Here is a 55,192-nt window from a genome sequence, read left to right as displayed (position 1 = left end):
AAGCAGCGCTACCACAAGCTCGTGGACCGCACCCAGTACTGGGGCCGGCAGATGGTGATCTTCGGCGTGCACGTGCACGTGGGCCTCGACTCCCGCGCCAAGGCCCTTCCGGTGCTCGACGGGATGCTGGCCCACTACCCGCACCTGCTGGCCCTGTCCGCCAACTCCCCGTTCTGGGACGGTCAGGACACCGGCTACGCCTCGCAGCGGTCCATGATCTTCCAGCAGCTCTCCACCGCCGGGCTGCCCTACCCCTTCGACACGTGGGACGAGTACGAGCGCTGCATCGAGGACATGATCGCCACGGGCATCATCGAGGAGATCAGCGAGTGCCGGTGGGACGTGCGCCCGGTCCCCCGCCTGGGCACCAACGAGGTGCGCTTCTGCGACGGGCTCTCGACCCTGTGGGAGGTCGGGGCCCTCACCGCCCTCACCCAGTGCCTGGCCCACTCCCTGGCCGCGGACGTCGAGGCCGGCCGCACGCGGCCGCGGCTGCAGCCGTGGCACGTGCGGGAGAACAAGTGGCGGGCGGCCCGCTACGGCCTCGACGCCCAGGTGATCACCGACGCGCAGAACACCGAGCGGGACCTGCGCGAGGACCTCGAGCGGCTGCTGGACCGGCTCGAGCCCGTCGCCGCGCGGCTGGGCTGCGCCCGCGAGCTCGCCGACGTCGAGCGGATCTACCGGGACGGCGCCGGCTACCAGCGCCAGCGGGACGTCGCCCGTGCGCACGACGGCGACCTGCGGGCCGTCGCCCTGGACATCGTCCGCCGCACCCGCGAGAACGCCTGACGCCCCCGGGCCGGCCGGCTCAGACGGTGACGGTCGTGACCGGCAGGGAGGAGTCCGCCGGGAAGCCCAGGTCGGAGGGCTGCCCGCCCTCGGCGACGACGCGGGCGGCGAGCGCGGCGACCATCGCCCCGTTGTCGGTGCACAGCGACAGCTCCGGGACCACGAGCTCGATCCCGTGCTCGGCGCAGCGCTCGGCGGTGAGCGCGCGCAGCCGCGAGTTCGCGGCCACGCCCCCGCCCAGCAGCAGCGTGTCCAGGCCCTGCTCGGTGCACGCGAGCACGGCCTTGCGGGTGATCACGTCGGCCACGGCCTCCTGGAAGGACGCGGCGACGTCGGCCACCGGCACGGGCTCGCCGCGGGCCTCGAAGTCCTCCACGACGCGGGCGACGGCGGTCTTGAGCCCGGAGAAGGAGAAGTCGTAGCGGTGCGGGCCGGGCCGCTCGGCGGAGCCCATGTACTTGCCGGCGCTCAGCCCGCGGGGCAGGCGGAAGGCCGCGGGGTCGCCCTCGCGGGCGGCGGCGTCGATCGCGGGTCCGCCGGGGTAGTCCAGGCCCAGGACGCGGGCGACCTTGTCGTAGGCCTCCCCGGCGGCGTCGTCGAGGGTCGCCCCCAGCAGCCGGACGTCCCGGGCGAGCTCCTCGACCGCGAGGATCTCGGTGTGCCCGCCGGAGACGAGCAGCGCCCCGAGCCCGCCGTCCGCGCGGCCGGCGGCCGGGCCGGGGACCCCGGTGCCCTCGAGCAGGCCCACGCTGACGTGGGCGACGAGGTGGTTGACGGCGTACAGGGGCTTGCCCGTGGCCACGGCCAGCGCCTTGGCGGCGGCGACGCCGACCATCAGCGCCCCGGCCAGGCCCGGCCCGGAGGTCACGGCGAGGGCGTCGACGTCCTGCAGCCGGACCCCGGCCTCGTCGAGGGCGGCGCGCAGGGTCGGCACGAGGGCGTCGAGGTGGGCGCGGGAGGCGATCTCGGGGATCACCCCGCCGAAGCGCACGTGCTCGGCCATCGAGGAGGAGACGGTGTTGGCCAGCAGGGTGCGCCCGCGCACGACGCCCACCCCCGTCTCGTCGCACGAGGACTCGATGCCCAGCACCAGGGGTCCGTCGGTCATGGCGCGTCCTCCTCGGGAACGGGGCCGGCGGCGCCGGCGGGGTCGGCGGGGCCCTCCGGCCCCAGCGGGCGGCACATCACGAGCGCGTCGCCGCCGTCGCGGTAGTAGCGGGGGCGGACGTGGATCTGCTCGTAGCCGTGGCGGCGGTAGAGCTGCTGGGCGCGGGGGTTGTCCGCGCGGACCTCGAGCATCATCCGGTCGGCGCCGAGGCCGCGGGCGTGCTCGTGCAGGGTCCGCAGCAGGGCGGTGCCGATGCCGCGGCCCTCGTGCCCGGGGACCACCGCGATCGTCTGGACGTCGCCGACCGGGGGGATGCACATCAGACCGGCGTAGCCGATCACCGCGCCGTCCTGCTCCGCGACCCAGTACCGGCACACGGGCTGGGCGAGCTCGGCGGCGAACATCTCCGGCGGCCAGGCGTCGAGCGGGAACAGCTCCTGCTCGAGCGCCTGGACCGCGGCGAGGTCCGCGGTGGTCATGGGGCGCAGGAACCACCCCCCGGTGCGGGCGCTCACGCGCCGGCCCGCTTCCGGGGGCCGGGGACCTTCGCGTCGGACTCGCGCAGGTACAGCGGGGCGGTGGTGCGCTCCAGCGCCTCCCCGCGGGCGGTCCGGCGGGCGGCGGCGCGGCCCAGGGACGCGGCCGAGGGCTGGGCCCGGTCGTGGCCCGGGACGGGCCGGGCGAGCCGGTCGGCCCACAGCCCGGCGCCGCGGCCGTAGGCGGGCAGCGCCGGCAGCTCCGCGGCCGGGCCGACCCCGGGCCCCTCGGCGAGGCGGGGTCCGTCCGGGGCCAGGGCGTAGCGCGCCCAGTAGACCTCCCGGCGGCGGGCGTCGGTGAGCACGAGGAACTCGTCGTGGCCGGCCGCACGGGCGGGCCCGGCCACGTCCTCGGCGACGGCCTCGAGGCTCATCAGCCCGTGCAGGGGCAGGTCCCAGGCGAAGGCCAGGGCCCGGGCGGTGGCGATCCCGGCGCGCAGGCCCGTGAACGGGCCCGGCCCGGTGCCCACGAGCACCCCGTCGAGGTCGGCCCCGCCGAGGCCCTGCGCGGTGAGCAGGTCCCGCACGGCGGGGGCGAGCACCTCGGCGTGGGAGCGGGTGTCCGGGCTGGCGTAGGCGCCCAGGACCTCGCCGTCCGAGACCAGGGCGGCGGAGGCGGTGGCGGAGGAGTCCAGGCACAGCAGAAGCACCCGCCCAGTCTAGTGCCCGGGCCCGCACCCCCGCCGCGCGCTCACAGCGCGGGCGGTCCCCCCGCCCAGCGCGGGCCCACGCCGGTGAGGGTGATCCGCCGCGGCTCGGGGGCGTCGTCGTCCTCCGGGTCCCCGGCCGCGTGCGGGGCGGGGGCCGAGGCGCCGCCGTCGGTGCCGGGGGCCGCAGGGCCGGCGCCGGGGCTCCCGAGCGCCCCGGCGCCGACGGCGCGCTCGAGGACCACCTCGAGCCGGGAGCCGGCGAGGTGCTCGACCTTGCCGGCGCCCCACTCCACGACGGTCACGGACGCGTCGGCGGTGTCCTCGAGGTCGAGGTCGTCGACCTCGGCCGCCGAGGCCAGCCGGTAGGCGTCCACGTGGACCAGGTCGGGGCGGCCGGGGCCGCCGCGGTGGCGGCGCACCAGCACGAAGCTCGGCGAGATCACCCCGCGCTCCACCCCGAGCCCGCGGGCCAGGCCCTGCGTGAAGGTCGTCTTGCCGGCGCCGAGCTCGCCCGTGAGCACGAGCAGGTCGCCGGCGCGCAGCTGCGCGCCCAGCCGCTGCGCCAGCTCCTGGGTCCGGGCCGGTCCGTCCACCTCGAGGGTGCGCGTCCACTCCGTCACGGTGCCTCCTTCCCCGCGCCCGCGGGGGCGCCGTCCACGTGCACGCGGGGGACCCTCGGGGACACGCGCGTGACGATCTCGTAGTTGATGGTCCCGGCCGCCTCGGCCCAGGCGGTCGCGGAGGGGTTCTCCCCCGCCCCGAAGAGCACCGCCTCCGCCCCGAGCAGCCCGTGCTCGGGGGCTGCCAGACCGGGGGCCCCGAGGTCCACGACGACCTGGTCCATGGCGACCCGCCCGACCACGGGGCAGGTCCGGCCCTGGATCCGCACGGGGCCGCCCGTGGCCGCGCGCGGGACGCCGTCGGCGTAGCCGAGCGGGACCAGGGCGAGGGTCGTGGGCCGGTCGGTGACGTGGGCGAGCCCGTAGGAGACGCCCTGTCCGGCGGGCACCTCCTTGACGGCGCTCACCGTGGTGCGCAGGGTCATGGCCGGGACGAGGCCGAGCTCCTCCGGGGTGCGGTCGGCGAACGGCGAGAGCCCGTAGAGGCAGACCCCGACCCGGACCATGTCCAGGAGCATGTCCTCGGGCCGCTCCTGGTCCCGCGCCGTGAACAGTCCCGGCGAGTTCGCCGCGTGGCGGGTGGCCGGGCGCAGGCCCGCGGCGCGGGCGGCGTCCACGGCGGCCCGGAAGCGGGCCAGCTGCTGAGCGGTCTCGGGGCGCTCGGGCTCGTCGGCCACGGCCAGGTGCGTGAAGATCCCCACGACCTCCACCAGCCCCTCGGCCTCCGCGGCGGCGGCGGCGCGGACGAGACCGGGCCAGGCGGCCTCCGTGGCCCCGTTGCGGCCCAGGCCCGTGTCGATCTTCAGGTGGATCCGGGCCGTGGTCCCCAGCGCCCGGGCCGCCTCGGCGATCGGGGCCAGCTCCCAGCCGCTGACCCCCAGCTCGACGCCGGCCGCCAGGCCCGCCCGGAAGTCGGTGCCCACGGTGTGCAGCCACGCCAGCAGCGGGGCGTCGACCCCGGCCGCGCGCAGCTGCAGGGCCTCGGCGACGTGGGCGACCCCGAGGGCGTCGGCCCCGGCCGCGAGCGCAGCGCGCGCCACGGGCACGGCGCCGTGGCCGTAGGCGTCGGCCTTGACCACGGCCATCAGCCGGGCCGGGGCGGCGACCTCCCGGGCCCGGCGCACGTTGGCCCGCACGGCGGCGAGGTCCACGACGGCGCTGCGCTCGGGGGCGCCCGCGGGCGGGAGGGGGACGGAGGGGGCGGGGGAGCTCACCCGACCATTCTGGCACCGCCCCGGGGCGCGCGGCGCACGGGTGCGGCTCCGGTGGGCTCCGCCGGGCGCGGGAGCCCGCACGATCCGGGTCCGCCCGCACCCCCTGCGCCCCCGGTCCCGCCCGCGCCCCCGGGCCCGCCGCCGTAGAGTGGAGGCCGTGCCCGAGCCCGCCGCCCCCGTCCTGATGATCAGCCTGCACACCTCGCCCCTGGCGCAGCCGGGATCCGGGGACGCCGGCGGGATGAACGTCTACGTCCGCCACCTCGCGCAGGAGCTCGCCGCCGCCGGGCAGCGCGTCGACCTCGCGGTCCTCGACCGCTCCCCCGGCGCGCCCCGGGGCCCGCGGACGACGACGACGGTGGTCGCCCCGGGGCTGCGGCTGCACGAGGTCGCCGTCCCCGGCGGGGCGGGCGCCGCCAAGGAGCAGCTGCCGCCGCTCGTGCCCGCCGTCGCCGCCGCGCTCGCCGCCGCCCTGCCGGAGGCGCCCCGGGTCGTCCACGCCCACTACTGGCTCTCGGGCGAGGCCGGCCGGCGGATCGCGGACGCCGCCGGGGTCCCCCTGGTGCTGGGGCTGCACACCACCGCCCGGGCCAAGAACCTGCGGGCGGCCGCGGACGAGCCGCCCGAGCCGGCGGCCCGCGCCGACGCCGAGGAGCGGCTGATCGCCCGCGCCGAGGCCACGGTCGTCAACACCCGCGCCGAGGCGCAGCAGCTCGCCGCCCTCTACGGCGCCGACCCGCAGCGCCTGGCGGTGGTCGCCCCCGGGGTGGACCTCGCCGTGTTCCGGCCGGGCCCCGCCGCCGCCGGACCGGGCCTGCCCGACCGGGCGCTGCGGGTGCTCTTCGCGGGCCGGCTGCAGCCGCTGAAGGGCCCGCAGGTGCTCGTCGAGGCCCTCGGCGCGCTGCGGCGGGACCCGTCCGCGCCCGCCGTGGAGCTCGAGCTCGCCGGCGTCGGCGACCCCGCCTTCGCCGCGGTCCTGCGCGCGCGGGTCCGGGCGCTGGGCCTGGCGGGTGCGGTGCGCTTCTCCGGGGCCCTGCCCGAGGCCGGGCTCGCGCAGCGGATGCGCCGGGCCGACGTCGTCGCCGTTCCTTCCTCCTCGGAGACCTTCGGGCTCGTGGCCCTCGAGGCCCAGGCCTGCGGCACCCCCGTGCTGGCCACGGACGTCGACGGGCTGCGCACGGCCGTCCTCGACGGGGTCACCGGCCGGCTCGTGCCGGACCGCTCGCCGGAGGCCTGGGCGCACGCGCTCGCGGACCTCGCGGCCCGGCCCGCCGCCCTGGAGCGGCTCGGGCAGGCCGCGGCCCGGCGCGCCCGCGGGTTCTCGTGGGCGGCCACCGCCCGGGCCACCGCGGAGGTCTACGAGCGGGCCCGGGCGCGGGTCCCCGGCCGCCCCGGGGCGCATACACTCGGGGCGTGAGCAGCTTCCCCGCCCCCGCCCCGACCGCCGACGACCTCCTCCGCCATCTCGACGAGCACCGGCTGACCGGTCCGGTGGCCACCCCCCGCGAGGCGAACCTGCGCAACATCCAGGGCTTCCTCGACGGCGACCAGCACCAGCACATGGGCGTGGTCCGCACCCGCGAGTGGTCCTTCGACGACGTGTTCGCGCTGATGTGCGAGCGCGTGGGCATCTCCGCCGACCGCGGCCACCTCGAGGGCCAGGACACGATCTCGGCCGCCCTGGCCGTCGCGGCGCTTGAGCGCTACGCCGCGGCGCTCGGCGAGGTCGTCGCCGCGGGCGGGCGGGTGCTGCTGGCCACCGGCCACCCGGCGGGGCTGTTCCCCGTCTACGCCCGCATCGCCGGCGCGGCCCGCCGCGCCGGGGCGCACGTGGTGCAGGTGCGCGACGGCTTCGCCTTCGAGGACGGCGACGTGCGACAGATCCAGGACGTCGTGATGGTCGAGCAGTACGGCGGGCTGCGGCACACCCACTTCCCCGGGCCGATGGAGCTGGCCCTGGACCGGCTGGAGCGCGACGGGCAGGCCCCGCCGGACCTCGTGGTCGCCGACCACGGCCTCGCGGGGGCGGCCGGGTCCCGGGGGCTGCGCACGATCGCGATCGCCGACTGCAACGACCCCGGCGTCTTCGTCGCCGAGGCCCAGGGCCAGGTGGAGGTCGCCGTGCCCCTCGACGACAACCTCCCGCCGCGCCGCTACGACCCGGTCACCGCGTTCGTCCTGGAACGGGCGGGCCTGGCCGCCCACGCCTGACCGGCCCCCGCCGGACCGGCCCTCCGCCTGCCTGCGCCGCTGCGCGGGATCCCACCGGGACGACGGGATCCCGCGCGGCGGCCGGTGCCGGCGTGGGATCCCGTCGCCCCGAGGGGGATCCCGCGGTCCGGGGCGGGACCGCTGCGGTGGCTCAGCGCTCGCGCTCGCCCCGGATGAAGGCCTCGAGGCCGGCCCGGGCCACGTCGTCGGCCTGCTGCTCGGCCGGGGACTTCATGAAGTACGCCGAGGCCGAGGTCAGCGGACCGCCCAGCCCGCGGTCCAGGCCGATCTTCGCCGCCCGGATCGCGTCGATGATCACCCCGGCCGAGTTCGGGGAGTCCCAGACCTCCAGCTTGTACTCCAGGGAGATCGGGGCCCCGCCGAAGCCGTGGCCCTCCAGCCGCACGAACGCGAACTTGCGGTCGTCCAGCCACGGCACGTGGTCCGAGGGGCCGATGTGGACGTCCTTGGTGCCGAACTCGCGCTGGACGTTGGAGGTGACCGCCTGGGTCTTGGAGATCTTCTTCGACTCCAGCCGGTTGCGCTCGAGCATGTTCATGAAGTCCATGTTCCCGCCCACGTTGAGCTGGTAGGTGCGGTCCAGCACGTACCCGCGGTCCTCGAGCAGCTTCGCCAGCACCCGGTGGGTGATCGTCGCCCCGATCTGGGACTTGATGTCGTCGCCGACGATCGGCACCCCGGCCTCGGTGAACTTCGCCGCCCACACCGGGTCCGAGGCGATGAACACGGGCAGGGCGTTGACGAAGGCCACCCCGGCGTCCAGGGCCGCCTGGGCGTAGAACCGGTCGGCCTCCTCGGAGCCCACCGGCAGGTAGGAGACCAGCACGTCGACCTGCGCGTCCCGCAGGGCCTGGGCGACGTCCACGGGCTCGGCCGCCGACTCCTCGACCATCGCCCGGTAGTACTCCCCCAGCCCGTCCAGGGTGGGCCCGCGCTGGACGGTCACCCCGGTGGGCGGGACCTCGGCGAAGGTCATGGTGTTGTTCTCCGAGGCGTGGATCGCCTCGCACAGGTCCACGCCGACCTTGGCGGCGTCGACGTCGAAGGCGGCCACGAACTGCACGTCGCCCACGTGGTAGTCGCCGAAGACCACGTGCATGAGCCCGGGCACGGACTCGGCGGGGTCGGCGTCGGCGTAGTAGTGCACGCCCTGGACGAGGGACGAGGCGCAGTTGCCGACACCGGCGATGGCCACGCGGATGGGGTGGTGGGGCACAGGACTCCTTTGTCGTGGTGGTCCCCTCCCCGGGCCGGGCGCGCGCCCGGGCAGCACCCGGTGGGCGTGCGGCGGGGAGGACTACAGCGGCCCAGTCTATCCGCGCCCGCGGGCCCCCTCCCCCGCCCCTGCCCCTCGCGGGAGCCCACGTCGGGGGCGCCGACGGCGCGGGCTCCCGCGCGGCACGGGATCCTCCGGAGGAGAGGACGCAGCGCCGCGGGGAGGGCGTGCGCCCGGCGGACGGTGCGGGCGCGCAGGGTGCGGGCTCAGCGGGCGCCGAGCAGCAGGGCGGCGGCCAGCACCAGGAACAGCGCCCCGGCGGCGAGCTCGACGGCCGCGGCCCGGCGCCGGAAGGCCGCGGCGAGGCGCTCGACCGACCCGGCCCACGCGACGGCAGTGAACCAGCCCAGGCCCACGGCCACGAGCAGGACGTAGACCAGGGCCGTCTCCCACCACCGGGCGCCGGCGGGCACCACGTTGGCGAACAGGGCGACGAAGAACACGATCGCCTTGGCGTTGGAGAGGTTCGTGACCAGTCCGACCACGAAGGCCCGTCCCGGGGTCAGGGCCCGGGACGGGCCGGGCCCGCCGCGCAGCGGGTCCGGCCCCCCGCCGGGGTCGCGGTCCTCCGGCGGGGCGCCGGACCCGGCCGCCCGGGCGGGGACCCGGGCCGCCAGGCCGGCGCGCACGCCGCCGATGCCGAGCCAGCCCAGGAACAGCGCCCCGCCGACCTGCAGGAGCCGCTGCAGCGGCTCGGCGCCGGCGATGAGCACCGTGACCCCGGTCAGGGACAGCCCGATCCACAGCAGGTTGCCCGTCATCACGCCGGCGGCGGTGAGCACCCCCGCCCGGCGGGAGCCTAGCGAGGCGTTGCGCAGGATCACGAGCACGTCGGGGCCCGGGGAGACGATCCCGGCGATCCACAGCCCGAGCAGGGCGAGGTACTGCGAGGCCTCCACGGGTCAGCGGGTCCCGGTGCTCACGCGTGCTTGGAGTCCTGGGCGCCGGCCCAGATGTTGATGTCGGAGTCCGTGGCCAGCCGGTCGATCGCGGCGAGCTCGTCGTCGGTGAAGTCCAGCCGCTGCACGGCGCCCGCGCTGTCCACGAGCTGGGCGGGCGAGGACGCGCCGACGAGGGCGGTGGTCACCTGGCCGTCCGCCTGCTCCCGCAGGACCCAGGCCAGGGCCATCTGGGCGAGCGTCTGGCCGCGCTCGCGGGCGATGGCGTGCAGGCCGCGGACCTTCTCCAGGGTCCGCTCCGAGAGCCACTCGGGGTCCAGGGACTTCTCGGCCGCGGCGCGGGAGTCGGCCGGGACGCCGTCGAGGTAGCGGTCGGTGAGCATGCCCTGGGCCAGCGGGGTGAAGACGATCGAGCCCATCCCGGCCCGGGTGAGGGCCCCGAGCAGCGAGGTCCCGGACGGGCCGGGGGCCTCGATCCAGCGGTTGAGCATCGAGTAGGACGGCTGGTGGATCAGCAGCGGGGTGCCCAGCTCCCGCATGATCTCCTGGGCGCGCAGGGTCAGCTCGGCGTTGTAGGAGGAGATGCCCGCGTACAGGGCCCGCCCCGAGCGCACGATGTGGTCCAGCGCCCGCATCGTCTCCTCCAGCGGGGTCTCGGGGTCCGGGCGGTGGTGGTAGAACACGTCGACGTGGTCGGTGCCCAACCGCCGCAGGGACTGGTCGAGGGAGGAGACCAGGTACTTGCGGGAGCCGCCGAAGCCGTACGGGCCCGGCCACATGTCCCAGCCGGCCTTCGTGGAGATCACGAGCTCGTCGCGGTAGGGGGCGAGGTCCTCGCGCAGGATCCGCCCGAAGTTCAGCTCCGCGGAGCCCGCGGGCGGGCCGTAGTTGTTGGCCAGGTCGAAGTGCGTGATGCCCAGGTCGAAGGCCGTGCGCAGGATGGCGCGCTGGGTCCCCAGCGGCTTGTCGTCGCCGAAGTTGTGCCACAGCCCCAGGGAGATCAGGGGCAGCTTCAGCCCGGACTCCCCCACCCGGCGGTAGGGCATCGTCTCGTAGCGCTCCGCCGCGGGGACGTAGTGGGCGTCGGGTCCGTAGGTGTGCACGGGGTTCCTTCCGTCGGGCCGTGCACCGCCGGGAGGCCGCCGGAGGGCGCCTCCCGGCCGTGCGCGCGGGGGTCGTGGGGGTCGGTGGGGCGGCGCTCAGCAGCGCACGACGGCGGCGCCGTGGGCGGGCAGCTGCGCGAGCGCGCCGCCGTCGTCCCCGGCGGAGAGGGAGACCTCGCCGGAGCGGAAGAGCACCTCGGCCCCGGCCGTGCCGGGGAAGGGCACCCGCACCGGTTCGGTGCCGAAGTTCAGCAGCACGGCGACGCCGTGGTCCGACCCGGGCTCCGCGGCCCGGTGGAGCACGAACCAGCGGGCGTCGTCGTCGTGGGCCGTGCGGATCGTCGCGAAGCGCGGGTCGGTGAGCTCGGGCACGGTCCGGCGCAGGGTGATCAGCTCGCGGTAGGCGGCCAGGACGCGGGCGTGGTCGCCGCGGCCGGTCTCCGACCAGTCGAGCTTGGAGTTCTCGAAGGTCGAGGGGGCCTGCGGGTCGGGCACGGTCGACTCGTCCCAGCCCATCGAGGCGAACTCGGCCTTGCGGCCGCGGGCCACGGCCTCCCCCAGCTCGGGCTCGGGGTGGGCGGTGAAGAACTGCCACGGCGTGGACGCCCCCCACTCCTCGCCCATGAACAGCATGGGGGTGAAGGGCTGGGTCAGCAGCAGCACCGCCCCGAGCACGAGCCGGTCGGCGTCGAGGCCCGCGCTGATCCGGTCCCCGGCGGCGCGGTTGCCGACCTGGTCGTGGTTCTGGATGCAGGTGACGAACTGCCAGGTCCGCTGCCGGCGCTTGTCCACCGGCCGCCCGTGGTGGCGGCCGCGGAAGGCCGACATGGTGCCGTTGTGGTAGAACGCCTCGCGCACCACCTTGTCGAGGCTGGCCAGGGAGCCGAAGTCCGCGTAGTAGCCCTGGGTCTCCCCCGTGAGGGCGACGTGGGCGGCGTGGTGGAAGTCGTCGAGCCACTGCCCGGTCATGCCCAGGCCGTTCTCGTGCACGGGGGTGATCATCCGGGGGTCGTTGAGGTCGGACTCCGCGATGGTGAACAGCGGCTTGCCGGTCTCGGCGGCGACCCGCTCCACCCGCTCGGCGATCTCCTCGAGGATGTGCACGGCGCGGTGGTCCTGCAGGGCGTGGACGGCGTCGAGCCGGAAGCCGTCCACGTGGTAGTCCCGCAGCCACATCTCCACGTTGTCGAGGATGTGCTCGCGCACGCCGTCGGAGCCCCACCCGTCGAGGTTGATCAGGTCGCCCCAGCTGCTGGCGCCGGGCTTGAAGTAGTCGGCGAACAGCGGCAGGTAGTTCCCGGAGGGGCCCAGGTGGTTGTAGACGACGTCCTGGACCACGCCCAGGCCCCGCTGGTGGCAGGCGTCCACGAAGCGCTGGTAGGCGGCGGGCCCGCCGTAGGACTCGTCGACGGTGTACCACAGCACGCCGTCGTAGCCCCAGTTGTGCTCGCCGTTGAAGCCGTTGACCGGCAGCAGCTCCACGAGGTCCACGCCGAGCTCCACGAGGTGGTCCAGCCGCTCGACCGCCGAGTCGAGGGTGCCCTCGGGGGTGAAGGTCCCCACGTGCAGCTCGTAGACCACGGATCCGGCCAGGGCGCGGCCCGTCCAGGCGCCGTCGCCCCAGGCGTGCTCGGCGGGGTCGAAGGTGCAGGAGAGGTCGTGGACGCCCTGCGGCTGGCGGCGCGAGCGGGGGTCGGGCAGCACGTCGGAGACCTGGGTGCGCTCGTCGGGGGTGCCCTCGTCGAAGACCTTGGTGAGGACGTAGCCGTAGCGCACGGTCCCGGCGGGGACGTCGGCGTCGTCGGGCAGGGTCCACCAGCCCTGGCCGCGGCGGGCGGAGCCGCGCAGGGTGCCGGCGGGCAGGGTGGTGGCGGCGACCATGGGGTGGTCGACGCCCTCCACCCGCACCGTCACGGCCTTGGCGTGGGGGGCCCAGACGTCGAAGCGGTCGAGGCAGGCGCGGTCGGTGGGGACGGTCATCAGGAGTCCTTCCGGCGCAACAGCGCCACGGGGTAGTCGGAGAGGAGGTCGGCCACCGCGACGGTGCCGGTGTGCGGGCGGGCCGTGAGGACGTCCTCCCACGACCCGGCGGGCAGGGCGAGGGTCTCCTCCGTGAAGCCACCGCGCGCGGCCAGGCCCAGGGGCAGCCGGGTGACGACCGTGACGGCGCCGCCGCGGTCGAAGGCGAACACGTGCTCGGCCCGGGGTCCGGAGGCCTGCAGGGGGCTGTAGCCGGTGAACAGCTCCGGCCGGTCGCGGCGCAGCCGCAGCGCCCGGGAGGTCACCAGCAGCTTCGCGGCGCCGTCCGGGCCGACGGCGGGCCTGGCCTCGTCGCTGCCGGGGGCGGCGGCGTCGAGGCGGGCGAGCACGCGGGCGCGCTCCTCGAAGTCGACGGGCCGGCGGTTGTCGGGGTCCACGAGGGACTCGGCCCACAGCTCGGCGCCCTGGTAGACGTCCGGCACGCCGGGCATCGTGAGCTGGACCAGCTTCGCGGCGAGCCCGTTGGACCACCCGGCGGCGGTGACGTGCTCGGCGAAGCCCTCGACGACCGCGCGCATCTCGGGGTCGTGCAGGACGTGGTCGAGGAAACGGGTCAGCCGCGCCTCGAAGTCCTCGTCGCCGTCGACCCACGCGGTCGAGACCCCCGCCTCGCGGGCCGCCTTGAGCGCGTAGTCGGTCAGGCGCTCCTGGTCCAGCGGCCAGGCCCCCACCGCGGTCTGCAGGACGAGGTTGACGAGCGGGCCGTCGCCCACGCGCGTGCCCCGCTCCTCGGCGAGTCGCTTGACGGTGCCCACCACGCCCGCCCACTGCTCGGCGGCCTCGGCGAGCACCGTGATGCGGGCGCGCACCGCCTCGGAGCGCTTGGTGTCGTGGGTGGACAGCGTGGTCATCGCGGCCGGCTCCTCGGCGGCCCGGCGGGCGAGCTCGTCGTGGGCCTCGGCGGGGGTCAGGGAGAAGTGCGAGGGGTCGCCGCCGACCTCGGTCAGGGAGGTCAGCCGGGGGAAGCGGTAGAACGCGGTGTCCTCCACGCCCTTGGCCACGACCATCCCGGAGGTCTGCTGGAAGCGGCGGGCGAGCTCACCGAGCTCGTCCTCGTCCGTGGCCCCGGCGCCGAGCAGCCCGCCCAGGGTGTCGACGGCGTCCGAGAGGTCCGGGCGCCGCTCCCGGGCCGCGTCGAGGGCCGCCCGCAGGTGCTCGGCCCCCTCGGGCAGGTAGCTGCGGTAGACGGGGAAGTTCGCGAGGACCTCCGCGAGCGCGTCCTCGGCGGTCTCCGGGGCGAGCCCGGCGTCGGCGGGCACGAGGCGGGCCAGGCGCCGCACCTCGGCGTGCAGGCCGCGGTCGGCCATGGCGCGCTTGGTGCCGTGGATCAGCTCGTCCCAGTGCACGGGCTGCCCGTCGCGCAGCCGCGCGTCGAGGCTCGTGAGCGCGTACTCCCCCGCGGGGTCGGTGAGCAGCCGGTCGATCGTGCCCAGCGCGTCGTAGCCGGTGGTGCCCGCGGTGGCCCAGCCGCGGGGCAGCCGCTCGCCGGGCTCGAGGATCTTCTCGACCACGACCCACGCGCCGCCGGTGAGCTCCGCCAGCTGCTCGAGGTACCCGCCGGGGTCGCGCAGCCCGTCCGGGTGGTCGATGCGCAGGCCGTCGACGAGGCCCTCGTCGAACCAGCGGCGGATCTCGGCGTGGGAGGCCTCGAAGACCTCGGGGTCCTCCACGCGCACCCCCGCGAGGGTCGCGACCGTGAAGAAGCGGCGGTAGTTGAGCTCGTCGTCGCCGCGGCGCCAGTTGATCAGCTCGTAGTGCTGGCGGGCGTGGACGGCGCGGGCGTCCTCGCCCTCGGTCCACGTGCCCTCGGCGAGCGGGTAGACGTTGTCGTAGTAGCGCAGCGTGCCGTCCTCGACGCGCAGCCGGTCGAGCTCGTCCGCGCCGTCGCCGAGCACGGGGATCAGCACCTTGCCGCCGCCGGCGTCCCAGTCGACGTCGAAGGCGCGCGCCCAGGGCGAGGCCTGCCCCTGCTCGAGCAGCGACCACCACCAGGGGTTCTCCCGGGGCACGGTGACGCCCTGGTGGTTGGGCACGACGTCGACGACCACGCCCATGCCCCTCGCGTGCGCGGCGTCGGCGAGCGCCCGCAGCCCCTCGGGGCCCCCGCGGACGGGGTCGACCTCCTCCGGGGAGGCGACGTCGTAGCCGTGGTCGGATCCGCCCACGGCCCGCAGGACCGGGGAGAGGTAGACCCAGTCGGCGCCGAGGTCGTGGAGGTAGTCCACGAGTCCCGCGGCCCGGTCCAGGGTCAGGTCGGAGGTGATCTGCAGTCGGTAGGTCGATGTCGGTGTGCGCACGCCCCAAGTCTGTCGGGAACACCCCCGAAACGCCAGCAGGCTTGCGACCCGTTGCCGGGTCGCAAGCCTGCCGGTGTCCCGCCGGGCGGGCTCAGCGCGTCACTGGTCCTGCGGGGTCTGCGCGTAGACGGCCACGGAGGCGGCGACCGAGGCGTCGGGCTCCTCCTCGGGCTCCTCGTAGGCGCGCAGCACGACCATCGACTTCCCGCGCAGGGTGATGGTGCTGCGGGAGCGGCGGATCTGCCCGTCGGCGTGCTCGCCCGCGGTGTCGAGGATCTCCTCCCACTGCCGGCCGTAGCGGGCCGGGGGCAGCTTGTACTTCACGGGCTCCGGGTTGGAGTTGAAGTAGACGATGAAGTTCACGTCCGTGATGGGACGCCCGCGCATGTCCACCCCGGCGATGCCGTGGCCGTTGAGCCACATCCCCAGCGAGCGGGACAGCGGCTCGTCCCAGTCGGCGGGCTTCATCGGGGAGCCGTCGGTGTTCAGCCAGGCGATGTCCGGCATGGGCCGGCCGGCGTCGTCCTCGTCCATCTCGACGGGGCGGCCGTCGAAGAAGTTGGAGCGGCGGAACGTGGGGTGCTGGTGGCGCAGCTGGGTCACCGCGGCCACGAACTCGGTCAGCGGCCCGTCCATGGTGTCCCAGTCGATCCACGACAGCTCGTTGTCCTGGCAGTAGGTGTTGTTGTTGCCGTCCTGCGTGCGCCCGAGCTCGTCGCCGTGCAGGACCATGGGCGTGCCCTGGGACAGGAGCAGGGTCGCGAGGAAGTTGCGCTGCTGGCGGGCGCGCAGCCCCAGGATCTCCGGGTCGTCGGTGGGTCCCTCCACCCCGCAGTTCCAGGAGCGGTTGTGGGACTCGCCGTCGTTGTTGCCCTCGCCGTTGGCGTCGTTGTGCTTCTCGTTGTAGGAGACGAGGTCGCGCAGGGTGAAGCCGTCGTGGGCGGTGACGAAGTTGATGGAGGCGAAGGGCCGGCGGCCGCTGTGCTCGTAGAGGTCGGCGGAGCCGGTGATGCGGGAGGCGAACTCGCCGAGGGTCGAGGGCTCGCCGCGCCAGAAGTCGCGCACGGTGTCGCGGTACTTGCCGTTCCACTCCGTCCACTGGGGCGGGAAGTTGCCCACCTGGTAGCCGCCGGGGCCGATGTCCCACGGCTCGGCGATGAGCTTGACCTGGGAGACGACCGGGTCCTGCTGGACGAGCTCGAAGAACGTGGAGAGCTTGTCGACGTCGTAGAACTCGCGGGCCAGCGTGGCGGCCAGGTCGAAGCGGAAGCCGTCCACGTGCATCTCGGTCACCCAGTAGCGCAGGGAGTCCATGATCAGCTGCAGCGAGTGCGGGTGGCGGACGTTGAGGGAGTTGCCCGTGCCCGTGTAGTCCATGTAGTACTTCTGGTCGTCCTCGACCGTGCGGTAGTAGGCCTGGTTGTCGATGCCCTTCATCGACAGCGTGGGGCCCAGGTGGTTGCCCTCGGCGGTGTGGTTGTAGACCACGTCGAGGATCACCTCGATGTCCGCCTCGTGCAGGGCCTTGACCATGGCCTTGAACTCCTGGACCTGCCCGCCGAGGTCGTTGGTGGAGTGGTACTCGTTGTGCGGGGCGAAGAAGCCGATGGTGTTGTAGCCCCAGTAGTTGCGCAGACCCTTCTCCAGCAGCGTGGAGTCCTGCACGAACTGGTGCACCGGCATGAGCTCGATCGCGGTCACCCCGAGCTTCTGCAGGTGGGCGATCACGGCCGGGTGGGCGACCCCGGCGTAGGTGCCGCGCTGCTCCTCCGGGATCTCCGGGTGGCGCTCGGTGAGGCCCTTGACGTGCGCCTCGTAGATCACGGACTTGTGGTACGGGGTGCGCGGGATGCGGTCGCCCTCCCAGTTGAAGAACGGGTTGATCACCACGCCCTTGGGCATGTGCGGGGCCGAGTCCTCCTCGTTGAAGGAGTCCTCCTCCCCGAAGTTGTACGAGAACAGCGGCTGGGCCCAGTCGAACCGGCCGGAGACCGCCTTGGCGTAGGGGTCGAGCAGCAGCTTGGCGGGGTTGCAGCGCTGGCCCGCGGCCGGGTCCCACGGACCGTGCACGCGGTAGCCGTAGCGCTGGCCGGGCTGGACCTGCGGGAGGTAGCAGTGCCACACGTAGCCGTCCTGCGCCTCGACGTCGACGCGGGTCTCCGTGCCGTCGTCGTCGAAGAGGCACAGTTCGACCTTCTCCGCGACCTCGCTGAAGAGGGCGAAGTTGGTGCCGGTCCCGTCGAAGGTCGCTCCGAGGGGATAGGGCTGGCCGGGCCAGACTTCCATGGGCTTCTCCTGTCGCGCCCGCCGGCCGGGGGCGACCGTCAGCGGGCTGTTGGTGGTGACGTGGGGTTAACCATAGCCGCCCGCCCGCCCGCCCCCGTGCGCGCGGGCACCGCGCACGGGGGCGGGCGGGCGGGGGCGGGAGCGCCCGGCACGGGGTCTCAGGAGCGGGCGCGCAGCACGTCCCGCACCCGCTGCGCGAGGACCGTCGGCGGGACCGGGCCGAGGCCGCCGAGGCGGGATGCCTGCCCGTGCACGGCGACCGCGAGCGCGGCGGCCACGGCGAACCGGTTCTCCCCGCGCGCCCACGGCCCCGCGGCGGCGAAGGCGTCGGGGTGCTCGGCGCACGCGGCGAGCACCGCGCCCATGACCCCGGCGAGGGTGTCCCCGCTGCCGGCGGTCGCCAGCCAGGGGCTGCCGTCGGCCTGGGCGAGCAGCAGGCCGCCGGGGGCGGCCACGACCGTGGTCGCGCCCTTGAGGACGACGACGGCGCCCGTGGCCGCGGCGGCCGCCGCCGCCCACCGAGCCGGCTCGGCCTCGACGCCCTCGCGCTCGGGGGCCTCCTCGAGCACGCCGAGCGCCGCCAGCCACGCGAGCACCTGGGCCAGCTCGCCGGCGTGGGGGGTGAGGACCTTGCCGGGGCCCAGGGCGCCGTCGGCGGCGGCGCGCGCGGCCGCGCCGAGCGCCCCGGCGTCGACGACCGCGGGGACGGGGCCGGTGAGCACCGCGTCGATGCGCGACTCCTGGGCGGGGTCCCCGACCGCCCCGGGGCCGACCACCCACGCCTGGACGTGGACCTCGGCCGGGTGGTCCTCGGAGGCGACGACCTCCGGGCTGGTCAGGCACACGAGCCGGCGGGTCTGCGGGTCCCCGAGGTGGCGCACCATCCCGGCGCCGGCGTCGACGGCGGCGCGGGTGCACATCAGGGCCGCCCCGGGGTAGGTGGCCGAGCCTGCGACGACGCCGACCACCCCGCGGGAGTACTTGTGGGAGCCGGCGCCGGGGCGCGGCCACAGGGCGGCGACGTCCTCGGGTTCGAGCCGGCGCAGCGCCGGGGCAGGCAGGGCGGGCTCGAGGCCCAGCGGCACGGTGACGACCCGCCCGCACAGGGCCTCCCCCGGCGGCAGCAGCAGCCCGGCCTTGGCCGACCCGAAGCTGACGGTGGTGCCGGCGGGCAGGACGGGCCCGTGCACCGCACCGGTGTCGGCGCCGACCCCGGAGGGGACGTCGCAGGCCACGACCTCGGGGCCGGCGCCGTCGGGCAGGCCGTCGAGGACCTCCTGGACCAGCGCGGCGGCGGCCCCGCGCAGCCCGCCCCGGGCGCCGGTGCCCAGCACGGCGTCCACCACGAGGTCCGCGGCCAGCACCCGCCCGGCCGCGCCGGCGCCGTCGGGGCCGCCGAGGAACAGGACCCGTCCGCCGGCGGCCCGCAGGGCGGCCTCGCCCTCCGTGTGGAGCCGGTCGCCGGTGGCGACCGCGAGCACGGCCGCGCCCCGGCGGGCCAGCTCGGCGCCGGCCCACAGGCCGTCCCCGCCGTTGTTGCCGGTGCCGGCGAGGACCACGACCCGGGCCCCGGCCACCTTCCCGCGGCGCTCCCGCAGCCGGCGCGCGCACGCCAGGGCCAGGCCGTGGGCGGCCCGGCGCATCAGGGCGGGCCCGTCGCCGCGCTCGAGGAAGGGGGTCTCGGCGGCGCGCACCTGCGAGCCGGTGTGCGCCTCGATCACGCCGGGACCTGCCCCTCGCGGCCGGGCGCCCCGGGGGCCGGGTCCACCGGGGCGGTCCGCTCGGCGACGACCATGGCCATCGCGATCCCGCCGTCGTGGGTCATGGTCAGGTGCCAGCGGTCGATGCCCTGGCGGCGGGCCTCGTCCGCGACCGTGCCCTCGGTGCGCAGCACGGGCGCCCCGGAGGGGTCCTTCTCGATCCAGCAGTGCTGCCAGATCATCCCGGGCGGGGCCTTGAGGGCCTTGGCCGCCGCCTCCTTCGCGGCGAAGCGGGCGGCCAGCGAGCGCACGTGCAGTCCCCGCTCCCCCGGCGTGAAGAGCCGTTCCACGAGCCCGGGGGTGCGGGCGATCTGCGCCTCGAAGCGGGCGACGTCCACCACGTCGATGCCGGTGCCGATGATCATGGCCCCACCCTAGCCGCGCGGCACGGCGGCGTGGCGCACGAGGGCGGGCACCGGACGCGGGCGCCGGGACGCCGGGACGGGACCGGGGCGCCGGGACGGCAGGACGGGACCGGGGTGACCGGCCGCGGCGGCTCCCGCCGCGGGTGCGCGGTCCTGCGGCTCCGGCCGGCGTGCGGGCTCCCCGGCCCGGACGGGGCCTGCCCCTGGGCCCGCCCCCGGACGGCCAAGGGGCAGGCCCGACCTCGGTCCAGCCCCCGTCCCACCCCCGGACGGCCGCCGACCCGCCGCCCGACGGGGGCGGCGGGCCGGCGGCACCGTGCGGCGGCGGGGGCTACTCGACGGTGACGGACTTCGCGAGGTTGCGCGGCTGGTCGACGTCGTAGCCCTTGGCGGTGGCCAGCTCGCAGGCGAAGATCTGCAGCGGAACCGTGGCCAGCAGCGGCTGGAGCAGCGTCGGGGCCTGCGGGACGCGGAAGACGTGGTTGGCGTAGTCCGCGACGGCCTCGTCCCCCTCCTCGGCGATCACGATGGTCACCGCGCCGCGGGCGCGGATCTCCTGGATGTTGGAGACGACCTTGGCGTGCAGGGAGTCGCGGCCCCGCGGGGAGGGCACGATCACGAAGACCGGCTGGCCCTCCTCGATCAGGGCGATGGGCCCGTGCTTGAGCTCGCCGGCCGCGAAGCCCTCCGCGTGGATGTAGGCGATCTCCTTGAGCTTCAGCGCGCCCTCGAGCGCGACCGGGTAGCCCACGTGGCGGCCGAGGAAGAGCACCGAGGCGGCGTCCTTCATCTGCTGGGCCAGGGACTTGACCTGGTCCTGGGTGTCGATGACCGCCTGGATCTTCGCCGGCATCGCCTCGAGCTCGGCGAGGATGCCCGCGATCTCGTCCTTGTACTTGTTCCCGCGCAGCTGGGCCAGGTAGAGGCCCAGGAGGTAGGCGGCGGTGATCTGGGCGAGGAACGCCTTGGTCGAGGCGACCGCGATCTCCGGGCCGGCGTGGGTGTACAGCGCCGCGTCGGCCTCCCGGGGGATGGTCGAGCCGTTGGTGTTGCAGATCGCCACGACCTTCGCGCCCTGCTCCTGGGCGTGCCGGACCGCCATGAGGGTGTCCATGGTCTCCCCCGACTGGGAGAGGGCCACCACGAGGGTGCGCTCGTCGACGATGGGGTCGCGGTAGCGGAACTCGTGGGCCAGCTCGACCTCGGTGGGGATCCGGCACCAGTGCTCGATCGCGTAGCGGGCGACCTGGCCCGCGTAGGCGGCGGTGCCGCAGGCGACGACGACGATCTTGTCCACCGCGCGCAGCACGGACTCGTCGATCTTCAGCTCGTCGAGGACCAGGTTCCCCTCGGGGTCGGTGCGGCCCATGAGGGTCTGCTCCACGGCCATGGGCTGCTCGTTGATCTCCTTCTCCATGAAGGAGGGGAAGCCGCCCTTCTCGGCGGCGGCGGCGTCCCACAGCACCTCGAAGGGCTTGCCCTCGGCGGGCCGGCCCTCGAAGTCGGTGATCTCGTAGCCCTCGGCGGTGATCGACACGACCTGGTCCTGGCCGAGCTCCACCGCGCGGCGGGTGTGGTCGATGAACCCGGAGACGTCCGAGCCGAGGAAGTTCTCGCCCTCCCCCAGCCCGAGCACGAGCGGGGAGTTGCGGCGGGCGGCCACGACGCGGCCGGGATGGTCGACGTGCACGGCGAGGATCGTGAAGGCGCCCTCGAGCCGGCGGGCCGTGGCCTGGACGGCGGCCACGAGGTCCTGGTCGCCGAGGTCGTTGTAGGTCTCCGCGAGCAGCGCGGCGGCGACCTCGGTGTCCGTCTCCGAGGTGAAGGCGTGGCCCTTCTCGGTGAGCTCCTGCTTGAGCTCGGCGAAGTTCTCGATGATCCCGTTGTGGATCACGGCCAGCCGGCCGCCGTCGACGACGTGCGGGTGGGCGTTGAGGTCGGTGGGCCCGCCGTGGGTCGCCCACCGGGTGTGGCCGATGCCCGTGGCGGAGGCGGGCAGCGGGTCGCGGCGCAGCTCCTCCTCGAGGTTGGCCAGCTTGCCGGCCTTCTTGCGGTGGCCGATCGCACCGTCCGCCACGACGGCGACGCCGGCCGAGTCGTAGCCGCGGTACTCCAGCCGGCGCAGGCCCTCCACGAGGACGTCCAGGGCGCCGTGCGAGGTCTCGGCCGAGGGGGAGGCCGGGCCCACATATCCAACGATTCCACACATGCGCTTCACAGTACCGCATGGATTCCGCCGCCCCGGGCAGGCCGGGGCGGGCTGCGACGGGCCACTTGGGGGGACACCGGGACGCCGTTCGGGGGACGGCGGCGGGTCCCGCAGGACGCTCCCGGGCGGGCCGGTCCGTCAGCCCCGGCGCTCCCGAGCGGCCTCGGCCACGAGCGCCTCGAGGCGCGGGAAGAGCGGGTGCTGCGGGTCCAGCCCCGTGATCTCGCGCGCGGCCTCGGCCGCCCCGCGGTGCTCGAGCAGCTCCCCCAGGCGGACCGCCTCGGGGTCCGAGGGGGCGTCGAAGCGCAGGGCCGCGGCCATCGCCCGCTGGAGGGCCTCGGTGCCCAGTCCGCGCTCGGCCAGCTCCGCGGCGGGGCCGACGAAGCGCTCGTGCCGGCCGAGCTTGCGCAGGGGCGCCCGGCCCACCCGCTCGACCGTGTCGGGCAGGGCGTCGTTGGCGAAGCGGGCGAGGATCTTCCGCACGTAGCGCTCGTGCTCGGCGGCGTCGAAGCCGTGCTTGGCGACGAGCAGGGCCGAGGTCTCCGCCAGCACGGCCTCGACCCCCGCCCGCACCTCCGGGTCGGCCAGCGCCTCCGCGATCGTGCGCCGGCCGGCGGCCCGGCCGAGGTAGGCGGCCGCGGCGTGGCCGGTGTTCACCGTGAAGAGCTTGCGCTCGATGTAGGGCGCCAGTGATGGCACCCAGGTGATCCCGGGGATCTGCGGCAGGGCCTCCCCGAAGGGCCCGGACTCGACGGCCCACTCGTAGTAGGGCTCCACGCGCACGTCGAGCCCGCCGCCGGGGGCCTGGTCGGGCACGATCCGGTCCACCGCCGTGTTGGCGAAGACAGCCCGGGCGTCGACGGCGGCGTCGTCGAGGCCGTGCTCGCGCGCCGCGGCGCGGACCTGCTCCTCGAGCAGGTCCGTGGCGTTGATCGCGTTCTCGCACGCCATCACGGCCTGGCGGGGCTCCCCGGCCGGGCGCGCGGCCAGGCCCGCGGCGATCGCCGGGGCCACGAAGCGCAGCACGCTCGGGCCCACGGCGGTCGTGACGACGTCGGCCGCGGCCAGCCGCGCCGTGAGCTCCTCGGGCTCCGCGGCGGAGTGCACGGCCGTGTAGTCGCCGACGACGTGGTCCCGCCCGCCCGCGCCGACCTCGTGCACCGTGTACCGGGGGGTGCTCCGGAGGGCGTCGACGAGGGGCTCGGCCACGTCGGCGAAGACGAGGCCGTAGCCGGCCTCGTGCAGCAGCAGGCCGACGAAGCCGCGGCCGATGTTCCCGGCGCCGAAGTGCACGGCCTGTTTCATGAGTTCACCTTCCCGAGGATCTCGAGGACCTCGTCCGCGGTGCGCGCCTCGTTCAGGCGCGCGACCTGCTCCTTGCTGCTGAAGATCCGGGCGATCTTGGCGAGCATGCCCAGGTGCTCCTTGTCCTTGCCCGCGATGCCGATCACCCAGGTGACGGGCTTGCCGTTCCAGTCCACCGGCTCGGTGTAGCGCACCACCGACAGGGCGGAGCGGAGGATGGAGTCCTTCGCGTCGTTGGTCCCGTGCGGGATCGCCAGACCGTTGCCCATGAAGGTGGACACCGACTCCTCGCGCTCGTGCATCGAGGCCACGTAGGCGTCGTCCACGGCCCCGGCGGCCACGAGCAGCCCGCCGGCCTCGTCGATGGCCTGCGCGGCGCTGCGCGCCCCGCCGTCCATGACGATCCGCTCGCGGGTCAGCACGGGCTCGGCCTCCGCCCCGGTCTCCCGGGCCGGTCCCTCCGCCGGTGCTGCCGCGGCCGTCGTCGTCCCCGCCGGGCCCGCCGCCGTCCCGGCCGCGCCCGCGGCCCCTGCCGTCGCCCCGGCGGGGGCGCCGTCCGCGCCGTCGACGTTGCGCCGGCGCACCGCCTCGACGATCTCGTCGTAGCGGGGGCTGCCCATGAAGTTGTCGACCGTGACCACGGACGCGCTCGGGACCTTGGGCCGGGCCCGGGTGGCGAGGTCCTGGTGGGTGACCACGATGTCGAAGTCGTCGGTGAGGTTGGCGATCGCCGCGTTGGTGACCGTCACGTCCTCGAAGCCCGCCGACCGGACCTTGTTGCGCAGCACGGAGGCGCCCATCGCCGAGGAGCCCATCCCGGCGTCGCACGCGAAGACGATGCGGCGCACGGGCTCCCCCGCGTCGAGGTCGCGCTCGCCGGCGGCGTCGGCGCCGCCGCTGGTGCCGACGAGGGAGGAGGAGACCGAGCTCTTCCGCCCCTTCATCCCCTCCATCCGCGCGGTCGCCTCGGTGAGGTCGCCCTCGCCCTTGTCCCCGGAGGCCTTGAGGATCACGGAGGCCACGAGGAAGGACACGGCCGTGGCCGCGACGACGGCCAGGACCACGCCCACGTAGGAGTCCGAGGCCGTCTGGGCCAGCACCGCGATGATCGACCCGGGCGCGGCCGGGGCGCGCAGGCCCGCGTCGAAGATCGTCAGGGTGAAGATCCCCGTCGCGCCGCCGGCGATGGCGGCCAGGATCAGGGCCGGCTTCATGAGCACGTAGGGGAAGTAGATCTCGTGGATGCCGCCGAAGAAGTGGATCAGGGCCGCCCCCGGGGCCGAGGCCCGTGCGGTCCCGCGGCCGAAGACCATGTAGGCCAGCAGGATCCCCAGGCCCGGGCCCGGGTTGGCCTCGAGCAGGAAGAGGATGGACTTGCCCTGCTCCAGGGCCTGGGCGGTGCCCAGCGGGGTGAGGATGCCGTGGTTGATCGCGTTGTTGAGGAACAGCACCTTCGCCGGCTCGATCAGGATCGAGGTCAGCGGCAGCAGCCCCCGGTCCACCAGGAACTCCACCGCGGCCGCGGCGGCGTTGGAGAACACCAGCACCGCCGGGCCGATGACGAAGAACCCGACGATCGCCATGATCCCGGCGAAGATCCCGGCGGAGAAGTTGTTGACCAGCATCTCGAAGCCGGGCTTGATCTTCCCGTCCCAGATGGCGTCGATCCGCTTCATCAGCCACGCCGTGGCCGGGCCCATGAGCATCGCCCCGATGAACATCGGGATGTCGGCGCCCACGATCACGCCCATCGTGGCGATCGCGCCCACGACGCCGCCGCGCACGTCGTAGACCATCCGTCCGCCGGTGTAGGCGATCAGCAGGGGCAGCAGGTAGGTGATCATCGGGCCCACGAGCCCCGTGTGCGGGGTGCCCTCGGCGTCGGTGCCGAACCCGCCCAGGGGCCCGTAGGGGGTGAAGCCCGCCTCGATGAAGAAGGCGGTGATCAGGCCCCAGGCGATGAACGCCCCGATGTTGGGCATGATCATCCCGGAGAGGAAGGTGCCGAAGCGCTGCACGTGCGCCCGGGCCGCCGTGCCCCTGGACCTGCCGCCCGCGCCGGGCTCCGTCGTCGTCGCTGTCGTGGCCATCGTCTCGTCCTCGGCTCTCGGAAGATGGGGCCGGGGCCACCGGCCGGAGAGCCGGTCGTGGCGGTCCGGCCGACGGTCCGCGCCGTCGTGGCCCCAATGTACCGCCCGCACCGGGCCCGCGCACCGGGGCGCGGCGGGGCGCAGGTCTAGACTGTCCCCGATGAGCACCCACGCCCTCCAGCACCGAGTCTCGCCGTTCGTGGAGCTCGACCGGCAGACCTGGTCGAGGCTCGCGGACGCGATCGACGTCCCCCTGTCCTCCCAGGAGATCGAGAACCTGCGCGGCCTCGGCGACCACCTCGACGTGGAGGAGGTCCGGGAGGTCTACCTGCCGCTGTCCCGGCTGCTCACCCTCTACGACGCCTCCTCGAACCGGCTCAACGCCTCCACGAACGCGTTCCTCGGCGAGGAGCACGCGCGCACCCCGTTCGTCATCGGCATCGCCGGGTCCGTGGCCGCGGGCAAGTCCACGACGGCGCGCCTGCTGCGCGAGCTGCTCTCCCGCTGGCCCTCCACCCCGAACGTGCAGCTCGTGACCACCGACGGGTTCCTCCACCCCAACGCGGAGCTGCACCGCCGCGGGCTGATGGAGCGCAAGGGCTTCCCCGAGTCCTACGACCGGCGGGCGCTGCTGCGCTTCGTCGCGGAGATCAAGTCCGGGGCCCCGGAGGTGCGCGCCCCGCGCTACTCCCACCACAGCTACGACATCGTCCCCGGCGAGGAGGTCGTGGTGACCCGCCCCGACGTGGTCATCGTGGAGGGGCTCAACGTGCTCGCCCCCGCGAAGGTGCGGCCTGGCGACCGGGCGGCCCTCGCCCTGAGCGACTTCTTCGACTTCTCCATCTACGTCGACGCCCGCACGGCCGACATCGAGCGCTGGTACGTGGAGCGCTTCCAGGCCCTGCGCTCCTCGGCCTTCTCCGACCCCGGCTCCTACTTCCACCGCTACGCGGCCCTCTCCGACGACGAGGCCGAGGCCACGGCGCTGGGGATCTGGCGGCGGATCAACGAGCCGAACCTCGTCGAGAACGTGCTGCCCACCCGCGGCCGGGCCCGCCTGATCCTCTCCAAGGGCCCCGACCACTCGGTGCGCCGCGTGCTGCTGCGCAAGAACTGACCCCGTGCGCGCCCCGAGCCCTGCCCCGCGCCACCGCCTCCCCCGCCCGGCCGGGCCCCGGCTCCTCGCGGCGGGCCTGCTCGCCGCGGTGCTGACCGGCTGCGGGGACGCCGGCCCGGGCCCCGCCCCGTCCGCACCCGCGTCCTCCGCACCGGGCCCGGCAGCGGCCTCCCCCGGCGGCCCGCGCTCCTCAGGGGTCCCCGGCACCGCGGCGGCGTCCCCCGGCGGCGGGGATGCGGGGGACGCCCGGGGCCCGGCCGCGGACTCCCCCGTCGACGAGGGGCCGGGGGCCGACCCGGGCACGGCCGCGCCCCCGCCGGAGCTGGACGACCCGGCCTCGCCGGCCGTGGTCGTGAACAAGCGCCGCCCGCTCGACCCGCCGCGCTGGGCGCCGGCGGCACTGGAGGACGTCGAGGGGGTCCGGCTGCGCCCGGAGGCCGCCCGCGACGCCCGCCGGCTGCTCGCCGCCGCGCGCGCCGACGGGGTGCGGATCGTCGCGCTCTCCGGCTACCGCTCCTACGACGACCAGGCCGCCGCCTACGCCGGCTGGGTCGCCCGCCAGGGCCGCGCCGCCGCGGACACCGCCTCGGCGCGCCCGGGCCACTCGGAGCACCAGACCGGGCTGGCCCTCGACGTCGGGCAGGGCGGGGGGTGCGACCTGCAGGTCTGCTTCGCGGACACCCCCGCCGCGGCCTGGGTGGCCGAGCACGCCGCGGAGCACGGGTTCGTGGTGCGCTACCCGTTCGGGGAGCACCCGACGACCGGGTACTGGTACGAGCCCTGGCACCTGCGCCACCTCGGGGCCGAGCGCGCCAGGGAGTACACGTCCTCCGGGGCCGCGACCCTCGAGGAGTTCTCCGGACTGGGGCCGGCCCCGGACTACGGCCCCGCCCGCTGAGCGCGCCCGCCGCCGGGCGTGCCGCCACGACGGGGCGCCCGCACCGGCGTGTGACGGAGCTCCCCGTCCGGAAAACGCACTTCCGGGCTACTCTGTGAGCATGCTCAAGGGTTTCAAAGAATTCATCATGAAGGGCAACGTCCTGGACCTCGCCGTCGCCGTGATCATCGGCGCCGCCTTCGCCCAGGTCGTCAACGCCATGGTCGAGGCCGTGCTGATGCCGGCCATCTCCGCGCTGGTGGGCTCGCCCAACTTCGACTCGTTCGCGATGGTCACCCTCAACGGCAACGACATCCGGTTCGGCGTGCTGCTCACCGCGCTCGTGAACTTCCTGCTCGTGGCCGCCGCGGTCTACTTCGCGATCGTGCTGCCCATGAACAAGATGATCGAGGCCCGCAACCGCCGCCTCGGCATCACCCCGGCCGAGGAGGAGGCCGACCCGCAGGTCCAGCTCCTCACCGAGATCCGCGACGCGCTCACCCAGCGCTCCGCCTGACCCGTCCACCCGTCCGTTCGAGGCCCGCACCGGCAGCGCCGGTGCGGGCCTCGGCCCGTCCGCGCCGCCGGTCCGGCGGGCGCGGCACCGCGCTCAGACGGTGAGGGCGGTCTCCTGCTCCACGACCGCGGCCAGGTGCTCGGCCTCCGCGCGGGCGGTCTCCTCCGTGGCGGCCTCGACCATGACCCGCACCACCGGCTCGGTCCCCGAGGGGCGCAGCAGCACCCGGCCGGTCTCCCCCAGGCGCTGCTCGACCTCCGCGACGGCCGCCCGCACGGCGGCGTTGGAGCCCACGGCGGACCGGTCGACCCCGCGCACGTTGACGAGCACCTGCGGCAGGCGGGTCATCACCCGGGCGAGCTCCGCGAGCGGGGTGCCCGTGGCGGCCACGCGCGAGGCCAGCATCAGCCCGGTGAGCAGGCCGTCGCCGGTGGTCGCCCAGTCGGACATGATGACGTGCCCGGACTGCTCGCCGCCGAGGTTGTAGCCGTGCTCGGTCATCGTCTCGAGGACGTAGCGGTCGCCGACCGCGGTCTCGCGGACCTCGATCCCGGCCTCCCGCAGGGCGAGCTTGAGCCCGAGGTTGCTCATCACGGTGGCCACCAGGGTGTCGTCCACCAGCCGGCCCTGCTCCTTCAGGCCGAGGGCGAGGATCGCCATGATCTGGTCGCCGTCGACCTCCTGGCCCGTGTGGTCGACCGCGAGGCAGCGGTCGGCGTCGCCGTCGTGGGCGATGCCGAGGTCCGCCCCGCGCTCGAGCACCGCCCGGCGCAGGGGCTCGAGGTGGGTCGAGCCGCAGCCGTCGTTGATGTTGAGCCCGTCCGGCTCGGCGCCGATGACCTGCACGTCGGCCCCGGCGTCCCGGAACGCGTCCGGGGAGACCCCCGAGGCGGCGCCGTTGGCGCAGTCCAGGACGATGCGCAGGCCCTCCAGCCGCTGCGGGATCGCGCCCACGAGGTGGAGGACGTAGCGGTCCTCGGCGTCGGTGAGGAGGCTGATCCGCCCGACCTCCGCGCCCGTGGGGCGGCGGAAGTCCCCGGACTCCCACACCGCCTGGATCTCGTCCTCGACCCGGTCCGGCAGCTTGCGCCCGCCGTGGGCCAGGAACTTGATGCCGTTGTCCGGGGCGGGGTTGTGGGACGCGGAGATCATCACGCCGAAGTCGGCGTCCAGGTCGGCCACGAGGTAGGCCAGCGCCGGGGTCGGCAGCACGCCGGCGTCGTGGACGTCCACGCCCGAGCCGGCCAGGCCCGCGGCCACGGCGGCGCCCAGGAACTCCCCGCTCGCGCGGCCGTCGCGGGCCAGGACCGCGGTGGGCCGGCGGCCCTCGGGGGCGTGGCCGTGGCCGAGCACGATCGCCGCCGCCTGCGCGAGGTCCAGGGTCATGTTGGCTGTGAGGAGGTCGTTCGCGAGCCCGCGGACGCCGTCCGTTCCGAATAATCTAGACATCGGACCCATAGTACGGTCCGCCCGGCCGCCCGACCGCGCACGACGGCCCTGCGTGTGGCGTGCGTCACGTCCGTGACGCGCCGTGGAACGGCGGAACCCCGCCCCGCCGGGTGGCGGGACGGGGTTCCGTGGGGCGATCTCGCCGGGCCGGGGCCCGTCGATCAGCGCTTGGAGTACTGCGGGGCCTTGCGGGCCTTCTTGAGACCGGCCTTCTTGCGCTCGGTGACGCGGGCGTCACGGGTGAGGAAGCCGGCCTTCTTCAGCGACGGGCGGTTGTTCTCCGCGTCGATCTCGTTGAGGGCGCGGGCCACGCCCAGGCGCATCGCGCCGGCCTGGCCGGAGGGGCCGCCGCCGTGGATGCGGGCGATCACGTCGTAGGCGCCCTCGAGCTCCAGCAGCGCGAAGGGCTCGTTGACCTCCTGCTGGTGGAGCTTGTTCGGGAAGTAGTTCTCCAGGGTGCGCCCGTTGACGGTCCACTGGCCGGAGCCGGGGACGACGCGCACGCGGGCGACGGCCTCCTTGCGGCGGCCGACGGCCTGGCCGGAGACGGTCAGCGCGGGGCGCTCGCCGGTCGCGACGGCCTCGGGGGCGGCGGAGGACTCGGAGGTGTAGCTGGTCAGCTGCTCCTCGCCCTCGGCGGTGTACTGCTCGTCAGTGTTCTGAGCCACGATTCTCCTCGATCAGTTCTTGTCTCGTAGGCCCGGAATTACTGGGCGACCTGGGTGAACTCGAAGGTCTGCGGCTGCTGGGCACCGTGGGGGTGCTCCGGGCCGGCGTAGACCTTCAGCTTGGACATCTGCTGGGCGGCCAGCTTGTTCTTGGGGAGCATGCCGCGCACGGCCTTCTCCACGGCGCGCACCGGGTTCTTCTCGAGCAGCTCCGCGTAGGAGGTGGACTTGAGGCCGCCGGGGTAGCCGGAGTGCCGGTAGGCGCGCTTCTTCTCGAGCTTCGCGCCGGTCAGGGCCACCTTGTCGGCGTTGACGATGACGACGAAGTCGCCGCCGTCGACGTGAGGAGCAAAGGTCGGCTTGTGCTTTCCGCGCAGCAGCGTTGCGGTCTGGCTGGCAAGACGACCCAGGACGACGTCGGTGGCATCGATGACGTGCCACTGGCGCTGGATGTCACCGGGCTTCGGGGTGTACGTACGCACGTTATTTGCCTTCGTTCGGGTTCTCTCGGTGGCGCTAGTTGGGGTCACGCCGTTGCATCCGTGTGCCGTCCGGGGCTCGGGTGAGGGCCGAGCTGCATCCGGTGCCCGAGACCCCGGTGCACCGGCCGCCATGCGTCCTGCAACTGGACGGCGGATCCGGGTACACGTGAACCGAGGCGGGACACGCACAACAGCACTCCACGGTACCGGATCGGGCTCCCCGGCGCCACTCCCCGCCCGCGGACGCCCGCGCGCGCCGGTGCTACGCGGGGGGCGGCTGCGCGGGGTCCCGCCGGGCGCGGGTGGCCCGGGCGCGCTCGGCGACCGCGGCGTCCTCGGGGTAGCGGACCTCCTCGAGGACGAGCGGGTGGGGCGGTGCCATGAGGATGCGCGCGTCGCGCACCCGGTCGGCCAGCCGCTCCCCCAGCCAGCCGGTGGCCTCCCGGCCGGCCCCGACGCGCACGGCGGCGCCCACGACCGAGCGGACCATGTGGTGGCAGAAGGCGTCCGCCTCCAGGCCGAGGACCACGAGCCCGGCGGGGTCCCGCTCGACCGAAGCCGCGAGCATCTCGCGCACGGTGGTGGCGCCCTCGCGGGGGCGGCAGAAGGCGAGGAAGTCGTGCAGGCCCACCAGCTCCTGCAGCGCCGCGGCCATCGCCGGGACGTCGAGGACGTCGGGGGTCCACCAGGTCAGGTGCCGGGTGAGCGGGTCGAGACCGCCGGCGCCGTCGTCGATCCGGTAGCTGTACCGGCGGGCGACCGCCGAGAAGCGGGCGTCGAAGCCGGGGGGCGCCTCGCGCGCCGAGCGCACGACGACCGCGCCCGGGCACTCCGCCAGCCCCGCCGCGCGGCGGCCCCGGCCCAGGACGTGGCCGAGGGTCCCGGTCAGCCGCCGCACGAGCGCGTCCCCCGGGTCCTCGGCGCGCCCCCGGGCCAGGCCCGTCCACTCGGCGGCGCCGAGGTCGAGGTGGACGACCTGCCCGCGGGCGTGCACCCCCGCGTCCGTGCGCCCGGCGACGACGACGCGCACGGGCCGGCGCACGAGCAGCGCGAGGGCGTCCTCGAGGGCGCCCTGGACGGTGGGCCGTCCCGGCTGGCGCGCCCACCCCGAGAAGGGGGCGCCGTCGTAGGCCAGGTCCAGGCGCACGCGCACGGCGTGCGGGGCCGGGCCGGCGGCGGGCAGTGGGATCACGGTGCGGCTCCAGGGGTCTCGGGGCGGGCCCGGGGGGCCGCCGGGGGCGTGCGGGGGGCAGGCCCGGGCACGGCGACGCCGCCGGGGACGGTGTCCCCGGCGGCGTGCTCGGTGCGGTCGGCTCGGCTCAGCGCAGCTTCTGCGCGGCGGCACCGCCGGCCGGCTGGAAGCCGGCGGCCTCGGCGCTGGCCGGGGAGTCGAACCAGATCTCGGCGGTGGTGCCCGCGTACCAGCGCGAACCGGGCACGTGGTACTTCATCGAGTTCTTGTTGCCCTTGACGTCGAAGCCCTCGGGGGCCTCGCCGGACTCCAGCGGCGCGTGCGAGCCGGGGAACTCCGCCTCCGTGTTCTCGGCGGCGACGGCGGCGGCCTCCTCGGAGCCCACCTCCGGGGCCTGCTCCTGCGCGGGGATCTCCTCGGCGGTGACGTCCTCGGCGGTGGAGCCGGCCGGGGTGTCGACCGGCGCGGCCGGGGCGGGGGCGGCCTTCTCGGTGGCCCGCTCGGCCTCGGCGACGGTGGCCTTGGTCGCGACGGGCTCCATGACGAGCTCGATCACGGCCATGGGGGCGTTGTCGCCCTTGCGGTTGCCGATCTTGGTGATGCGCGTGTAGCCGCCGTTGCGGTCCTCCATCGCCGAGGCGATGGTGGTGAACAGCTCGTGGACCACGGACTTGTCGGAGAGCTGGGCGAGCACCCGGCGGCGGGCGGCCAGGTCACCGCGCTTGGCGAAGGTGATCAGGCGCTCGGCGTAGGGGCGCATCCGCTTGGCCTTGGTGACCGTGGTGGTGATGCGCTTGTGCTCGAACAGCTGCTGGGACAGGTTGGCCAGCATCAGGCGCTCGTGGGCGGGGCCGCCTCCGAGACGGGGACCCTTGGTGGGAGTAGGCATGGTTGTTGATCTCCTGGAAGGTCGTCCCCTCCGGGCCCAGGACCCGGCGGGACTTCAGAGGGAAGGATTACTGGTCGACGTCGTCGAACGGGTTCTCGTCGTCGATCGCGGCGGCGCGGGCGGCGAGGTCGAAACCGGGGGGCGAGTCCTTGAGGGAGAGGCCCAGGTCGACGAGCTTGGCCTTGACCTCGTCGATGGACTTCGCGCCGAAGTTGCGGATGTCCATCAGGTCCGCCTCGGAGCGGCCGACGAGCTCGCCCACGGTGTGGATGCCCTCGCGCTTGAGGCAGTTGTAGGACCGCACGGTCAGCTCGAGGTCCTCGATCGGCAGGGCCATGTCGGCGGCCATCGCGGCGTCGGTCGGCGAGGGGCCGATCTCGATGCCCTCGGCGGCCGCGTTCAGCTCGCGGGCCAGGCCGAACAGCTCGACCAGGGTGGTGCCGGCGGAGGCGACGGCGTCCCGCGGGGAGATGGCCTCCTTGGTCTCCACGTCCAGGACCAGCTTGTCGAAGTCGGTGCGCTGCTCGACGCGGGTGGCCTCCACGCGGAAGGTCACCTTGAGCACCGGGGAGTAGATGGAGTCGACCGGGATCCGGCCGATCTCCGCGTCCCCGGCCTTGTTCTGCGCCGCCGAGACGTAGCCGCGGCCCCGCTCGATGGTCAGCTCGAGCTCGAGCTGGCCCTTCGCGTTGAGGGTGGCGATGTGCAGGTCCGGGTTGTGGATCTCCACACCGGCCGGGGCCGTGATGTCCGCCGCGGTCACGACGCCGGGACCCTGCTTGCGCAGGTAGGCGACGACCGGCTCGTCCTGCTCCGAGGAGACGGCGAGCTTCTTGATGTTGAGGATGATCTCGGTGACGTCCTCCTTGACGCCCTCCACGGTGGAGAACTCGTGGAGCACCCCGTCGATGCGGATGCTGGTCACGGCAGCACCCGGGATCGAGGACAGCAGGGTGCGGCGGAGGGAGTTGCCGAGGGTGTAGCCGAAGCCGGGCTCGAGGGGTTCGATCACGAAGCGGGACCGGTTCTCGGCCACGACCTCTTCCGAGAGGGTGGGGCGCTGTGCGATGAGCACTGATGTTTCCTTTCAGCGGGCATCCGCCATATGACGACCGCAGGTGGTGGAAAACAGTTGGTGGGTGCGGACCGGTGCCCGGTCCGGTGTCGGCGCGCCGACCGGGCCCCGCAGTGCGCGGGGCCCGGTCGGTGCGCTCGCATCAGACGCGGCGGCGCTTCGGCGGGCGGCACCCGTTGTGCGCGCTCGGGGTGACGTCCGAGATCGAGCCGACCTCGAGGCCGGTGGCCTGGAGGGAGCGGATGGCGGTCTCGCGCCCGGAGCCCGGGCCCTTGACGAACACGTCCACCTTGCGCACGCCGTGCTCCTGCGCGCGCTTGGCGGCGGCCTCGGCGGCCATCTGGGCGGCGAACGGGGTGGACTTGCGCGACCCCTTGAACCCCATCTCGCCGGCGGAGGACCAGGAGAGGACGGCGCCGGTGGGGTCGGTGATGGTGACGATGGTGTTGTTGAACGTCGACTTGATGTGGGCCTGGCCCTGGACGATGTTCTTCTTGTCCTTGCGACGGGGCTTGCGTGCAGCCGCTGCGCGAGTCTTCGGGGGCATGGAGATCTCCTACGAGGTGTTCAGGAAGAGCGGTGAAGAGCGGGGTGGTGCCGCTCGGGGGACGCCGGGTCCCGGTGCACGAGCGGCAGCGGGCTACTTCTTCTTGCCGGCGACCGTGCGCTTGGGACCCTTGCGGGTGCGCGCGTTGGTCTTCGTGCGCTGTCCGTGCACCGGCAGGCCGCGGCGGTGGCGCAGGCCCTGGTAGCTGCCGATCTCGACCTTGCGGCGGATGTCGGCGGCGACCTCGCGCCGCAGGTCGCCCTCGACCTTGTAGTTGCCCTCGATGTAGTCGCGCAGCTCGACGAGCTGGGCGTCGGTGAGCTCGCGCACGCGCAGGTCGCCCGAGATGCCCGTGGCCTCGAGGGTGTCCAGCGCGCGGGTGCGTCCCACGCCGTAGATGTAGGTGAGCGCTACTTCCAGCCGCTTCTCACGGGGAAGGTCAACGCCAGCGAGACGTGCCATGTCGGCGGTTCTCCTTGTTCTTCTCCAGAGGTCTTCAGCATCGCTGCCCGGTCGGGACGTCGCCGTCCGCCGGTCCCCGGCCTCTGTTCCCGGGGGCACCCGCCCGGATCCCTCCGGTCGGGAGCGGTGCCTTGTCTAATCCACTTGCGTGGGGCAGCTCGGGCGGATCAGCCCTGGCGCTGCTTGTGGCGCGGGTTCTCGCAGATCACCATGACCCGGCCGTTGCGCCGGATCACCTTGCACTTGTCGCAGATCGGCTTCACGCTCGGCTGAACCTTCATCGCATTCCTTCGCGTCGTTCTCTCGAGTGGCGGCGGCCGGCGGCCGCCGGTCCTACTTGTAGCGGTAGACGATACGACCGCGGGTGAGGTCGTACGGGCTCAGCTCCACCACCACGCGGTCCTCGGGAAGGATCCGGATGTAGTGCTGGCGCATCTTGCCGGAGATGTGGGCGAGCACCAGGTGACCGTTGTTCAGCTCAACGCGGAACATCGCGTTGGGCAGAGCCTCGACCACAGTGCCCTCGATCTCGATGACTCCGTCTTTCTTGGCCATATCCTCCGCTAACTTCAGGGGCCCGCCGCCGGGGCGCCGGGCAGGGTTCGGGTGTTCTTGATCGTTAAACGCCGCAGCGGACCAGGGCGCGCGCACCATCACCGTTCGAAGGAGCGGGAGGGATCGGCGTGGTCCGGACAGTGCGGAATCGCTGGAGCACAGACAACCAACAGAACACTCTACGGCATGGGGCGGGCACGCCGCAACGCCGGTGCGCCGGGAGCACCGGTGGCGCTCCCGGCGCACCGGCGCGGGCGGGAGGGGCGGGCCGGGGGCTCCGGCCGGCGCGGGGCTCAGGCGGTCGCGGCGAGCTGGCCGCAGGCGCCGTCGATGTCGGAGCCGCGGGTGTCGCGCACGGTCGTGGGGATGCCGTGGGCGCGCAGGCGCTCGACGAAGTTCTGCTCGACCCCGGGCCGGGACGCGGTCCACTTCGACCCTGGGGTCGGGTTCAGCGGGATGGGGTTGACGTGCACCCAGCCGGTGCCGCGGGCGTTGAGCTTCTCCCCCAGCAGGTCGGCCCGCCAGCCGTGGTCGTTGATGTCCCGGATGAGCGCGTACTCGATGGAGACCCGCCGGCCGGTGACGTCGTAGTAGTCGCGGGCGGCGTCGAGCGCCTCGTCGACCTTCCACCGGGTGTTGATGGGGATCAGCTCGTCGCGCAGCTCGTCGTCGGGCGCGTGCAGGGACAGCGCCAGGGTGACGGGCAGCTTCTCCCGGGTGAACCGGCGGATCCCCGGGACGAGGCCCACCGTGGACATCGTGATGCCGCGGGCGGAGATGCCCAGGCCCTCCGGGGAGGGGTCGACGAGGCGGTGCACGGCCCCGAGGGTCGCCTTGTAGTTGGCCAGGGCCTCCCCCATGCCCATGAACACGATGTTGGACACCCGCAGCGGCTCCTGCTCGGCGCGGCCCACCCGGCCCCCGCGCAGCAGGCGCGCGCCCTGGACGACCTGTTCGACGATCTCGGCGGTGGAGAGGTTGCGGGTCAGCCCGGCCTGGCCCGTGGCGCAGAACGGGCAGTTCATCCCGCACCCGGCCTGGGAGGAGATGCACATGGTCACCCGGTTCGGGTAGCGCATGAGCACCGACTCGACCATCGCGCCGTCGAAGAGGCGGTGGACGGTCTTCAGGGTGGCGCCGCCGTCGGCCTCGAGGGTGCGGACCGGGCTCAGCAGCGGGGGCATCGCCCGGGCGACGAGCTCGGCGCGGCCCTCCGCCGGCAGGTCGGTCATGTCCTCCGGGTCGGTGGCCAGGCGGTCGAAGTAGTGCCGTGAGAGCTGGCCCGCGCGGAACGGCTTGTGGCCGAGCTCGGCGAGGAACTCGCGCCGGCCGGCCAGGTCGAAGTCGGCCAGGTGCCGGGGCGGCTTGCCGCGGCGGGGCGCGGTGAAGGTCAGCTGGCCGGGCTCGGGTCGGACGGTGAGCTCGAGCGGGGTCTCGGGCACGGGCTTCTCCTCGCGGGACGGGGGCGGTCGGGGCGGCGCGGTGGGGCTCAGTCCTCGGGCACCGGGACGGGGGTGACGCCCAGGGGCTCGAGCTCCGAGGCGCCGCCGTCCTCGGCGGTGAGCACCCAGATGCCGTCGGGGTGCAGGGCGACGGAGTGCTCCCACTGGCTGGAGCGGGCGCCGTCGGTGGTGACGACGGTCCAGTCGTCCTCCAGCACCCGCGTGCCGATGCCGCCGCGCACGAGCATGGGCTCGATCGCGAGCGCCATCCCGGCGCGCAGGCGCGGCCCGCGGTCGTTGCTGCGGAAGTTCAGGACGTCGGGGGCCATGTGCATCTTGGAACCGATGCCGTGGCCCACGTATTCCTCGAGGATCCCGAAGCGGTGGCCGGAGACCTCGCGCACGTAGTCCTCCACGGCCGCCCCGATGTCCCCGACGTGCGTGCCGGTGGCGACGGCGGCGATCCCGCGCCACATCGCCCGGCGGGTGGTCTCCGACAGCTCGGCGTCGGCGGGGTCGGGCCGGCCCAGCAGGACGGTGCGCGCGGAGTCCCCGTGCCAGCCGTCGACGACCGCCCCGCCGTCGATCGAGAGAATGTCGCCCTCCTGCAGCACCTGCTCGCCGGGGATGCCGTGGACGACGACCTCGTTGACGGACACGCACACGGTGGCCGGGTAGCCGAAGTAGCCGAGGAAGTTGGACGTCGCCCCGTGCTCGTCGAGCACGGCGCGGAACGCGGCGTCGAGGTCCGCGGTGGTCGCCCCGGGCACGGCGGCGGCCACGGCGGCGTCGAGGGCCCGCGAGGTCACCACCCCGGCGCGGCGCATGGTGCGCAGCTGGGCGTTGGTCTTGTACTCGATCCGGCGGCGGCCGAACATGCGGTGGTCCTTCCCGTCCGCCCGGCCCCGGGGTCCGGGGGCGGCGGCCGTGGTGTTAAACGTGAGACCCCCGGGGGTGCCCGGGGGCGTCACGGCGTGGGGCGGGGCTGCTCAGGCGAGCGCCGCCATGATGCGCCGGGTGACCTCGTCGACGGTGCCGAGACCGTCGACCTCGCGCACGAGGCCGCGCTGGGCGTAGAGGTCGACGACGACGGCCGTCTCGGCGTCGTAGACGTCGAGACGGTGGCGGATGACGTCCTCGGTGTCGTCGGTGCGCCCCTCCTTCTGGGCGCGGCCGAGCAGGCGCTGGACGAGCTCCTCGTTGTCGGCCGTCAGCTGGAGCACGACGTCGAGCTCCTGGTCCAGCTCCCGCAGGATCCCGTCCAGCTCCTCCACCTGCGCGGCGTTGCGCGGGTAGCCGTCGAGCAGGAACCCCTCGGCGGTGTCGCCCTCCCCCAGGCGCTCCCGCACCATGCGGTTGGTCACCGAGTCCGGCACGAGGTCCCCGGCGTCGATGTAGCGCTTGGCCTCCTGGCCCAGCGGGGTCTGCGCCTTGATGTTGGCGCGGAAGATGTCGCCGGTGGAGATCGCCGGCACGCCCAGCTCCTCCGAGATGCGCACGGCCTGGGTGCCCTTGCCGGCCCCCGGCGGGCCGATGATGAGCATGCGGGTCATGAGGTCTCCTTGCGGTCGGGAACGGGTGCGGGCCCAGTCTAGCGGCCGGACCCGCACCGGCCCGGGCTCAGCGCAGCAGGCCCTCGTAGTGGCGCTGCTGGAGCTGGGCCTCGATCTGCTTCACCGTGTCCAGCCCGACGCCCACCATGATCAGCAGGGACGGCCCGCCGAAGGGGAAGTTCTGGTTGGCGTCGACCATCACGAGGGCGACCAGCGGGATCATCGACACGATCCCGAGGTACAGGGCGCCGGGGAAGGTGATGCGGGTCAGCACGTACTGCAGGTAGCGCTCGGTGGGCCGGCCCGCGCGGATGCCCGGGATGAAGCCGCCGTAGCGCTTCATGTTGTTGGAGACCTCCTCCGGGTTGAACGTGATGGACACGTAGAAGTACGTGAAGAACACGATCATGAGGAAGTACAGCACCATGTAGACCGGGTGGTCGCCGGTGACGAGGTAGGTGTTGATCCAGGTGACCCACCCGGGGATGTCCGTGCCGGTCTCGGGCATCCCGAACTGCGCCAGCATGCCCGGGAGCATGAGCATGGAGGAGGCGAAGATGATCGGGATGACCCCGGCCATGTTCACCTTCAGGGGGATGTAGGTGGTGGTGCCGCCGATGGTGCGCCGGCCCACCATGCGCTTGGCGTACTGGACGGGCACGCGCCGCTGGGACTGCTCGACGAAGACCACGCACGTGATCACGACGAGGCCCACGGCCAGCACGGCGAGGAACACGCCCCACCCCTTGGTGCGCAGGATGTCGCCGAGGGCGGAGGGGAAGGTCGCGGCGATCGAGGTGAAGATCAGCAGCGACATCCCGTTGCCGACGCCCTTCTCGGTGATGCGCTCGCCGAGCCACATGATGATCGCCGTGCCGGCGGTCATGGTGATCACCATGATGACGACCGTGAGGATCGTGTCCTCCGGGATCACCGGCAGCGGGCAGTCCCCCAGCAGGGCGCCGGAGCGGGCCAGGGAGACGATCGTTGTCGCGTTGAGCAGCGCCAGCCCGATCGTGAGGTAGCGCGTGTACTGGGTCAGCTTCGTCTGCCCCTGCGCGCCCTCCTCGTGCAGCTCCTGGAAGCGCGGGATGACGACCCGCAGCAGCTGGGTGATGATGCTCGCGGTGATGTAGGGCATCACGCCCAGGGCGAAGACCGACAGCTGCAGCAGGGCGCCGCCGCTGAAGAGGTTGACCATGTCGTAGATCCCGCCCGTGGTGGTCCCCAGGGCGAGGCACTGCTGGACGTTGCCGTAGTCCACCCCGGGGGCGGGGACGAAGGTGCCCAGGCGGTAGAGCACGATGAGGCCGAGGGTGATCCCCAGCTTGCGTCGCAGGTCGGGCGTTCGCAACGCCCGGCCGAAAGCGCTGAGCACATGTCCTCCTAGAGAGACGGGTCCGACCGGCGTCCGGCCGCGGGGGGGGTGGGGAGTCCGGGAGCGCGGTCCCGGGGTCCGCGCGCGACGGGCACGGACGACCCTGCGCGCCAGTCTAACGAACGCGCCGGTGCCCGGCCCTCCGGGTCCCGGCGTGCCGGTGCACCCGGGACGGGTCAGGCCCCGCCCACGCTGGCGTGGACGGGGCCTGACCGGTGCGCCGCGGCCCCGGGCTGTGCCCGGGGCCGCGGCGCGCGCTCACAGCGCGGTGGTGCTGCCGCCGGCGGCGGCGATCTTCTCGGCCGCGGAGCCGGAGAAGGCGTGCGCCGTCACGTCGACCGCCACGGCGATCTCGCCGGTGCCCAGGACCTTGACGGGCTGGTTCTTGCGGACCGCGCCCTTGGCCACGAGCGAGTCGACCGTGACCTGGCCGCCCTCCGGGAACAGCTCCGCGAGCCGGTCCAGGTTCACGACCTGGTACTCGACGCGGAAGGGGTTCTTGAACCCGCGCAGCTTCGGCAGCCGCATGTGCAGCGGCAGCTGGCCGCCGGCGAAGCCGGCCTTGACCTGGTAGCGGGCCGCCGTGCCCTTGGTGCCGCGACCGGCGGTCTTGCCCTTGGAGCCCTCACCGCGACCCACGCGGGTCTTGGCGGTGCGGGCGCCGGGGGCCGGGCGCAGGTGGTGCACCTTCAGCGCGTGCACCTTCTCGCCGTTGCCGGCGGTGTTCTCTGCAGTGTTCTCTGCCATGTCAGTTGGCCTCCTCGACCTTGACCAGGTGGGCGACGGTGTTGACCATGCCCGCGGTCACCCCGTCGGCCTTCCGGACCACCACGTTGCCCGGCCGCTTCAGGCCGAGGGACCGCAGCGTGTCCCGCATGTTCTGCTTCTGGCCGACCACCGAGCGGACCTGCGTGATGCGCAGCTCCGTGCCGTCGGGCTGGATACGCTTGCCGGACATCAGGCACCTGCCTTCTGGATGGAGCGCAGCAGCGGACCGGGGACGACCTCGTCGATGGGCATGCCGCGGCGTGCCGCCACGGCCGCCGGCTCCTCGAGCTGGCGGAGCGCCTCGATCGTTGCGTGCACGATGTTGATCTGGTTCGACGAGCCCAGCGACTTGGAGAGCACGTCGTGGATGCCGGCGCACTCGAGCACGGCGCGCACCGGACCGCCGGCGATCACACCGGTACCGGGGGTCGCCGGGCGGAGCATGACGACGCCCGCGGCGGCCTCGCCCTGGACGCGGTGCGGGATGGTGCGGTCCTCGACGCGGGGAACGCGGAAGAAGTTCTTCTTCGCCTCCTCGACGCCCTTGGAGATCGCGGCCGGCACCTCCTTCGCCTTGCCGTAGCCGACACCGACCATGCCGTTGCCGTCACCGACGACGACGAGGGCGGTGAAGCTGAAGCGGCGCCCGCCCTTGACGACCTTGGAGACGCGGTTGATGGTCACGACGCGCTCGAGGAACTTGTCCTTCTCCTCGTCGCGCCCGCCGCGGCCGCCACGGCCGCCGCGCTCGCCACGGCCCCCGCGCTCACCGCGGCCGCCGCGCTCGCCACGGCCCCCGCGGTCGCCGCGGGAGTCCTGGGAGCGGGTGGTCTCGGTGGACTGCTGGGCCCCGGTCGCCTCCGTGGAGGCAGTGCTGGCTTCCGTCACCTGGGTTTCCTTCTCGTTGTTCTGCTCGCTCACAGTGCCAGACCTCCCTCACGGGCGCCGTCGGCCACGGCCGCCACACGACCGTGGTACTTGTTGCCGCCGCGGTCGAAGACGACGGCCTCGATGCCGGCGGCCTTGGCGCGCTCGGCCACGAGCTCGCCGACGCGCTTGGCCTTGGCGGTCTTGTCCGCCTCGGTGCCGCGCAGGTCGGCCTCCATGGTGGAGGCCGAGGCGACGGTGACGCCCTTGGTGTCGTCGACGACCTGGACGAACACGTGCCGGGCCGAGCGGTTGACGACCAGGCGGGGGCGGACCGCGGTGCCGGTGAGGTGCTTGCGCACCCGGGCGTGGCGGCGGCCGCGGGCGGCGGCCTTGGACTTGCCCTTGATCTTCAGAGCCATGATTACTTACCAGCCTTTCCGGCCTTGCGGCGGATCTGCTCGCCGGCGTACCGCACACCCTTGCCCTTGTAGGGCTCGGGGGCGCGCAGGCCGCGGATCTTGGCGGCGACGTGGCCGACCTGCTGCTTGTCGATGCCGTTGACGGTCAGCTTGTTGACGCCCTCGACGGCGAAGGAGATGCCCTCCGGGGCCTTGAAGGTGACCGGGTGGCTGTAGCCCAGGGCGAACTCGAGGTCCTGGCCCTTGGCCTGCACGCGGTAGCCGGTGCCCACGATCTCGAGGCCCTTGGAGTAGCCCTGGGAGACGCCCTGGATCATGTTGGCGATCAGGGTGCGGGTCAGCCCGTGCAGCGAGCGGGACTCCCGCTCGTCGTTCGGCCGCGAGACCGTGAGGGTGCCGTCCTCGAGGGCGACGGTGATGGGGGCCGCGACGGTGTGCTGCAGCTGCCCCTTGGCGCCCTTGACGGTGACGAGGGCGCCGTCGACGGCGACCTCCACACCGGCGGGAACGGAGATGGGGAGACGTCCGATACGTGACATGTTCTCTTCCTTTCCTGTTCCCGGACTACCAGACGTACGCGAGGACTTCGCCGCCCACGCCCTTCTTCGCGGCCTGCTTGTCGGTCAGCAGCCCGGAGGAGGTGGACAGGATGGCGATGCCCAGGCCGCCCAGGACCTTGGGGAGGTTGGTGGACTTGGCGTAGACCCGCAGGCCCGGCTTCGAGATGCGCCGGACGCCCGCGATGGAGCGTTCACGGTTGGGGCCGAACTTCAGGGACAGCGTGAGGGTCTTCCCGACCTCGGCCGCCTCCTCCGTCCAGTCGGCGATGTAGCCCTCGGCCTTGAGGATCTCCGCCACGCGGGCCTTGAGCTTGGAGTACGGCATGCTCACGGTGTCGTGGTAGGCGGAGTTGGCGTTGCGCAGACGCGTCAGCATGTCCGCGACAGGATCTGTCATTGTCATTTTGGGGGCACGTGCCCTTCCTCGTCCCGGTTTCCGCCGGCGCCGTGGGCGCTCGGTCCGGACCTGGAACGTAGCCGGTTCAGTTGGTCTTGAAGGGGAACCCGAGCGCCTTCAGCAGCGCGCGGCCCTCGTCGTCGGTCTTCGCGGTGGTGACCACCGTGATGTCCATGCCGCGCACGCGGTCGATCCGGTCCTGGTCGATCTCGTGGAACATGGACTGCTCGGTGAGGCCGAAGGTGTAGTTGCCGTTGCCGTCGAACTGGCGGTCGGACAGCCCGCGGAAGTCGCGGATGCGCGGCAGGGCCAGGGTCACCAGGCGGTCGAGGAACTCCCACATCCGGTCGCCGCGCAGCGTGGTGTGCGCGCCGATGGGCATGCCCTCGCGGAGCTTGAACTGCGCGATGGACTTCTTGGCGCGGGTCACGAGCGGCTTCTGGCCGGTGATCGCGGTGAGGTCGCGCACGGCGCCGTCGATGAGCTTGGAGTCCTTGGCGGCGTCGCCGACGCCCATGTTCACGACGACCTTGACGACGCGCGGGATCTCCATGACGTTGCCGTAGCCGAACTGCTCCTGCAGCGCGGGGACGACCGTCTCCTGGTACTTGGTCTTGAAGCGCGGGCTCATGCTGGTCTCGATGGTCTCGGTCATCACAGGTCCTTGCCGGTGCTCTTGGAGACGCGGATCCGGACGGTCTTCTGGCGCCCGTCGCGCTCCACGGTCTCGGTGCGGTAGCCGACGCGGGTCGGCTTCTGGGTCTCCGGGTCCACGAGCGCCACGTTCGAGATGTGGATGGGCGCCTCGACCTTCTGGATGCCGCCGGCCTCGCCCTGCATGGAGGCCTTGCGGTGGCGGGTCACCACGTTGATGCCCTCCACGACGACCTTGGAGGTCTCGGGGATCACGCGCAGGACCTTGCCCTGCTTGCCCTTGTTGTCCTTGCTGCCGGAGATGACCTGCACCAGGTCGCCGGTCTTGATCTTGAACTTCGCCATGGTCAGAGCACCTCCGGGGCCAGCGAGATGATCTTCATGAACTTCTTGTCGCGCAGCTCGCGGCCGACCGGCCCGAAGATGCGCGTACCACGGGGGTCGCCGTCGTTCTTGAGGATCACCGCGGCGTTCTCGTCGAACTTGATGTAGGAGCCGTCGGGACGACGGCGCTCCTTCTTCGTGCGGACGATGACGGCCTTGACCACGTCGCCCTTCTTGACGTTGCCGCCGGGGATCGCGTCCTTGACGGTGGCGACGATGATGTCGCCGATGCCTGCGTAGCGGCGTCCGGATCCACCGAGAACGCGGATGGTCAGGATTTCCTTCGCACCCGTGTTGTCGGCGACCTTCAGCCGCGACTCCTGCTGAATCACTGAATCTCTCCTGTCGTCACGCCGGTTCCAACACCGTTCGAGAGCACGGTGCGGGCCTTGCGGAACAGCTTGTCGGATGATGTGCCCTCCCCCGGCGTCGCACGCCGGACCGGGCCCAGCCCTCCATGCCAGGAGCATCTGAACCCGCCACCAGGGGGCGCGGGGCGCCCTGCACGCGGTCATTATGCGCTGGCACGAAGAGCTGTGGGGCGTACGGGCACGCGAATCGGCCCATACAAGCTCACCAGCCTAGCACAGCGGGGGGCGCCGGCGCGCGGGCCGGCACGCAGACCGGCGGCCCGCCCCTTCGCGTCGAAGGGACGGGCCGCCGGTGCGGGAGGCTCTAGCGAGCCCGGCTCACTTGGCCTTCTCGAGGATCTCCACGATGCGCCACCGCTTGCTGGCGGACAGCGGGCGGGTCTCGGAGATGAGGACGAGGTCGCCGACGCCGGCGGTGTTCTCCTCGTCGTGGGCCTTGACCTTCGACGAGCGGCGCATGACCTTGCCGTACAGGGCGTGCGTGACGTTGTCCTGCAGCTGCACGACGACGGTCTTGTCCATCTTGTCGGAGACCACGTAGCCGCGGCGGGTCTTGCGCTCGCCGCGCTCGGGAGCCTGCTCGGCGCCGGAGTTGATCTGCTCGGTCACTTGGCGTCCTCCTCGGAGGTGTTGGCGGCGGCCGCGTCGGCGTCCGCCTGGGGCCGGATGCCCAGCTCGCGCTCGCGCAGTACCGTGTAGATGCGGGCGATGTCACGCTTGACGGCCTTCAGGCGGCCGTTGTTCTCGAGCTGACCGGTCGCGGACTGGAAGCGGAGGTTGAACAGCTCCTCCTTCGACTTGCGCAGCGCCTCGGTCAGAGCGTTGTCGTCGAGAGCCGCGAGGTTCTCGATGCTCAGATCCTTGGATCCAACAGCCACTCTCATTCACCACCTTCGCGACGCACGATGCGCGCCTTCATCGGGAGCTTGTGGATCGCCAGGCGGAGCGCCTCACGGGCGACCTCCTCGGACACGCCGGAGAGCTCGAACATGACGCGGCCCGGCTTGACGTTGGCGACCCACCACTCGGGCGAGCCCTTGCCGGAGCCCATGCGGGTCTCGGCGGGCTTCTTGGTCAGGGGACGGTCCGGGTAGATGTTGATCCAGACCTTGCCGCCACGCTTGATGTGGCGGGTCATGGCGATACGGGCGGCCTCGATCTGACGGTTCGTCACGTAGGCCGGCGTGAGCGCCTGGATGCCCCACTCGCCGAAGGCGACGGTGGTGCCGCCCTTGGCAGCACCGGACCGCTTGGGGTGGTGCTGCTTGCGGTACTTCACACGACGTGGGATGAGCATTTACTTACCACCCTCTGCGTTGGTCGCCTCGGCGGCCGGGGCCTGGGAGGCGGTGGCGTCGGGACGCTCACGGCGCCCGCCACGGTCGGTACGGTCATTGCGACGACGGCGCTCGCCACCGGCCGGGCCGCCGCGGCGGTCGCCGCCGCGGCCGCGCGACGGGGCGGCGGCCTGCTGGGCCGCCAGTTCCTTGGCGGTGAGGTCACCCTTGTAGATCCAGACCTTCACGCCGATGCGACCGAAGGTGGTCTTGGCCTCGAAGAAGCCGTAGTCGATGTTCGCGCGCAGGGTGTGCAGGGGCACACGGCCCTCGCGGTAGAACTCCGAGCGGCTCATCTCGGCCCCGCCGAGACGGCCGGAGCACTGGATCCGGATGCCCTTGGCGCCGGCCCGCTGCGCGGACTGGATGGCCTTCTTCATGGCACGGCGGAACGCCACGCGGGAGGCGAGCTGCTCCGCGACGCCCTGCGCGACCAGCTGGGCATCGGTCTCGGGGTTCTTGACCTCGAGGATGTTCAGCTGGATCTGCTTGCCGGTGAGCTTCTCGAGCTCGCCGCGGATGCGGTCGGCCTCGGCGCCGCGGCGGCCGATGACGATGCCCGGGCGGGCCGTGTGGATGTCCACGCGCACCCGGTCACGGGTCCGCTCGATCTCGACCTTGGCGATGCCGGCGCGCTCCATGCCCGTGGACATGAGCTTGCGGATCTTCACGTCCTCGCGGACGTAATCCTTGTAGCGCTGGCCCTCCTTGGTGGAGTCCGCGTACCAGTGCGACACGTGGTCGGTGGTGACGCCCAGCCGGAACCCGTGCGGGTTGATCTTCTGTCCCACTTAGCGGACCTCCTCGTTCTCCGGGGTCGCCACGACCACGGTGATGTGGCTCGTGCGCTTGTTGATGCGGTAGGCGCGGCCCTGGGCGCGCGGCTGGAACCGCTTCATCGTGGGGCCCTCGTCGACGAAGGCCTCGCTCACGACGAGCTCCTCCTCCTTGAACGGCAGCCCGTCGCGGTCGGCGAGCTGACGCGCGTTGGCGACCGCCGACTGGAGGACCTTGAACACCGGCTCCGAAGCGCCCTGGGGGGCGAACTTCAGGATCGCCAGAGCCTCGTTCGCCTGCTGGCCACGAATCAGGCTGACGACGCGCCGGGCCTTCATAGGCGTCACGCGGATGTAGCGCGCAGATGCCTTGGCTTCCATTGCTTTCCTTCTCTCGTCTTCTCGAAGTGCGAGCACGGCCGATCCCGGAGGATCAGCGGCGCTTGCCCTTCTTGTCGTCCTTCACATGGCCGCGGAAGGTCCGCGTCGGGGCGAACTCGCCGAGCTTGTGCCCGACCATCGACTCGGTGATGAACACGGGGATGTGCTTGCGCCCGTCGTGCACGGCGATCGTGTGGCCCAGCATGTCGGGGACGATCATCGAGCGGCGGGACCACGTCTTGATGACGTTCTTGGTGCCCTTGTCGTTCTCCTTGGCGACCTTCAGGTAAAGGTGCTGATCGACGAAAGGGCCCTTCTTCAGGCTGCGTGGCATGGGTCAGGCTCCTTAGCGCTTGTTCTTGCCGGTGCGACGACGGCGGACGATGAGCTTGTCGCTCTCCTTGTTGGGGCGGCGCGTGCGGCCCTCGGGCTTGCCGTTCGGGTTCACCGGGTGGCGACCACCGGAGGTCTTGCCCTCGCCACCACCGTGGGGGTGGTCCACCGGGTTCATGACGACGCCGCGGACGGTCGGGCGGATGCCCTTCCACCGGTTGCGCCCGGCCTTGCCCCAGTTGATGTTGGACTGCTCGGCGTTGCCGACCTCGCCGATCGTCGCGCGGCAGCGGACGTCGACGTTGCGGATCTCGCCGGAGGGCAGGCGCAGCTGGCCGTACTTGCCCTCCTTGGCCACGAGCTGGACCGAGGCGCCGGCCGAGCGGGCGAGCTTGGCGCCGCCGCCCGGGCGCAGCTCCACGGCGTGGATCACGGTGCCGACGGGGATGTTGCGCAGCGGCAGGTTGTTGCCGGGCTTGATGTCGGCACCGGGGCCGGACTCGACGACGTCGCCCTGGGCGAGCTTGTTCGGCGCGATGATGTAGCGCTTGGAGCCGTCCACGTAGTGCAGCAGCGCGATGCGCGCCGTGCGGTTCGGGTCGTACTCGATGTGCGCGACCTTGGCGTCGACGCCGTCCTTGTCGTGGCGGCGGAAGTCGATGACGCGGTACTGGCGCTTGTGCCCGCCGCCCTTGTGCCGGGTGGTGATGCGGCCGGAGCTGTTGCGCCCGCCGCTCTTGGGCAGGGGCCGGACCAGCGACTTCTCGGGGGTCGAGCGCGTGATTTCTGCGAAGTCGGCAACGGACGAGCCGCGACGGCCCGGGGTTGTCGGCTTGTGCTTGCGGATAGCCATGTGTCAGTTCCTCGTTTAAGTGGTCTCCGCTCAGGCGAGCGGACCGCCGAAGATGTCGATGGTGCCGTCCTTGAGGGTCACAACGGCACGCTTGGTGCCCTTGCGCTGACCCCAGCCGAAGCGCGTGCGCTTCCGCTTGCCGACACGGTTGATGGTGTTCACGGACTCGACCTTGACGCCGAAGATCTTCTCGACGGCGTACTTGATCTCGGTCTTGTTGGCGTCCGGCGCGACGAAGAACGTGTAGCGGCCCTCGTCGATGAGCCCGTAGGACTTCTCCGAGACGACCGGCGCGATGATCACGTCGCGGGGGTCCTTGATGGTGGTCGCGCTCACTTGGCGTCCTCCTGCTTCTTCTTGCTGGCGGCGGCCACGAAGGACTCGAAGGCGTCCTTGGTGAACACCACGTCGTCGGAGACGAGCACGTCGTACGTGTTCAGCTGGTCGGCGTAGACGGAGTGCACGCCGGCCAGGTTGCGGACCGAGAGCGCGGCGACGTCCTCGGTGCGGCCCAGGACGACCAGCACGCTGCGGCGCTCGGTCAGCCCGAGCAGCGCGGCCCGGGCGCCCTTGGTGGAGGGCACGGAGCCCTCGACGAGGGACTCCACCACGTGCACGCGGCCGTTGCGGGCCCGGTCGGAGAGGGCACCGCGCAGGGCGGCGGCCTTCATCTTCTTGGGGGTCCGCTGCGAGTAGTCGCGCGGGGTCGGGCCGTGCACGATCCCGCCGCCGGTCATGTGCGGGGCACGGATCGAGCCCTGGCGCGCGCGGCCGGTGCCCTTCTGCTTGAAGGGCTTGCGGCCGGCGCCGGAGACCTCGGCGCGGGTCTTGGTCTTGTGCGTGCCCTGGCGCGCCGCGGCCAGCTGGGCGACGACGACCTGGTGCAGCAGCGGCACGTTGGTCTGGACGTCGAAGATCTCGGCGGGCAGGTCGACGTTGACGGTCTGAGTTGCCATGGTCTATCAGGCTCCCTTCACTGCGGAACGGACGAGGACGACCGAACCCTTGGGGCCCGGCAGGGCGCCCTTGATGAGCAGCAGGGAGTTCTCGGCGTCCACGGCGTGAACGGTGAGGCTCTGCGTCGTGTGACGGACGGCGCCCATGCGGCCCGCCATGCGCATGCCCTTGAACACGCGAGCGGGGTAGGACGCGCCGCCGATCGATCCCGGCTTGCGGTGGTTCTTGTGGGCACCGTGGGAGGCGCCGACGCCGGCGAAGCCGTGGCGCTTCATGACACCGGCCGTGCCCTTGCCCTTGGTCGTGCCGATGACGTCGACCTTCTGGCCGGCCTCGAACAGCTCGACGGACAGCTCCTGGCCGAGCTCGTAGGTGTCGGCGTCGGCGGTGCGCAGCTCGACGACGTGGCGGCGGGGGGTGACGCCCGCCTTCTCGAAGTGGCCGGCCAGCGGCTTGGTGACCTTGCGGGGGTCGACGGCGCCGAAGCCGATCTGCACGGCGGCGTAGCCGTCGCGGTCCTGGGTGCGCAGCTGGGTCACGACGTTGGAGTCCGCCTTGACGACGGTCACCGGCACGAACTTCCCGTTCTCGTCCCAGACCTGGGTCATGCCGAGCTTGGTGCCCAGCAGGCCCTTCACCTGGCGTTCGAAAGTGGTAGTCATTGGGATGCGGTCCTCTTTACAGCTTGATTTCGATGTTCACGTCGGCCGGCAGGTCGAGGCGCATGAGCGAGTCGACGGCCTTCGGCGTGGGGTCGATGATGTCGATCAGCCGCTTGTGGGTGCGCATCTCGAAGTGCTCACGGCTGTCCTTGTACTTGTGCGGCGAGCGGATGACGCAGTACACGTTCTTCTCCGTCGGCAGCGGCACGGGGCCGACCACCGTCGCGCCGGCGCGCGTCACCGTCTCAACGATCTTCCGGGCCGAGACGTCGATGACCTCGTGGTCATAGGACTTCAGCCGGATGCGGATTTTCTGTCCCGCCATGGCGTCGTGACTCTCTTTCTTCAAGTACTTCCCTGTGACGGAGCTGGCGCTCCTTGTGCATGGCGCCCTGAGGGCGGACGCCGCTCCCCGCAGGCTGAATCCGGGAGTCCCGGGTTCCTCACCCTGCTGGAGCACCGACCCCCGAACTCGGGCGTGTCGCCGCGTGCGGAGCACACGGGCGCACCGGGTTCCTGGATGCGGGGCGGGTCGTATGTGGTCCGTCCGTGGCAGCGGCATCGGCTGCTGGCCCTCGGTTCTGCTTCGGAGCCCTGTCCTGCTTCGGGGCTGACCGGTTCGAACCGCTGAGAGCACACGGCGGCGCTTGAACAACGTCGTCCATCCTGCCAGAGATCCCGGGCGGGCGCAAACGGCGGCGGCCCTCCCCCGCCCCGGTCCGCGGGCGGCCCGCGGACCGGGGCGGGCGGCCCGCGGACCGGGGCGGGCGGCCCGCGGACCGGGGCGGCCGGCGCGCTCCCGGAACGCGCAGGACCCCCCGCCGCGGGTGCGGCGGGGGGTCCTGCGCTGACCGGTCAGGCAGTCCGGGAGGAACTACTTGATGATCTTGGTGACACGGCCGGAGCCGACGGTGCGCCCGCCCTCGCGGATCGCGAAGCCGAGGCCCTCCTCCATGGCGATCGGCTGGATGAGCTCGACCGTCATCTCGGTGTTGTCGCCGGGCATGACCATCTCGGTGCCCTCGGGCAGCGTGATGACGCCGGTGACGTCGGTGGTCCGGAAGTAGAACTGCGGACGGTAGTTCGAGTAGAACGGGTTGTGCCGGCCGCCCTCCTCCTTGGAGAGGATGTAGACGTTGGCCTCGAAGTCGGTGTGCGGGGTGATGGAGCCCGGCTTGCACACGACCTGGCCGCGCTCGACGTCGTCGCGCTTGAGACCGCGCAGCAGCAGGCCGCAGTTCTCGCCCGCCATGGCCTCGTCCATCTGCTTGTGGAACATCTCGATGCCGGTGACGGTGGTCTTCTGGACCGGGCGGATGCCGACGATCTCGACCTCCGAGTTGATCGGCAGAGTGCCGCGCTCGGCACGGCCGGTCACCACGGTGCCGCGGCCGGTGATGGTGAAGACGTCCTCGATCGGCATGAGGAACGGCTTGTCCATGTCGCGGACCGGGTCCGGCACGTTCTCGTCCACGGCCTCCATGAGCTCCTCGACGGACTTGACCCACTCGGGGTCGCCCTCGAGGGCCTTGAGCGCGGAGACGCGCACGACGGGGGCGTTGTCGCCGTCGAAGCCCTGGTCGGAGAGGAGCTCGCGCACCTCCATCTCGACGAGGTCCAGCAGCTCCTCGTCCTCGACCATGTCGGACTTGTTCAGGGCCACGAGCAGGTAGGGCACGCCCACCTGGCGGGCGAGCAGCACGTGCTCGCGGGTCTGCGCCATGGGGCCGTCGGTGGCGGCGACCACGAGGATCGCGCCGTCCATCTGCGCCGCACCGGTGATCATGTTCTTGACGTAGTCGGCGTGGCCCGGGGCGTCCACGTGGGCGTAGTGCCGCTTCTCCGTCTGGTACTCGATGTGGGAGATGTTGATGGTGATGCCGCGCTGCTTCTCCTCCGGGGCGGAGTCGATGGCACCGAAGTCGCGCTGCTCGTTGATGTCCGGGTACTTGTCGGCCAGGACCTTGGAGATGGCGGCGGTGAGCGTGGTCTTGCCGTGGTCGACGTGGCCGATGGTGCCGATGTTGACGTGCGGCTTGCTGCGCTCGAACTTGGCCTTCGCCATGGTTGTTCCTCCTAGAACATGTGTGGAAACTTGCTCAGCGATCCCCGCGGCGCGTCGCGCGCCCGGTGGAGCGAGGCGATCAGCAGTACTGAAACCTCGGCAAGTCTACGTGGGGTGTCGTCTTTTGATGAAATTTTCCCGGCCGGGGCCGAGGGGTGGTGCTTACTCGCCGCGGTTCTTCTGGATGATCTCGTCGGCGACGGCCTTCGGGACCTCCGAGTAGCTGTCGAACTGCATCGAGTAGACGGCGCGGCCCTGGGTCTTGGAGCGCAGGTCGCCGATGTAGCCGAACATCTCGGACAGCGGCACGAGCGCCTTGACCAGCTTCACGCCGGTGACGTCCTCCATGGACTGGATCTGGCCACGGCGGGAGTTCAGGTCGCCGATGACCTCGCCCATGTACTCCTCGGGGGTGCGCACCTCGACCGCCATCAGCGGCTCGAGCAGGACCGGGCTGGCCTTGCGCGCGCCCTCCTTGAAGACCATGGAGCCGGCGATCTTGAAGGCCATCTCCGAGGAGTCGACGTCGTGGTAGGCGCCGTCGATGAGCGTCGCCTTCACGCCGACCACCGGGTAGCCGGCGAGGATGCCCAGCTGCATGGCGTCCTGGATGCCGGCGTCCACCGAGGGGATGTACTCGCGGGGGACGCGGCCGCCGGTGACCTTGTTGTCGAACTCGTAGAGCTCCTCGGCGTCCAGCGGCAGCGGCTCGAAGGAGACCTGGACCTTCGCGAACTGGCCGGACCCGCCCGTCTGCTTCTTGTGGGTGTAGTCGACCTTCTCGACGGCCTTCTTGATGGTCTCGCGGTAGGCCACCTGGGGCTTGCCGACGTTGGCCTCGACCTTGAACTCGCGCTTCATGCGGTCCACCAGGATGTCCAGGTGGAGCTCGCCCATGCCGCCGATCTCGGTCTGGCCGGTCTCCTCGTTGAGGGACACGGTGAACGTGGGGTCCTCGGCGGAGAGCTTCTGGATCGCGGTGGACAGCTTCTCCTGGTCGCCCTTGGTCTTGGGCTCGATCGCCACGGAGATCACGGGCTCGGGGAAGGTCATCGACTCGAGCACGATCGGGTTCTGCGGGTCGCAGAGGGTGTCACCGGTGGTGGTGTCCTTCAGCCCGATGGCCGCGTAGATGTGGCCCACACGGATCTCGTCGACCGGGTTCTCCTTGTTGGAGTGCATCTGGAACAGCTTGCCGATGCGCTCCTTCTTGCCCTTGGTCGAGTTGAGCACCTGCTCGCCGTTGACGGCCTTGCCCGAGTAGACGCGGATGTAGGTCAGCTGCCCGTAGAACGGGTGGGCGGCGACCTTGAACGCGAGGGCGGAGAAGGGGGCGCTGTAGTCGACCGGACGGGTGAGGATCTCCTCCTCGTCGTTCAGGGCGTGGCCCTGCACGTTGGGGACGTCCAGCGGGGAGGGCAGGAAGTCGATGACCGCGTCGAGCATCGGCTGCACGCCGCGGTTCTTGAACGCGGAGCCGCACAGCACGGGGTAGGCCTCGGAGTTGATGGTCAGCTTCCGGATGCCGGCCTTGAGCTCCTCGAGGGTGAGCTCCTCGCCGCCGAGGTACTTCTCCATGAGCTCGTCGTCGGACTCGGCGACGGTCTCGACCAGCTGGTTGCGGTACTCCTCGGCACGCTCCTGGAGATCGGCGGGGATGTCCTCGATCTCGTACTTGGCGCCCATGGTGACGTCGCCCTTGGAGTCGCCGGGCCACACGAAGGCCTTCATGGTCAGCAGGTCCACGACACCGGTGAAGGCGGACTCCGCGCCGATCGGCAGCTGCATCACCAGCGGCTTGGCCCCGAGCCGGTTGATGATGGTGTCGACGGTGAAGTAGAAGTCGGCGCCCAGCTTGTCCATCTTGTTGACGAAGCAGATGCGGGGGACGTCGTACTTGTCGGCCTGGCGCCAGACCGTCTCCGACTGGGGCTCGACGCCCTCCTTGCCGTCGAAGACCGCCACGGCGCCGTCGAGCACGCGCAGGGAGCGCTCGACCTCGACCGTGAAGTCCACGTGGCCGGGGGTGTCGATGATGTTGATCTGGTTGTCGTGCCAGTAGCAGGACGTCGCGGCCGACGTGATCGTGATGCCGCGCTCCTGCTCCTGGGCCATCCAGTCCATCGTGGAGGCACCGTCGTGGGTCTCGCCGAGCTTGTGGCTGATGCCGGTGTAGAACAGGATGCGTTCGGTCGTGGTGGTCTTGCCGGCATCGATGTGGGCCATGATGCCGATGTTGCGGACCTTCTTCAGGTCGGTAAGCACGTCGAGTGCCACGGTGTTTCCCTTCAGGAGATGGTGCCGGCGGCCTGCCGGCCCGGTGGGGCCGGCAGGCCGGAGAAGATTCTACCAGCGGTAGTGGGCGAAGGCCTTGTTGGACTCAGCCATCTTGTGGGTGTCCTCGCGGCGCTTCACGGCGGCACCGAGACCGTTGGACGCGTCCAGGATCTCGTTCTGCAGGCGCTCCGTCATGGTGTTCTCGCGGCGGAGCTTGGAGTAGCCCACGAGCCAGCGCAGCGACAGCGCCTGGGCGCGGCCGGGCTTGACCTCGACGGGCACCTGGTAGGTGGCGCCGCCGACGCGGCGGGACTTGACCTCGAGGGCCGGCTTGACGTTCTCCAGGGCCTTCTTGAGGGTGGCCACGGGGTCGGCGCCGGTCTTGCCGCGCACGCCCTCGAGCGCGCCGTAGACGATGCGCTCGGCGGTGGACTTCTTGCCGTCCTGGAGGACCTTGTTGATCAGCTGCGTGACGACCGGCGAGCCGTAGACGGGGTCGACGACGAGCGGGCGCTTGGGAGCGGGACCCTTACGAGGCATTACTTCTTCTCCTTCTTGGCGCCGTAGCGGGAGCGGGCCTGCTGGCGGCCCTTGACACCCTGGGTATCGAGGGCGCCGCGGACGATCTTGTAGCGGACACCCGGGAGGTCCTTCACGCGGCCGCCGCGCACGAGCACGATGGAGTGCTCCTGCAGGTTGTGGCCCTCGCCCGGGATGTAGGCGGTGACCTCGACGCCGCCGTTGAGCTTCACGCGGGCGACCTTGCGCAGCGCGGAGTTCGGCTTCTTCGGGGTGGTGGTGTAGACGCGGGTGCACACGCCGCGCTTCATGGGGCTGCCCTTGAGCGCGGGCGCCTTGGTCTTGACGACCTTGGGGGTCCGGCCCTTGCGGACCAGCTGCTGGATGGTAGGCACTGTGTCTCCTGATCGGACGGGCCGCGCCGGCGGCCCGCTGGGATGGTCGGCTCCTCCTCCCCCGGTGCGGGACCGGGGGCGGGGACGGCGTCCCGGGTGCTGCCGGCGCGGCCGGGGCCGCACACCGGTGCCCGGGAGTTTCCGTGGGCAGACGAAAAGGATGGCATTTCGGCACATGCTGCGTGCCGGAGGACCGGGTCCGTTCTGCCATTGATTCCCGCGGTTCCCGCCGCCGCACGGGGCGAGGGCAGGGACCTTGCAATTCCACGACAGCCTATCAGAGAGGCCCCGCCCCCGGAAACCGGGGCGGGCTCAGCGGCCGGCGGCGGCGAGGTCCGCGGAGATCCGGCGGGCGCACTCGAGCAGCGGGGGCACGACGTCGCGCCGGGGGTCGGTGCCCGCGGCCCCCGGCACGCCCACGCGCATGGAGACGTTCACGGCGGCGACCACGCGGCCGGCGCCGTCGTGGACGGGGGCCGCCACGGAGCACAGCCCCGCCTCGAGCTCCTGGTCCACGAGCGCCCAGCCCTGGGCGCGGACCGTGCGCAGATCCTCCTCGAGCAGGGCGCGGTCGGTGAGGGTGCGGTCGGTGCGGGCCTCGAGGCGGGCGGTGCGGAAGTACTCCGCGAGCTCGTCGGGCCCGAGCCCGGCGAGCAGCACCCGGCCCATCGACGTGGCGTGGGCGGGGAAGCGGGTGCCCACGGCGATGGCCACGGTCATGATCCGGCGGGTGGCGACCCGGGCGACGTAGACGATGTCGGTGCCGTCGAGCACGGAGGCCGAGGTGGACTCCTCCAGCAGCGCGGACAGGGCCTCGAGGTGCGGGCCCGCCAGCGCCGGCAGCGACAGGGCGGACAGGTAGGCGTAGCCGAGCCGGAGCACCTTGGGGGTGAGCTCGAACAGCCGCCCGTCGGTGCGCACGTAGCCGAGCTCCTCGAGGGTCAGCAGGAAGCGTCGCGCGGTGGCGCGGGTGAGGCCGGTGCGCCGTGCGACGTCGCTGAGGGTCATCCGGGGGTGCCCGGCGTCGAAGGCGGAGATCACCTCCAGCCCGCGTGCGAGGGACTGGACGAACTGGCCGCCGGGGCCCCGCTCCCCCGCGGGCGTGCTCGGCTCGGGCTCGGTCACGGGGGCCTCCTCGGGGGGGGGGGGGGGGGGGGGGGGGGGGGGGGGGGGGGGGGGGGGGGGGGGGGGGGGGGGGGGGGGGGGGGCCCCGGGGGGGGGGGGGGGGG

General features: G+C 73.0%; 61 protein-coding genes (1 of these 61 cut by a window edge). 6 read left to right on the top strand and 55 right to left on the bottom strand.

The annotated features are described in order from the left end of the window. Positions 1-792 carry the 3' portion of a glutamate--cysteine ligase gene (locus tag LQU92_RS14445; protein WP_101851937.1) on the top strand. It extends 354 nt beyond the left edge of the window, so the window shows 792 of its 1,146 coding nt (coding positions 355-1,146); its start codon lies beyond the left edge, outside the window; the stop codon is at positions 790-792. A 19-nt stretch (positions 793-811) separates the two neighbouring features. Here the strand turns inward: LQU92_RS14445 and tsaD are convergent, their stop codons facing one another. Genes tsaD through alr form a run of 5 tightly spaced genes read right to left on the bottom strand, consistent with a single transcriptional unit; the run spans position 812 to position 4,920 of the window. After that, positions 812-1,900, bottom strand: coding sequence for a tRNA (adenosine(37)-N6)-threonylcarbamoyltransferase complex transferase subunit TsaD (gene tsaD, locus LQU92_RS14440; RefSeq protein WP_230781392.1), 1,089 nt, complete (start codon positions 1,898-1,900; stop codon positions 812-814). Beyond that, a complete protein-coding gene (gene rimI, locus LQU92_RS14435; protein WP_372906796.1) occupies positions 1,897-2,415 on the bottom strand; it encodes a ribosomal protein S18-alanine N-acetyltransferase in 519 nt (172 codons plus the stop codon). Before rimI ends, tsaD begins: the two co-directional genes overlap by 4 nt. Continuing rightward, positions 2,412-3,086 carry a tRNA (adenosine(37)-N6)-threonylcarbamoyltransferase complex dimerization subunit type 1 TsaB gene (tsaB, locus tag LQU92_RS14430; RefSeq protein ID WP_230781391.1) on the bottom strand — a complete coding sequence of 225 codons (675 nt, stop codon included), beginning with the start codon at positions 3,084-3,086 and terminating at the stop codon, positions 2,412-2,414. Before tsaB ends, rimI begins: the two co-directional genes overlap by 4 nt. A 41-nt stretch (positions 3,087-3,127) precedes the next feature. Then, positions 3,128-3,706: a tRNA (adenosine(37)-N6)-threonylcarbamoyltransferase complex ATPase subunit type 1 TsaE gene (gene tsaE, locus LQU92_RS14425; RefSeq protein ID WP_230781390.1), complete on the bottom strand. Its 579-nt coding sequence runs from the start codon at positions 3,704-3,706 to the stop codon at positions 3,128-3,130. Beyond that, positions 3,703-4,920, bottom strand: a complete 1,218-nt coding sequence (alr, locus tag LQU92_RS14420) for an alanine racemase (protein WP_058859324.1) — start codon at positions 4,918-4,920, stop codon at positions 3,703-3,705. The genes tsaE and alr overlap by 4 nt, the downstream gene beginning before the upstream one ends. 157 nt (positions 4,921-5,077) lie before the next feature. On the opposite strand from alr, the gene LQU92_RS14415 reads away from it, so the two are divergent. Together LQU92_RS14415 and LQU92_RS14410 are read left to right on the top strand one after the other, a co-directional pair. Then, positions 5,078-6,337: a glycosyltransferase gene (locus LQU92_RS14415; protein WP_230781389.1), complete on the top strand. Its 1,260-nt coding sequence runs from the start codon at positions 5,078-5,080 to the stop codon at positions 6,335-6,337. After that, a complete protein-coding gene (locus tag LQU92_RS14410; protein WP_101851933.1) occupies positions 6,334-7,131 on the top strand; it encodes a phosphatase in 798 nt (265 codons plus the stop codon). Before LQU92_RS14415 ends, LQU92_RS14410 begins: the two co-directional genes overlap by 4 nt. A gap of 151 nt (positions 7,132-7,282) precedes the next feature. On the opposite strand, the gene LQU92_RS14405 is transcribed toward LQU92_RS14410, so the two are convergent. The 11 genes from LQU92_RS14405 to LQU92_RS14355 all read right to left on the bottom strand — a co-directional run bounded on the left by LQU92_RS14405 (position 7,283) and on the right by LQU92_RS14355 (position 24,782). After that, positions 7,283-8,368, bottom strand: a complete 1,086-nt coding sequence (locus LQU92_RS14405; protein ID WP_101851932.1) for an inositol-3-phosphate synthase — start codon at positions 8,366-8,368, stop codon at positions 7,283-7,285. Positions 8,369-8,634: 266 nt separating this feature from the next. Beyond that, complete coding sequence (locus LQU92_RS14400; RefSeq protein ID WP_230781388.1) at positions 8,635-9,327, bottom strand: LysE family translocator; 693 nt, start codon at positions 9,325-9,327, stop codon at positions 8,635-8,637. A 20-nt stretch (positions 9,328-9,347) separates the two neighbouring features. Beyond that, the gene (gene mgrA / locus LQU92_RS14395; protein WP_308071642.1) at positions 9,348-10,430 is read right to left on the bottom strand and encodes an L-glyceraldehyde 3-phosphate reductase; all 1,083 of its coding nucleotides are present in this window, start codon (positions 10,428-10,430) and stop codon (positions 9,348-9,350) included. A 96-nt stretch (positions 10,431-10,526) separates the two neighbouring features. After that, positions 10,527-12,410, bottom strand: a complete 1,884-nt coding sequence (gene treZ, locus LQU92_RS14390; protein WP_230781387.1) for a malto-oligosyltrehalose trehalohydrolase — start codon at positions 12,408-12,410, stop codon at positions 10,527-10,529. Then, on the bottom strand, positions 12,410-14,767 hold the full coding sequence (gene treY, locus LQU92_RS14385) for a malto-oligosyltrehalose synthase (protein ID WP_230781386.1): 2,358 nt from the start codon (positions 14,765-14,767) through the stop codon (positions 12,410-12,412). Before treY ends, treZ begins: the two co-directional genes overlap by 1 nt. A gap of 99 nt (positions 14,768-14,866) precedes the next feature. Further along, entirely contained in the window at positions 14,867-17,053 is a 2,187-nt protein-coding gene (gene glgX / locus LQU92_RS14380) for a glycogen debranching protein GlgX (protein WP_101851927.1), read from the bottom strand. Positions 17,054-17,211: 158 nt separating this feature from the next. Next, a complete protein-coding gene (locus tag LQU92_RS14375) occupies positions 17,212-18,774 on the bottom strand; it encodes an NAD(P)H-hydrate epimerase (protein ID WP_101851926.1) in 1,563 nt (520 codons plus the stop codon). Continuing rightward, positions 18,771-19,178, bottom strand: coding sequence for a holo-ACP synthase (locus LQU92_RS14370; protein WP_230781385.1), 408 nt, complete (start codon positions 19,176-19,178; stop codon positions 18,771-18,773). Before LQU92_RS14370 ends, LQU92_RS14375 begins: the two co-directional genes overlap by 4 nt. Before the next feature lie 331 nt (positions 19,179-19,509). Then, entirely contained in the window at positions 19,510-21,387 is a 1,878-nt protein-coding gene (glmS, locus tag LQU92_RS14365; RefSeq protein WP_101851924.1) for a glutamine--fructose-6-phosphate transaminase (isomerizing), read from the bottom strand. A 138-nt stretch (positions 21,388-21,525) separates the two neighbouring features. Further along, positions 21,526-22,692: a mannitol-1-phosphate 5-dehydrogenase gene (locus tag LQU92_RS14360; protein WP_230781384.1), complete on the bottom strand. Its 1,167-nt coding sequence runs from the start codon at positions 22,690-22,692 to the stop codon at positions 21,526-21,528. Continuing rightward, complete coding sequence (locus LQU92_RS14355) at positions 22,689-24,782, bottom strand: PTS mannitol transporter subunit IICBA (protein ID WP_305067891.1); 2,094 nt, start codon at positions 24,780-24,782, stop codon at positions 22,689-22,691. Before LQU92_RS14355 ends, LQU92_RS14360 begins: the two co-directional genes overlap by 4 nt. Before the next feature lie 160 nt (positions 24,783-24,942). Here LQU92_RS14355 and coaA point away from each other — a divergent pair, with 160 nt between their 5' ends. From coaA to mscL, 3 genes are all read left to right on the top strand, one after another. Then, positions 24,943-25,899: a type I pantothenate kinase gene (gene coaA, locus LQU92_RS14350; protein WP_058859336.1), complete on the top strand. Its 957-nt coding sequence runs from the start codon at positions 24,943-24,945 to the stop codon at positions 25,897-25,899. A 4-nt stretch (positions 25,900-25,903) separates the two neighbouring features. Beyond that, positions 25,904-26,797, top strand: coding sequence for a D-alanyl-D-alanine carboxypeptidase family protein (locus LQU92_RS14345; RefSeq protein WP_230781383.1), 894 nt, complete (start codon positions 25,904-25,906; stop codon positions 26,795-26,797). Positions 26,798-26,897: 100 nt separating this feature from the next. Continuing rightward, positions 26,898-27,293 carry a large conductance mechanosensitive channel protein MscL gene (gene mscL, locus LQU92_RS14340; RefSeq protein ID WP_058859962.1) on the top strand — a complete coding sequence of 132 codons (396 nt, stop codon included), beginning with the start codon at positions 26,898-26,900 and terminating at the stop codon, positions 27,291-27,293. Positions 27,294-27,386: 93 nt separating this feature from the next. On the opposite strand, the gene glmM is transcribed toward mscL, so the two are convergent. From glmM to LQU92_RS14145, 39 genes are all read right to left on the bottom strand, one after another. Continuing rightward, the gene (gene glmM, locus LQU92_RS14335) at positions 27,387-28,742 is read right to left on the bottom strand and encodes a phosphoglucosamine mutase (protein WP_230781381.1); all 1,356 of its coding nucleotides are present in this window, start codon (positions 28,740-28,742) and stop codon (positions 27,387-27,389) included. A gap of 161 nt (positions 28,743-28,903) precedes the next feature. Beyond that, a complete protein-coding gene (gene rpsI, locus LQU92_RS14330) occupies positions 28,904-29,410 on the bottom strand; it encodes a 30S ribosomal protein S9 (RefSeq protein WP_058859338.1) in 507 nt (168 codons plus the stop codon). Between the two features lie 38 nt (positions 29,411-29,448). Further along, complete coding sequence (gene rplM / locus LQU92_RS14325; protein WP_058859339.1) at positions 29,449-29,892, bottom strand: 50S ribosomal protein L13; 444 nt, start codon at positions 29,890-29,892, stop codon at positions 29,449-29,451. A gap of 262 nt (positions 29,893-30,154) precedes the next feature. Continuing rightward, positions 30,155-31,075 carry a tRNA pseudouridine synthase A gene (locus LQU92_RS14320; protein WP_255667626.1) on the bottom strand — a complete coding sequence of 307 codons (921 nt, stop codon included), beginning with the start codon at positions 31,073-31,075 and terminating at the stop codon, positions 30,155-30,157. 136 nt (positions 31,076-31,211) lie between these two features. After that, positions 31,212-31,973: a 50S ribosomal protein L17 gene (gene rplQ / locus LQU92_RS14315; RefSeq protein WP_101851920.1), complete on the bottom strand. Its 762-nt coding sequence runs from the start codon at positions 31,971-31,973 to the stop codon at positions 31,212-31,214. Positions 31,974-32,040: 67 nt separating this feature from the next. Further along, positions 32,041-33,048 carry a DNA-directed RNA polymerase subunit alpha gene (locus LQU92_RS14310; RefSeq protein WP_058859341.1) on the bottom strand — a complete coding sequence of 336 codons (1,008 nt, stop codon included), beginning with the start codon at positions 33,046-33,048 and terminating at the stop codon, positions 32,041-32,043. Between the two features lie 142 nt (positions 33,049-33,190). Then, positions 33,191-33,595, bottom strand: coding sequence for a 30S ribosomal protein S11 (gene rpsK / locus LQU92_RS14305; RefSeq protein ID WP_058859342.1), 405 nt, complete (start codon positions 33,593-33,595; stop codon positions 33,191-33,193). A 93-nt stretch (positions 33,596-33,688) separates the two neighbouring features. After that, positions 33,689-34,057, bottom strand: a complete 369-nt coding sequence (gene rpsM / locus LQU92_RS14300; protein ID WP_058859343.1) for a 30S ribosomal protein S13 — start codon at positions 34,055-34,057, stop codon at positions 33,689-33,691. 167 nt (positions 34,058-34,224) lie between these two features. Beyond that, positions 34,225-34,338 carry a 50S ribosomal protein L36 gene (gene rpmJ / locus LQU92_RS14295; protein ID WP_017833320.1) on the bottom strand — a complete coding sequence of 38 codons (114 nt, stop codon included), beginning with the start codon at positions 34,336-34,338 and terminating at the stop codon, positions 34,225-34,227. A 52-nt stretch (positions 34,339-34,390) separates the two neighbouring features. Beyond that, positions 34,391-34,612: a translation initiation factor IF-1 gene (infA, locus tag LQU92_RS14290; RefSeq protein WP_017833319.1), complete on the bottom strand. Its 222-nt coding sequence runs from the start codon at positions 34,610-34,612 to the stop codon at positions 34,391-34,393. Positions 34,613-34,905: 293 nt separating this feature from the next. Next, entirely contained in the window at positions 34,906-36,054 is a 1,149-nt protein-coding gene (gene rlmN / locus LQU92_RS14285) for a 23S rRNA (adenine(2503)-C(2))-methyltransferase RlmN (RefSeq protein WP_101851919.1), read from the bottom strand. 47 nt (positions 36,055-36,101) lie between these two features. Continuing rightward, complete coding sequence (map, locus tag LQU92_RS14280; protein ID WP_230781379.1) at positions 36,102-36,932, bottom strand: type I methionyl aminopeptidase; 831 nt, start codon at positions 36,930-36,932, stop codon at positions 36,102-36,104. Positions 36,933-37,043: 111 nt separating this feature from the next. Continuing rightward, on the bottom strand, positions 37,044-37,607 hold the full coding sequence (locus LQU92_RS14275) for an adenylate kinase (protein ID WP_230781378.1): 564 nt from the start codon (positions 37,605-37,607) through the stop codon (positions 37,044-37,046). A 67-nt stretch (positions 37,608-37,674) separates the two neighbouring features. Beyond that, on the bottom strand, positions 37,675-38,985 hold the full coding sequence (secY, locus tag LQU92_RS14270) for a preprotein translocase subunit SecY (RefSeq protein WP_230781377.1): 1,311 nt from the start codon (positions 38,983-38,985) through the stop codon (positions 37,675-37,677). A gap of 258 nt (positions 38,986-39,243) precedes the next feature. After that, on the bottom strand, positions 39,244-39,732 hold the full coding sequence (gene rplO / locus LQU92_RS14265) for a 50S ribosomal protein L15 (RefSeq protein ID WP_058859348.1): 489 nt from the start codon (positions 39,730-39,732) through the stop codon (positions 39,244-39,246). 1 nt (position 39,733) lies between these two features. Continuing rightward, positions 39,734-39,943: a 50S ribosomal protein L30 gene (gene rpmD / locus LQU92_RS14260; protein ID WP_058859349.1), complete on the bottom strand. Its 210-nt coding sequence runs from the start codon at positions 39,941-39,943 to the stop codon at positions 39,734-39,736. After that, positions 39,943-40,674 (bottom strand): 30S ribosomal protein S5, encoded by a 732-nt coding sequence (gene rpsE, locus LQU92_RS14255; protein WP_058859350.1) that lies wholly within the window; start codon positions 40,672-40,674, stop codon positions 39,943-39,945. Before rpsE ends, rpmD begins: the two co-directional genes overlap by 1 nt. Continuing rightward, the gene (gene rplR, locus LQU92_RS14250) at positions 40,671-41,042 is read right to left on the bottom strand and encodes a 50S ribosomal protein L18 (RefSeq protein WP_058859351.1); all 372 of its coding nucleotides are present in this window, start codon (positions 41,040-41,042) and stop codon (positions 40,671-40,673) included. Before rplR ends, rpsE begins: the two co-directional genes overlap by 4 nt. A 2-nt stretch (positions 41,043-41,044) precedes the next feature. After that, the gene (gene rplF / locus LQU92_RS14245; RefSeq protein WP_058859352.1) at positions 41,045-41,581 is read right to left on the bottom strand and encodes a 50S ribosomal protein L6; all 537 of its coding nucleotides are present in this window, start codon (positions 41,579-41,581) and stop codon (positions 41,045-41,047) included. Between the two features lie 25 nt (positions 41,582-41,606). Continuing rightward, positions 41,607-42,005 carry a 30S ribosomal protein S8 gene (rpsH, locus tag LQU92_RS14240; RefSeq protein ID WP_058859353.1) on the bottom strand — a complete coding sequence of 133 codons (399 nt, stop codon included), beginning with the start codon at positions 42,003-42,005 and terminating at the stop codon, positions 41,607-41,609. 79 nt (positions 42,006-42,084) lie between these two features. After that, the gene (gene rplE / locus LQU92_RS14235) at positions 42,085-42,654 is read right to left on the bottom strand and encodes a 50S ribosomal protein L5 (RefSeq protein WP_101851915.1); all 570 of its coding nucleotides are present in this window, start codon (positions 42,652-42,654) and stop codon (positions 42,085-42,087) included. Further along, a complete protein-coding gene (gene rplX / locus LQU92_RS14230) occupies positions 42,654-42,998 on the bottom strand; it encodes a 50S ribosomal protein L24 (RefSeq protein ID WP_058859355.1) in 345 nt (114 codons plus the stop codon). Before rplX ends, rplE begins: the two co-directional genes overlap by 1 nt. Before the next feature lie 2 nt (positions 42,999-43,000). After that, the gene (gene rplN, locus LQU92_RS14225) at positions 43,001-43,369 is read right to left on the bottom strand and encodes a 50S ribosomal protein L14 (protein ID WP_017833306.1); all 369 of its coding nucleotides are present in this window, start codon (positions 43,367-43,369) and stop codon (positions 43,001-43,003) included. 357 nt (positions 43,370-43,726) lie between these two features. Then, the gene (gene rpsQ, locus LQU92_RS14220) at positions 43,727-44,017 is read right to left on the bottom strand and encodes a 30S ribosomal protein S17 (RefSeq protein ID WP_058859356.1); all 291 of its coding nucleotides are present in this window, start codon (positions 44,015-44,017) and stop codon (positions 43,727-43,729) included. Then, positions 44,014-44,286, bottom strand: a complete 273-nt coding sequence (rpmC, locus tag LQU92_RS15070) for a 50S ribosomal protein L29 (protein ID WP_058859357.1) — start codon at positions 44,284-44,286, stop codon at positions 44,014-44,016. The genes rpsQ and rpmC overlap by 4 nt, the downstream gene beginning before the upstream one ends. 2 nt (positions 44,287-44,288) lie before the next feature. Continuing rightward, on the bottom strand, positions 44,289-44,705 hold the full coding sequence (gene rplP, locus LQU92_RS14210) for a 50S ribosomal protein L16 (RefSeq protein WP_058859358.1): 417 nt from the start codon (positions 44,703-44,705) through the stop codon (positions 44,289-44,291). After that, entirely contained in the window at positions 44,706-45,536 is an 831-nt protein-coding gene (gene rpsC / locus LQU92_RS14205; RefSeq protein WP_058859359.1) for a 30S ribosomal protein S3, read from the bottom strand. Continuing rightward, a complete protein-coding gene (rplV, locus tag LQU92_RS14200) occupies positions 45,537-45,902 on the bottom strand; it encodes a 50S ribosomal protein L22 (protein WP_058859360.1) in 366 nt (121 codons plus the stop codon). 52 nt (positions 45,903-45,954) lie between these two features. Further along, positions 45,955-46,236, bottom strand: coding sequence for a 30S ribosomal protein S19 (rpsS, locus tag LQU92_RS14195; protein ID WP_058859361.1), 282 nt, complete (start codon positions 46,234-46,236; stop codon positions 45,955-45,957). A gap of 12 nt (positions 46,237-46,248) precedes the next feature. Then, complete coding sequence (gene rplB / locus LQU92_RS14190) at positions 46,249-47,088, bottom strand: 50S ribosomal protein L2 (protein ID WP_058859362.1); 840 nt, start codon at positions 47,086-47,088, stop codon at positions 46,249-46,251. Between the two features lie 30 nt (positions 47,089-47,118). Beyond that, the gene (gene rplW, locus LQU92_RS14185; RefSeq protein ID WP_230781376.1) at positions 47,119-47,424 is read right to left on the bottom strand and encodes a 50S ribosomal protein L23; all 306 of its coding nucleotides are present in this window, start codon (positions 47,422-47,424) and stop codon (positions 47,119-47,121) included. Then, complete coding sequence (rplD, locus tag LQU92_RS14180) at positions 47,421-48,044, bottom strand: 50S ribosomal protein L4 (RefSeq protein WP_101851914.1); 624 nt, start codon at positions 48,042-48,044, stop codon at positions 47,421-47,423. The genes rplW and rplD overlap by 4 nt, the downstream gene beginning before the upstream one ends. A gap of 6 nt (positions 48,045-48,050) precedes the next feature. After that, positions 48,051-48,707, bottom strand: a complete 657-nt coding sequence (rplC, locus tag LQU92_RS14175) for a 50S ribosomal protein L3 (RefSeq protein WP_058859365.1) — start codon at positions 48,705-48,707, stop codon at positions 48,051-48,053. A gap of 16 nt (positions 48,708-48,723) precedes the next feature. Beyond that, the gene (gene rpsJ / locus LQU92_RS14170; protein WP_003803825.1) at positions 48,724-49,032 is read right to left on the bottom strand and encodes a 30S ribosomal protein S10; all 309 of its coding nucleotides are present in this window, start codon (positions 49,030-49,032) and stop codon (positions 48,724-48,726) included. A 549-nt stretch (positions 49,033-49,581) separates the two neighbouring features. Further along, positions 49,582-50,772 (bottom strand): elongation factor Tu, encoded by a 1,191-nt coding sequence (gene tuf, locus LQU92_RS14165; RefSeq protein WP_058859366.1) that lies wholly within the window; start codon positions 50,770-50,772, stop codon positions 49,582-49,584. Positions 50,773-50,934: 162 nt separating this feature from the next. Continuing rightward, the gene (gene fusA, locus LQU92_RS14160; protein WP_230781375.1) at positions 50,935-53,049 is read right to left on the bottom strand and encodes an elongation factor G; all 2,115 of its coding nucleotides are present in this window, start codon (positions 53,047-53,049) and stop codon (positions 50,935-50,937) included. A 69-nt stretch (positions 53,050-53,118) separates the two neighbouring features. Then, positions 53,119-53,589: a 30S ribosomal protein S7 gene (gene rpsG, locus LQU92_RS14155; RefSeq protein ID WP_058859368.1), complete on the bottom strand. Its 471-nt coding sequence runs from the start codon at positions 53,587-53,589 to the stop codon at positions 53,119-53,121. After that, entirely contained in the window at positions 53,589-53,963 is a 375-nt protein-coding gene (rpsL, locus tag LQU92_RS14150) for a 30S ribosomal protein S12 (protein ID WP_017833291.1), read from the bottom strand. The genes rpsG and rpsL overlap by 1 nt, the downstream gene beginning before the upstream one ends. 312 nt (positions 53,964-54,275) lie before the next feature. Beyond that, positions 54,276-55,088, bottom strand: coding sequence for an IclR family transcriptional regulator C-terminal domain-containing protein (locus LQU92_RS14145; RefSeq protein ID WP_230781374.1), 813 nt, complete (start codon positions 55,086-55,088; stop codon positions 54,276-54,278). Positions 55,089-55,192: the final 104 nt, after the last annotated feature.

It is taken from the genome of Kocuria sp. LUK (assembly GCF_021012935.1).
GTDB classification, from domain to species: domain Bacteria; phylum Actinomycetota; class Actinomycetes; order Actinomycetales; family Micrococcaceae; genus Kocuria; species Kocuria flava.
Note: the sequence above shows the minus strand (reverse complement) of the source record. Positions and strands in the feature narration are given on the sequence as shown.

Coding starts and splice junctions, on each gene's coding strand:
- tsaD (WP_230781392.1), bottom strand. CDS start 1,900: ATGACCGACGGACCCCTGGTGCTGGGCATCGAGTCCTCGTGCGACGAG.
- treZ (WP_230781387.1), bottom strand. CDS start 12,410: ATGACCGTCCCCACCGACCGCGCCTGCCTCGACCGCTTCGACGTCTGG.
- glgX (WP_101851927.1), bottom strand. CDS start 17,053: ATGGAAGTCTGGCCCGGCCAGCCCTATCCCCTCGGAGCGACCTTCGAC.
- LQU92_RS14370 (WP_230781385.1), bottom strand. CDS start 19,178: ATGATCATCGGCACCGGCATCGACGTGGTGGACGTCGCCCGCTTCGAG.
- glmS (WP_101851924.1), bottom strand. CDS start 21,387: ATGTGTGGAATCGTTGGATATGTGGGCCCGGCCTCCCCCTCGGCCGAG.
- LQU92_RS14360 (WP_230781384.1), bottom strand. CDS start 22,692: ATGAAACAGGCCGTGCACTTCGGCGCCGGGAACATCGGCCGCGGCTTC.
- LQU92_RS14355 (WP_305067891.1), bottom strand. CDS start 24,782: ATGGCCACGACAGCGACGACGACGGAGCCCGGCGCGGGCGGCAGGTCC.
- coaA (WP_058859336.1), top strand. CDS start 24,943: ATGAGCACCCACGCCCTCCAGCACCGAGTCTCGCCGTTCGTGGAGCTC.
- mscL (WP_058859962.1), top strand. CDS start 26,898: ATGCTCAAGGGTTTCAAAGAATTCATCATGAAGGGCAACGTCCTGGAC.
- glmM (WP_230781381.1), bottom strand. CDS start 28,742: ATGTCTAGATTATTCGGAACGGACGGCGTCCGCGGGCTCGCGAACGAC.
- rplQ (WP_101851920.1), bottom strand. CDS start 31,973: ATGCCTACTCCCACCAAGGGTCCCCGTCTCGGAGGCGGCCCCGCCCAC.
- rpsK (WP_058859342.1), bottom strand. CDS start 33,595: ATGCCCCCGAAGACTCGCGCAGCGGCTGCACGCAAGCCCCGTCGCAAG.
- rpsM (WP_058859343.1), bottom strand. CDS start 34,057: ATGGCACGTCTCGCTGGCGTTGACCTTCCCCGTGAGAAGCGGCTGGAA.
- rpmJ (WP_017833320.1), bottom strand. CDS start 34,338: ATGAAGGTTCAGCCGAGCGTGAAGCCGATCTGCGACAAGTGCAAGGTG.
- infA (WP_017833319.1), bottom strand. CDS start 34,612: ATGGCCAAGAAAGACGGAGTCATCGAGATCGAGGGCACTGTGGTCGAG.
- map (WP_230781379.1), bottom strand. CDS start 36,932: ATGTTCGGCCGCCGCCGGATCGAGTACAAGACCAACGCCCAGCTGCGC.
- LQU92_RS14275 (WP_230781378.1), bottom strand. CDS start 37,607: ATGACCCGCATGCTCATCATCGGCCCGCCGGGGGCCGGCAAGGGCACC.
- rplO (WP_058859348.1), bottom strand. CDS start 39,732: ATGGCAGAGAACACTGCAGAGAACACCGCCGGCAACGGCGAGAAGGTG.
- rpmD (WP_058859349.1), bottom strand. CDS start 39,943: ATGTCCGGCAAGCGTATCCAGCCCGACGGCACGGAGCTGCGCATCACG.
- rplR (WP_058859351.1), bottom strand. CDS start 41,042: ATGGCTCTGAAGATCAAGGGCAAGTCCAAGGCCGCCGCCCGCGGCCGC.
- rplF (WP_058859352.1), bottom strand. CDS start 41,581: ATGTCACGTATCGGACGTCTCCCCATCTCCGTTCCCGCCGGTGTGGAG.
- rpsH (WP_058859353.1), bottom strand. CDS start 42,005: ATGACAATGACAGATCCTGTCGCGGACATGCTGACGCGTCTGCGCAAC.
- rplE (WP_101851915.1), bottom strand. CDS start 42,654: ATGACCGAGACCATCGAGACCAGCATGAGCCCGCGCTTCAAGACCAAG.
- rplX (WP_058859355.1), bottom strand. CDS start 42,998: ATGGCGAAGTTCAAGATCAAGACCGGCGACCTGGTGCAGGTCATCTCC.
- rplP (WP_058859358.1), bottom strand. CDS start 44,705: ATGCTCATCCCACGTCGTGTGAAGTACCGCAAGCAGCACCACCCCAAG.
- rplV (WP_058859360.1), bottom strand. CDS start 45,902: ATGGAAGCCAAGGCATCTGCGCGCTACATCCGCGTGACGCCTATGAAG.
- rpsS (WP_058859361.1), bottom strand. CDS start 46,236: ATGCCACGCAGCCTGAAGAAGGGCCCTTTCGTCGATCAGCACCTTTAC.
- rplB (WP_058859362.1), bottom strand. CDS start 47,088: ATGGCTATCCGCAAGCACAAGCCGACAACCCCGGGCCGTCGCGGCTCG.
- rplD (WP_101851914.1), bottom strand. CDS start 48,044: ATGGCAACTCAGACCGTCAACGTCGACCTGCCCGCCGAGATCTTCGAC.
- rplC (WP_058859365.1), bottom strand. CDS start 48,707: ATGACTACCACTTTCGAACGCCAGGTGAAGGGCCTGCTGGGCACCAAG.
- rpsJ (WP_003803825.1), bottom strand. CDS start 49,032: ATGGCGGGACAGAAAATCCGCATCCGGCTGAAGTCCTATGACCACGAG.
- tuf (WP_058859366.1), bottom strand. CDS start 50,772: ATGGCGAAGGCCAAGTTCGAGCGCAGCAAGCCGCACGTCAACATCGGC.
- rpsG (WP_058859368.1), bottom strand. CDS start 53,589: ATGCCTCGTAAGGGTCCCGCTCCCAAGCGCCCGCTCGTCGTCGACCCC.